Source organism: Ketobacter sp. GenoA1 (genome assembly GCF_003671475.1).
GTDB lineage: Bacteria > Pseudomonadota > Gammaproteobacteria > Pseudomonadales > Ketobacteraceae > Ketobacter.
Window position 1 is genome coordinate 1 of sequence record NZ_RCHM01000047.1, and the last position, 46,519, is coordinate 46,519.

The following is a 46,519-nucleotide window of genomic DNA, read 5'->3' on the forward strand; positions in this document are numbered from 1 at the left end:
GAGGAGCTGATGTGCTCAATCGAGGGATATTTGCCCGTCAGCGAAAAGTAATACCCCTCTGGAGGCCATAGATGGCGGGGCTTCCAGAGCACTTTGTCGTTTTTGGACGGAAAATCCCTAGAACCCCAAGAAGGGCAGCTGTCCCGGGCCGCCCAGCGCCTGGGCATGAGCCAGCCTGCAGTGAGCGCCGCCCTGCAACGCCTGCGATTGACCGTGGACGACGACCTTTTTACCCGCTCCCGCAGCGGCTTAAGCCCAACCCCAAGGGCCACCGACCTTTACAACGAAGTAAGCACACACCTACAGAACATTTCCCAGGCCCTGGACCCAAGCCATTGTTTTGATCCCGCCACCAGTGAGCGGTGTTTTCGCCTGCTGGCACCGGACTATTTTGAGTTCCTGGCAGTGGGGCCCCTGGTGAGCCAACTGCGGCAATCCAGCCAGGCCATCAGCATCCAGATGCTGCCGCAGCAGGATGGCTGGCAGCAACAACTGCTGAATGGTTCGGCCGATTTCGGCCTGGACACCCAGCTACCGGCCGATGAGCGCCTGCAGGCCATACCGGTGACGGAGGAAACCCTGGCCGTGGTGGCTCGCCGGGGTCACCCGGTCATTACCGGCACCCTGTCGCTGGAGAATTTTCTGGCGGCCGAACATGTGGTACTGCCATTGCGGGAACGTCAGGTGTTGCCCCTGGACCAGATACTGGGACGCCCCGGCTGGCGCCGCCGGGTGGGGGCGCATGTGGTGCAATACCCGAGCCTGCTGTCGGTGGCCGCCGCCAGCGACCTGATCGCCACGGTGCCACTGCGCCTGGCCCGGCAATTGGCCCACACACTGGATCTGCAGGTACTGCCGTTTCCCGTACCGGTGCCCAATGTGGTGGTTTACCTGATGTGGCCCCACGCCCTGGCGCGGGATCCGGCCCACCGTTGGATGCGACAGCGGCTGGAGGCCAGACTGACGGCGCTATAGGATAGATGGTCACTCACGCAAAGGACACCCATTCTGATGACAACCGCACCCGCGAGCCCAATCCGCTTCACCCTGCACACGCTCGCCCCCTATCAACGTCAGATCGCCTATGCGCTGCTGGCCCTGCTGGTTACCTCCAGCACCATGCTTTCCCTCGGCCAGGGCATACGGCTGCTCATCGACCAGGGCATTGCCACCGCTTCCACCGCACAACTGAAATTCTACGTACTGCTGTTTGTGGCCATGGCGGTGGTGTTGGCGGGCGGCACCTTCACCCGTTACTACTGGGTATCCTGGCTGGGAGAGCGGGTGGTGGCCGATATCCGTGAGCGGGTGTTCAATCATCTGGTGGACCTGCATCCGGCTTTTTTTGATCAAAATCGTGCCCTGGAAATCCAATCCCGCCTCACCACGGACACCACACTGATTCAATCGGTGGTGGGGTCTTCGTTATCCATGGCCCTGCGCAACCTGATCATGTTCGTGGGCGGGTTGATCTGGCTTTTTATCACCAATGCCAAACTCACCGCCATTGTCATTGTTTCCGTGCCCTTGGTTGTTACCCCCATTCTTCTGTTTGGGCGCCGGGTCAGAGGGTTATCCAAACGCAGCCAGGATAAGGTTGCCGATGTGGGGGCCTATGTGGGCGAGATCCTGGGCAACATCAAAACCGTGCAGGCCTACAATCATCAGGCCACGGACAAATTGAATTTCAAGGACTTTGTGGACAATGCCTTTCAGATCGCGATTCAACGCAACATTCAGCGCGGCTTTCTTATCACGTCCGTCATTATTCTGGTGCTGAGTGCCGTGGGCCTGATGCTGTGGGTAGGGGGTTTGGACGTCATCGGCGGCAGGATTTCCGGCGGCGAGTTGGCGGCGTTCGTTTTCTACAGCGTGATCGTGGGCTCCGCCGTCGCCTCCATATCAGAAGTCATCGGTGAACTGCAACGGGCCGCCGGTGCCACCCAGCGAATTTTTGAACTCCTGCGCGCCACTTCCGAGATTCCCGAAGCCGACACCTGTCAGCCGCTGCCGGCCCCGGTGCAGGGCAACATTGCCATTCGGGGGTTGCGCTTTGTGTATCCCAACCGACCGGAAGAAGCGGCCATCGACGATATCAACCTGGATGTACACGCCGGTGAAACCCTGGCTCTGGTAGGCCCGTCCGGCGCCGGCAAGTCCACCCTGTTTGATCTGCTGCTGCGCTTTTACGACAGCACAGCGGGCAGCATTTTATTGGACGGTATTGATATCCAGTCTTTGGCCTTGTCTGATCTACGGCACTGTTACGCCATCGTCACCCAATCCCCCTGCCTGTTTTACGGCACTGTTCTGGACAACATTCGTTATGGAAATCCCACCGCCCATATGGACGAGGTTGAGCGCGTCGCCCGCGCGGCCCATGCGCACGAGTTCATTATGGCGTTGCCCCAGGGCTACGAGACCCACTTGGGTGACGGCGGCATCGGGCTGTCCGGCGGCCAAAAACAACGCATTGCCATCGCCCGGGCCTTGCTGGCCAACACACCTATTTTACTGCTGGATGAGGCCACCAGTGCGCTGGATGCGCAAAGTGAGTATCAGGTGCAACAGGCACTGGACACACTGATGCAAGGGCGTACCACCCTGGTCATTGCCCATCGCCTGGCCACCATAAAAAACGCCGATCGTATTGCCATGCTCAATCAGGGCAAGCTCGAGGCCATCGGCACTCACGCAGAACTGATGGCCAGCAACGAACTGTACCGCCGTTTTTCTGCGCTGCAGTTCAAACAGCACGACGCGCCCTTGCATCAATAAATTCATTACCCTGGCGCCGTCATTAAAAAAATATATGAACACCATAAATTAATGCAACTTGATGGCTTATCCGGCGCAGGTCTATAGTCGGTTACCAGAACGGCAAAAAAGGTCGATCTGTTTTCACTGCTAGACTTCACTACAGCCACTCGGAGGCTAATATGGACGGCAACAACAAGGCAGAGGGTAAATGCCCGGTCATGCACGGGTCACTTTCCAATACTGCAAGTGGCGGGACTTCCAATCGTGACTGGTGGCCCAACCAGCTGAACTTGAAAATCCTGCACCAACATTCCGCACTCAGCAATCCCATGGGCGATTCTTTCAACTACGCCGAAGCCTTCAAGAAGCTGGACCTGGACGCAGTAAAGCAGGATCTCCACGCCTTGATGACCGACTCACAGGACTGGTGGCCCGCTGACTACGGCCATTATGGCCCCTTGTTTATCCGCATGGCCTGGCACAGTGCCGGCACCTACCGCATGCAGGATGGGCGCGGCGGCGGTGGCTCCGGTTCACAACGCTTTGCCCCCCTGAACAGCTGGCCGGACAACGGTAACCTGGATAAAGCCCGCCGCCTGTTGTGGCCCATAAAGCAAAAATACGGGCGCATGCTGTCCTGGGCAGACCTGATGATTCTGGCGGGTAACTGCGCCCTGGAATCCATGGGTTTCAAAACCTTCGGCTTTGGTGGCGGACGCGAGGACATCTGGGAGCCGGAGGAAGACGTGTACTGGGGTGCGGAAACCGAGTGGCTGGCCACCAGTGACCAGGCCAACAGCCGCTACTCCGGTGAGCGTGAACTGGATAATCCCCTGGCCGCCGTGCAGATGGGTCTGATCTACGTTAACCCGGAAGGGCCGGACGGCAATCCTGATCCGGTCGCCTCCGGGCTGGACGTGCGCGATACCTTCGGCCGCATGGCCATGAACGATGAAGAAACCGTTGCCCTGGTGGCCGGTGGCCATACCTTCGGTAAGGCGCACGGTGCCGGTGATCCGGACCTGGTGGGGCCGGAGCCCGAAGCCGCCCCCATTGAAGCCATGGGCCTGGGCTGGATCAATAAACTGGGCAGCGGCAAGGGCGGTGACACCACCACCAGCGGCATTGAAGGCGCCTGGAAACCCAACCCCACCCAATGGGATAACGGTTATTTCGATATGCTGTTTGGGTATGAGTGGGAACTCACCAAAAGCCCGGCCGGTGCCCATCAGTGGGTGGCCAAAGACGTGAAACCGGAGCACATGATCGTGGATGCCCACGATCCCAACAAGAAACACCCACCCATGATGACCACCGCGGATCTGTCCCTGCGCTTTGACCCGATCTACGAACCCATCGCCCGGCACTTCCACGCCAACCCGGAAGAATTCGCCGATGCCTTTGCCCGTGCCTGGTACAAGCTGACCCATCGCGATATGGGCCCGGTGGCCCGCTACCTGGGCAAAGACGTGCCCACCGAAGAGTTAATCTGGCAGGATCCGGTGCCCGATGTGGATCACCCATTGATAGACGCCAAGGACATCGCCGAACTCAAGGAATCCCTGCTGGGTTCCGGCCTCAGCATTGCTGAACTGGTGAGCACCGCCTGGGCCTCCGCCTCCACCTTCCGTGGCTCCGACATGCGCGGTGGTGCCAACGGCGCCCGCATTCGCCTGGCCCCGCAGAAAGATTGGGAAGCCAACCAGCCGCAGCAGTTAAGCCGCATACTGGACATCCTCGAAGGCGTGCAAAACGAGTTCAACAACGCGCAAAGCGATGGTAAGAAAGTATCCCTGGCAGACCTGATTGTGTTGGGCGGTTGTGCGGCTGTGGAACGGGCCGCGCGCAACGCCGGTGTCAATGTGGACGTACCTTTTGCCCCCGGACGCACCGACGCCACCCAGGAACAAACCGACGTGGAAGCCATGGCGTTTCTGGAACCGGTTGCGGATGGATTCCGTAACTATCAGAAATGTGAGTTTTCTGTCTCTGCCGAGGAATTGTTGTTGGACCGGGCGCAGTTGCTGACGTTAACGGCGCCGGAAATGACCGTGCTGATAGGTGGCCTGCGCGTATTGAATGCCAATACCGGTCAATCTCAGCATGGTGTATTCACCCATCAACCGGAGGCTCTGAACAACGACTTCTTTGTGAACCTGCTGGATATCAACACCGAATGGAAACCCACTTCAGAGGCAGCCACCTGCTTCGAAGGACTGGATCGCAACACCGGTGAGTTACGATGGACCGCCACCCGGGTTGATTTGATCTTCGGTTCCAATTCACAACTGCGCGCCCTGGCGGAAGTGTACGCCTGCGACGACGCGAAACAGACCTTTGTTGAGGATTTTGTTCACGCCTGGACCAAGGTCATGAACGCCGACCGCTTTGATCTGAAGTAGTCCACTCCATGCCGGTGGGATGATGCATCCCGTCGGCATACCCTGTTTTCATTTTTCACACCTGCGGCAATGTGCCCGGCAAACGCTGTTGCTTCCACCCCCCTGGCCTTAAGACCGCCTGCCAATTACGGTGGAGTATACCTCGCCACTTACGTACCATAGATTCACTTCTCTGAACCAGATGGCCTGCAGTATGAAGATTCCTTTTGTAAACGCCTACGCACAATTACCCGATGCCTGCTTTGCAAAGCTGCCGCCCACACCGGTGCGGGCACCGCGCCTGATTCGCTTCAATTACCCGCTGGCACAGGAGCTTGGGATCGATAGCAGCGCAGCCTCTGACCAGGACATTGCTGACATTTTTGCCGGTAATCGCGTACCGGACGGGGCCGATCCGCTGGCCATGGCGTACTGCGGGCACCAGTTTGGACAATTGAATCCACAACTGGGCGACGGCCGCGCACTGCTGTTGGGGGATGTCATCGACCAGCAGGGCCGGCAGCGGGATATTCAGCTAAAGGGCAGTGGACGCACACCGTTCTCCCGTGGTGGCGATGGTCGTTCCCCATTGGGCCCGGCGTTGCGTGAATACATTCTGTGTGAGGCCATGTATGCGCTGGGTGTACCCACCACCCGCGCCTTGGCGGTGGTCAGCAGCGGTGAACAGGTGGTGCGGGAACAGCCGGAACCGGGGGCGGTGTTTACCCGGGTTGCCGCCAGCCACATTCGGGTGGGCACCCTGCAGCTGTTTGCCTTGCGTCAGGACGAACAGGCGTTACGCGCTCTGGCCGATCACGTATTGGAACGTCATTATCCCCATCTGGATCGCACAGCAGACGATCGCTATGTACAGTTGTTTGCTGCCATCTGCCGGCGCCAGGCCGAACTGATCGCACAATGGCTTTTGCTGGGTTTTATTCACGGCGTGATGAACACCGATAACATGACATTGAGCGGCGAAACCATCGACTACGGCCCCTGCGCTTTCATGGATGCATTCAAAGCCGGTCAGGTGTTCAGTTCCATTGATCAACGTGGGCGTTATGCCTATCAGAATCAGCCCGCCATCGGCCAATGGAATCTGGCGCGGCTGGCGGAAGCCATGCTGAGTTTGTTCCCCGGCGATGAAGATGCCGCCATCCAACAGGCCACGGCCATATTAAAAGATTACAACAACATTCACAGCCAGGCCTGGGAGCAGGGCATGGTGCGCAAACTGGGTTTCAGCTCGGTGGTGGCCGGTGACGTGCAGCGCATCGCGGGTTTACTGGAGCTGCTGGAGCAGGGCGCGCTGGACTACACCCTGTTTTTTCGCCGCCTTGGCCAAGTGACGCAACCCAACGCTGATCGCAGCCCGGTTTTGAGCCTGCTGAATTTACCCGATTGCCGGAACAATGCCGCATTGGAACGCGCGCTGCACGAATGGCTGGATGAATGGCAACAACAACTGGCACAACGGGAAACGGAAAGCGCGGAAGTCATTGCCCGGATGCAGTCGGTCAATCCGGCCATCATCCCCCGTAACCATCGGGTGGCCGAAGCCATAGAGGCCGCAGAGAATGACGATTTTTCAGTATTTGAAACTCTATTATCGGCACTGGAGCAACCCTATGCCGAGCAAGCCGCGTTCGAACACTATCAGCTGCCGCCGGAGCCTGAACAAAAAGTGTTGCGAACATTCTGCGGCACCTGATCACAGAACCGACTCAAGCCAGTGACACCCGGGCCACACCCGAGTTACCCTTAATTTGATGGCAGGCACCCAGTGCCCGCATGGCTTGCCACTAGCCCCTACTCTAGAGGATCGGCCATACAAGGATGGGCCCGCCTTTTGCATGGAATCAAATCCAGAGGTGAACCGTGTGTGTCCCTGTTAAAGCACTGCGTTGGTACCGCCAACGGCGTGCTCGAACGAGTCTTGATATCGATTTATGAATTATTTTTTACTTGGGATTACCGATGTAATTTTGGGGTTAACACTATGACGTCTTTACAATTGAATACGTCATACGAGTTTACACGCCCAACATCCGCCCTGCTGACCCCGGTTCAGCAGGGGATGCTGATTGCCTCACTCCGGTATCCCGAACAAGGCTTTGAATTTGAACAAATTGAATGGACCATTTCCGATTCCCTGAATCTGGATGCGCTGACTGCTGCCTGGGATTGGGTGTACTCACGCCACGACACCCTGCGGCTGACGGTGTCCTGGTCAGGTAAAGACACACCTGAACAATCTATATCCACATTGATCCCAACTCTGCAGGTCCACCACCATCGCGGTTGCACTCCCCGGCAGCGCAACCGCATTGTGCACCAATTTCTGGCGCAGGATCGCCAGCATGCCCCGCAGCCCGATCAACCACCTCTGTCAAGGTTAAATTTATTACGCTTTGATGACCATGACCATGTACTGGTGTGGTCATTTTTACATTTGCTGCTGGATGGCCGCTCGGCAAAGCGGATTCTGGAAGAAGTGGCCTTGGCCTATACCGCACTGTGCAACGGCAGCGTGCCGGAGCTGCAACCCGCCCCCAGCATTCTGCCCTACGCGCAATGGCGAAGTGGCGCGCAGACCATGGAACCCGGGTTCTGGGGCAGCTATCTGGCGAATTTCGATCACCCCAACGCGCTGCCGGATGATCCTGATGCATTGCCCGACATTGAACGCCGCAACATTCAGGCCGAGGCCCTGCTGAGCAGGGCAGAAACGGAACGGCTGCAGCAGGTGGCCGGCGCGTGCGGCGGCACACTGAACACCATGGTCCAGGCGGCCTGGTCGTTGATACTGGCCAGCCACAGCGGTGATGACGATCTGGTTTTCGGCACCATTCGCGCCTGTCGCCATGGCGGGCCGGCAGAGTCGCGGGAGGTCTGCGGTGTACTGATGAATATGCTGCCCCTGCGGGTGAACCTGAAAGGGGTCGATTCGCTCAGCCAATTGTTCCGGCAACTGCGGCAACGGCAGCATCAATTGCGCGACCATGAGCTGGCACCGCTGCACCAGATTACCGACTGCGTGGCGGCCGGCAACGAAGCACCTCTGTTTGAAAGCATCCTGGTGTACGATCACTGCAAGGTGTGGTCCGTTGCCCAACAACAGTTGGGGGATGGCCACCAGTTCCGGCTGTATGAACAACCCCTGCGTCCGCTCAGCATCAGCATAGTGGGGGAGCCACAGCTGCACATCACCGTGATGGTGGATTGTTCCCGTTTTTCCCAGGCCTATGCCAACCGCCTGGCCAACCAGTTCAAGCACGTTTTACTGACACTGGCCGCCGCCCCCGACACGGCCTTGAATACTCTGGACTTGTTACCTGCCTCGGAGTGGATGCACACCGTTGAGCAGTACAATGACACGGCCCAGGCACTGCCCTCAGACACCTGTCTGCAGCAGCTGGTGCAACACAGCGTGGCACGTTATCCCGATCGGGTGGCGGTGATTTCCGAGCAAAGCGACTATACCTATGCCGACCTGGAAGCCCGAGCCAACCGGATTGCACACCGGCTGTTGGCACTGGGAGCAGGGCGCGGTGAAAAAGTCGCCGTTCGGATACCCCGCAGCTTCGATCAGGTCGCCACCTTGCTGGCCGTGCTCAAAACCGGCGCCGCGTACGTTCCCCTGGAAACTGGCTGGCCCGAGGCGCGGGTGAGCATCATCCTCGATACCATTGCGCCGGTGGCCCTGGTCACCGACGACCCCTGTGCACAGGGGGCACTGTTGCCGGACCGTACCGTGCACCTGAGCGCCGAGGCTGAGCAACTGGCTGCACTACCGGCAGACGCCCCCTACTGCCCAAGCCAGCCGGATGATCTCGCCTATGTCATCTTTACCTCCGGCTCAACCGGCCAACCCAAAGGGGTGATGATCAATCACCGGGCCGCGGTCAACACCGTGCTGGACTGCAATCAACGCTTTTCGGTGAGCCCGCAGGATCGGGTGTTCGGTATTTCATCCTGTGCCTTTGATTTATCGGTTTACGATGTCTTCGGCACCTTTGCCGCGGGTGCCGCCCTGGTCGTCTGCCCGCGGGATGCCACCCGCGACCCAACCGTGTGGCGGCGCATGATTGCCCAACACCAGATCACCATATGGAATTCGGTACCGGCCCTGGTGGAAATGCTGATTGAACCCACTCACTCGGACCCGGTGGTACTCCCGAGCCTACGGTTGGTGATGATGAGCGGCGACTGGATACCCATGGATTTGCCCGAACGCTTGCGCGGGTCCACCCCCAATGCCGTTCAAATGAGCCTGGGAGGGGCCACTGAAGCCGCCATCTGGTCGATCCTGCATCCCATTACCAGCGTGGACAAGCGCCTGCATTCGATTCCCTACGGCAGGCCCATGGCCAACCAGACCTTTTATGTACTGGACCGGCATCTGCGGCCCTGCCCCACATTGGTGGCCGGGGATCTTTTTATCGGAGGCGCCGGGTTGGCCTGTGGATACTGGGCCGATACCGAGCGCACCGACGCGGCTTTTTTCCAGCATCCGATGTTCGGCCGCCTGTACCGCACCGGTGACCGGGGCCGCCACCTGGCCGATGGCAACATCGAGTTTCTCGGCCGCATTGACACCCAGGTCAAGCTGCACGGGTTCCGCATCGAGCTGGGCGAGATCGAATCCGTAGCCTGCGAACTGCCCTGGGTACACCGCTGCATCAGCACCGTTCGGGAAGAGGTGCCCGGCCAACCCTATCTGGCGGCCTGGGTACTTACCGATGAGGATCACACCGACCTGCAGCCACTGCTGAGCCGCTGGCGTTCACGCCTGCCCGGCTACATGATTCCGCGCTCCGTACAGCGCATCGAATCCATACCGCTCAGCGCCAATGGCAAAGTGGATCTGAGCGCGTTACCGGCACCAACACTGCACGCCACGGCCGCCACCGAGGCCATGGACTGGCATCCGGATGAACAACGCCTGGCCCGCTTATGGGAACAATTATTGGGGCGGCGCCCGGATCACCCGGAGCGCTCCTTCTTCGACTTCGGCGGCAACAGTCTGCAGGCACTGCGCCTGACCACTCTGGTGGAGCGGGAATTCGGACGCCGGGTTTCCCTGCGCAGCGTGTTCGAATACCCCACCCTGCGCCGCTTCCGCCAGCAGCTGGATGACGATAGCGCCACCGACAGTCTGATCCTGCCCCTGCAAACCGAGGGTGACCGGCTGCCGTTTTTTCTGATCGCGGAGTATTTCGACATAGGCCGCTATGTGGCCAAAGATCAGCCCGTCTATGGCATTCCCCTGTCGGCGTCCATCATGCAGGAGCAACCGCAACTGGATTACCCCGCCCTGGCCCGCCTGTGCATCAGTGCCATGCGTAAAATTCAACCCAAAGGGCCCTATTGCGTGGGTGGCCACTGTTTTGGTGCGGTGGTTTCGTTTCAGGTGGCAGCGGAGCTGCAGCGCCAGGGTGAGTCCGTGCGTTTCCTGGCATTGCTGGACCCACCGGTACCCCAGGGCATCGGCGCACCCACCCAGGACCCATGGGATCGGCTGCGCTATCACTGGCAGCGCATACGCAAGCTGGGCCCGGCGGCCGCACCCCGCTATATCGTGCACAGCCTCGGCAATCTCATCGGCCAGCTGCGTCAAACCGCCCAGGGGCTGGCTCCCCAGCGCATTCTGGCGTCTTTCATTCCGGAACCCCTGACAGTGGACACCACCATGGTCCTGGCCGAGCATGGCTACTACCGTTTCAAGCCCGACCAGGATCCCCGCCTTGCCTGGGGCCGGTGGTGTGGCCACATGACCGTACAGGACACCGCCGGGGATCACGTCACCTTCTGCCGCGAGCCCAATGTCCAGGAACTGGCGAACTACCTGTGCCAGCGTCTGGCGCAGACACAACAGCAAGAGGCATAACACACGCCTGTTATGTTTCTCCCTATTCATGCTTTAATCGGTACTGGATCATGACACAGGGAGACAACAATAATGAAACTCGAATCGCTGGCCTTACATCATGGCTATGAATCGGAAGCCACCACTAAAGCCGCGGCAGTACCCATTTACCAAACCACATCCTACACGTTCGACGACACCCAACACGGCGCTGATCTGTTCGACTTGAAAGTGCCGGGTAATATCTACACCCGAATCATGAACCCCACCACGGCAGTACTGGAAGCCCGTCTGGCAGAAATGGAAGGCGGAGTCGGTGCCCTGGGTGTGGCATCCGGCATGGCCGCCATCACCTACGCCATCCAGGCCATCTGCCAGGCCGGCGACAACATTATCAGCAGCTCCCAATTGTATGGCGGCACCTACAACCTGTTCGCCCATACCCTGCCCCGGCAGGGCATTGATGTGCGCATGGCCTCCTTCGATGACTACAGCAAACTGGAAAGCCTGATTGACGACAAGACCCGCGCCGTGTTCTGCGAATCCATCGGCAATCCCGCCGGCAATATTGTGGACCTGCAGAAACTGGCCAGCATTGCCCATCAACACGGCGTCCCCCTGATTGTGGACAACACCGTGGCCACCCCTTATTTGTGCCGCGCGTTTGATCACGGAGCCGATATCATCGTGCACTCCCTGACCAAGTACATCGGTGGTCACGGCACCACCGTAGGCGGCATCATCATCGATTCCGGCAAATTCGACTGGGTCGCCAACAAAGATCGCTTTCCCATGCTGAATGAACCCGATCCTTCCTACCACGGAGTGGTGTACACCGAGGCATTGGGGCCTGCAGCCTTTATCGGCCGTTGCCGTGTGGTGCCCCTGCGCAACACCGGCTCGGCGCTGGCGCCCCACAGTGCGTTTTTGCTGTTGCAGGGATTGGAAACCCTGGGCCTGCGCATGGAGCGCCACTGTGAAAACGCTTTGCAGGTGGCCCGCCACCTGCAGCAGCACCCAAAAGTGGAATGGGTGAATTACGCCGCATTACCGGACAGTCCGTTCCACGCCACCTGCCAGAAAATCACCCAGGGGCAGGCGTCAGGCATTCTCAGTTTCGGCATTACCGGCGGGCGCGAGGCGGGGGCTCGTTTTATTGATGCCCTGCAGATGATTTTACGCCTGGTGAACATTGGTGATGCCAAGTCGCTGGCCTGCCATCCGGCCACCACCACCCACCGGCAACTAAGCCCTGACGAGCTGGCCACCGCCGGGGTATCGGAAGATCTGGTGCGCCTGTCCATCGGCATTGAACACATCGATGATATCCTTGCCGACATTGATCAGGCCCTGACAAAGGCCTGATCGGGATCTGACGTTGGCCGGCAATCGTGTTATCTTTTAAGGTTGTCGAATAAGAACAATTCCGATTCCGTGAGGCCCCCGGTGGTATGAGTGTGTTATGGATTCTGCTGTTGCCCATGGCGGGCATTCTGCTGCCGGTGCTGTTTGCGCGGGCCGGCCGCACGGTCACTGCCTGGCTGACCGCGCTGATGCCGGCGCTGGCGCTGGCGCTGTTACTGCAACAGGCACCCGATGTGTTTGCCGGCACGGTACCGGTTTATTCCGCGCCCTGGGTGCCGTTGCTGGGCCTGCAGTTATCCCTGCACCTGGATGGCCTGGCCTTTCTGTTTTGCCTGCTGATCCTGGGGATCGGCCTGCTCATCATTCTGTACGCCCGCTACTACCTGTCAGAAGAAGACAACATGGGCCTGTTCTACGCCTATCTGCTGTTCTTTATGGTGGCCATGCTGGGGGTGGTGCTGTCCAGTAACCTGTTGCAGCTGTGGTTGTTCTGGGAACTCACCAGCATCAGCTCGTTTCTGCTGATCAGCTTCTGGTGGCATAAAAGCGAAGCCCGCAAAGGCGCCCGCATGGCATTGACCGTGACCGGGTTTGGCGGCCTGGCCTTGTTGGGGGCGCTGCTGTTGATCGGCCACGTCACCGGCACCTACGAGCTGCGCGAAGTACTGACCATGGGGCACGTGTTGCGCAACAGCGAGTACTATCCCGCTATTCTGGCCCTGTTCCTGTTGGGGGCATTCACCAAATCAGCCCAGTTTCCATTCCAGTTCTGGCTGCCCCATGCCATGGCGGCGCCCACCCCTGTATCGGCCTATCTGCATTCCGCCACCATGGTGAAAGCCGGTGTCTTTTTGCTGGCGCGGTTTTATCCGGTGTTGGCGGGGACCGATGCCTGGTTTGTGGCGGTCTCGCTCACCGGTATGGCCACCATGCTGGTGGGCGCCTACATCGCCCTGTTCAAGCACGACCTGAAAGGCCTCTTGGCCTACTCCACGGTGAGCCATCTGGGTCTGATCACCTTGCTGCTGGGCCTGGGCACGGATCTGGCGGCGGTGGCGGCGGTGTTCCACATCATCAATCACGCGGTGTTCAAGGCGTCTCTGTTTATGGCTGCCGGCATCATCGATCATGAATCCGGCACCCGTGACATGCGCAAGTTGAACGGCCTGTGGAAGTACATGCCCTGGACCGCCACCCTGGCCATGGTGGCGGCATCGTCCATGGCGGGGGTACCGCTGCTGAATGGCTTCCTCTCCAAGGAAATGCTGTTTTCCGAAACCCTGCATCAATCCACACTGGGGGCCCTGTCCTGGTGGATTCCCTTACTGGCCACCGCCGGTGGCGCCTTTGCCGTCGCCTACTCCCTGCGTTTTATGCACGATGTGTTTTTCAACGGCGAGCCCATCGACCTGCCCCGCACCCCCCACGAACCGCCACGCTATATGCGGGTGCCGGTGGAAGTACTGGTGGTGCTGTGCCTGTTGGTGGGCGTGTTCCCGCAATTTATGGTGGGGGACATACTGGATACCGCCTCCATGGCGGTGCTGCAAAGCACCTTGCCCCAATACAGTCTGGCGGTGTGGCACGGTTTTAATTTCCCGCTGCTGATGAGTGCCATGGCCATCGTCGGCGGCTTGACTCTGTACATCAATCGTCGCCACCTGTTCGACTTTCAGGTGCAATTTGCCGATCGCGATGCCAAGCATGTGTTCGAAGGCATGGTGCAACGGCTGATTGCCGGTGTTACCCGGCTGCATCAATGGCTGGACGATGGATCCCTGCAGCGTTCCATGTTTCTGCTGATTCTGCTGGCACTGCTGGTGAGTGCAGCGCCGCTGTTCGAACTGGTGAACACGGTGGGCAGACACCCGCAATTACCCATCAACTGGGTGGTGGGCTTCTGCGCCGCGCTGATGATTGCCGCCACCTTTGTCACCCTGTGGTGGAGCCATCTGCGCCTGGTGGCGTTGATCGCGTTATCCGTGGTGGGGCTGATCGTGTCCATCGCGTTTGCCTATTTCTCGGCACCGGATCTGGCACTGACCCAACTGTCAGTGGAGGTGGTTACCATTCTGCTGTTTCTGCTGGCCCTGTTTTTCCTGCCGCAGAAAAGCCCCACCATCGACAGCAAGTTAACCATCATCGTGCGGGATTTCAGTGTGGCGGCGTTGTTCGGCAGCGTAGTGGGTACCATCTGTTACGCCATGCTTACCCGGCCGCTGGACACCATTTCCGATTTCTTTGTGGCCAACAGCAAACCCGGTGGTGGCGGTACCAATGTGGTGAATGTGATTCTGGTGGATTTCCGCGGCTTTGATACCCTGGGTGAAATCACCGTACTGGGCATTGCTGCACTGGGCATTTATAAACTGCTGGCCCAGATGCTGGTGTCCATGCCCTCTGCCGACAGCAAAGGTTACCGTTGGTCCAAGGAACGTCATCCCTTCCTGCTGGCGGTGGTGTCCCAGAGTCTGCTGCCGCTGGCACTGCTGGTGTCGGCGTATATCTTCCTGCGCGGGCACAACATGCCCGGTGGCGGCTTTATCGCCGGGCTGATTACCGCCATTGCCCTGATTCAACAATACGTGGCCCACGGTGTGGTGTGGATGAAAGAACGCATGCCCATCAACTACCTGGGGCTGATTGCCAGCGGGTTATTGATTGCCACACTGTCCGGACTGGGCAGCTGGGCCTTTGGCCACCATTTCCTCACCACCTGGTTCGATCATTTCCATTTACCGCTGGTGGGGGAATTCGAGCTGGCCAGTGCCATGGTGTTTGATTTTGGCGTGTACCTCACGGTGATCGGCGCCACGCTGTTGATCCTGGCCAACCTGGGCAAACTCACCACCAGTGAACGTCTGCAGGCGGGGGATAACTGATGGAATTTACCTTTGCACTCAGTGTGGGTGTACTGACCACGGCGGGCATCTATTTAATGTTGCGGGCACAAACCTTTCCAGTGATCCTGGGATTAACCTTATTATCCTACGCGGTGAATCTGTTTCTATTCGCCAGCGGACGCCTGACGGTGAACGGTGCTGCCATTGTGGGCCACAGCGAGCAGCTGGCAGACCCGCTGCCCCAGGCTTTGGTGCTCACCGCCATCGTGATCGGTTTTGCCATGACCGCGTTCATTTTGATTCTGGCCATTCGGGCGCGGGCGGATCTGGGTAACGATCATGTGGATGGCCGCGAATTACCACCGGAACGCAGCGCAATCGAGGAGGCCCTGGCCGATCGCATCGAGAAAAACACCGCCGCCCACAAGGCCCAGCACAACAAGTCACACTCCCGTCACAAAAGGAAGCAAAGCTGATGCTGCAGCATTTGCCGGTTCTGCCGCTGTTGATTCCCCTGCTGGCCGGTATCCTGTTACTGATGCCACCCATCGCCACCACCCTGCGCCGTCAGCAGTGGGTGGGTACCCTGTTTGCGTTACTGCAATTGGGCGCCGCTGCAAGTTTGCTGTGGCACGTGGATCAGCACGGCACCCTGGTGTACGCCATGGGGGGATGGCAACCGCCGTTCGGTATCATTCTGGTGGCCGACCGTATGGCAACCCTGCTCTCGGTGCTGACGGCCATTCTTCTTCTTTGTGTGCAACTGTTCAGCAGCGCCGGCGAGGATCAACAGGGGAAATTTCTGCATCCTTTGCTGATGTTTCAGGCCTTGGGCATCCAGGGGGCGTTTCTTACCGGTGACCTGTTTAACCTGTTCGTGTTTTTTGAAGTATTGCTGATTGCCTCCTACGCCCTGTTGATCCATGGCGGTGGTGCGCAGAAGACACTGGCCAATGTGCATTACGTTACCCTCAATCTGGCGGGCTCGGCCCTGTTCCTGTTTGCCCTGGGCATCATGTACGGCACGTTCGGTACGCTCAACATGGCCGACATGCAGCAAAAGGCCGCCCTCATCAACCCCAATGATGTGCGCCTGGCCAACGCCGGTGCCATGCTGCTGCTGGTGGTGTTCGGACTGAAATCCGCCATGATGCCACTGCATTTCTGGATGCCCAGAGCCTACTCCGCCGCACCGGCGCCGGTGGCTGCGCTGTTTGCCATCATGACCAAAGTGGGCATCTACAGCCTGTGGCGGGTACATTGCGGCATTTTTGGCGACAACGCCGGAGACCTGGCCAACATTGCCCAACCCTGGCTTTGGCCCCTGGCCTGGCTGACGGTGGTGATTGGTATCATCGCCACGCTGGCCAGTAAAACGTTGCGTGAACTCACCGCCAACCTGGTGATCATTTCGGTGGGCAGCCTGTTGCTGATGGTGGCACTGAACACACGGGAGGCCACCGCCAGCGGCCTGTACTATCTGGTGCACAGTACCCTGGCCACCGCGCTGATGTTTCTGGTGGCAGGCCTGATCATCGGCCAGCGGGGCAAGGCCGAAGATCGTTTTGTACAGGCCCGTCCGGTGGTACAACCGGCATTGCTGGGGGCGTTGTTCTTTCTGGCGGCCCTGGCGCTGATCGGCATGCCGCCCATTTCCGGCTTTATCGGCAAAGCATTGATGCTGAAGGCCGCCCTGGCCGGTGGGCAGGCGGGCTGGATCTGGCCGCCCATCCTGCTGGCCAGCCTGGCGGCGTTGCTCATGCTGTCCCGTTCCGGAGGCACCCTGTTCTGGCGCGCGCGCGGTGATCATTCGGATGGCAAACGGGTACAACCGACACAGATCGCCGCAGTGGCAATACTGGTGATCACCCTGCCCACCATGGTGATTTTTGCCGGCTGGATTACCGAATACGCGCAACTGGCAGCAAGCGAGATGACCCGGGGCGTGGATTTATCCTTACTTGGAGGTGACGATGCTTAAGCGACTCTTCCCCATGCCGCTGCACACCGGCATCTTGCTGCTGGTGTGGATGCTGTTGAACTCCTTCAGCATGGGCCACCTGGTATTGGGATTGATTCTGGCCATCGCCATACCCTGGGTTGCCGCGCCGTTGAGCGACCCCCACGCCCGGGTGCGCAAGCCGTTGCGGGCAGCACGTTATGTGCTGATGGTACTGGGGGACATCATCGTCTCGAACTTTGAAGTGGCCGGCCGCATTCTGCGCTCCAACCGCCACCTGCGCCCGGGATTGATTGCCATGCCGCTGGATCTGCGCGATCACTTCCCCCTGGCGGTATTGGCCAGCACCATCTCACTCACCCCCGGTACCGTGAGTGTGGATTTTTCAGAAGACATGCAGTGGCTCTACATTCACGCCCTGCACATAGACAACGAACAGCACATGATAGATCGAATCAAAACGCGCTACGAAGCGCCGCTGCGGGAGATATTCGCATGCTGAATACGGTATTGATGGTGGTGTCGGTGATGGTGGGGCTGGCGTTGGTGCTGAACACCATCCGATTGCTGATCGGCCCTTCCACCGCCGATCGCATCCTGGCGCTGGATACGCTGTATATCAACAGCATTGCCCTGATCGTATTGCTGGGGCTGTACTTTGCCAGTGACATGTATTTTGAATCAGCGCTGCTGATCGCCATGCTGGGATTCGTCAGCACCGCTGCTCTGGCCAAATACATGCTGCGCGGCGACATCATCGAATAGGAGAGCCACCATGTTATTTGTCATTGAAGTGTTCGCCTCCTTTCTATTGTTAATGGGCGGTGTATTCATCCTGATCGGCGCCCTGGGCATGGTGAAATTACCGGATTTTTACACCCGCCTGCATGCCCCCACCAAAGCCACCACCCTGGGTATCGGCTGCATTCTTATCGCCTCCATGGGATTGCACGCTTTGCGCGGCGACGGCTTTGCCATTCACGAACTGGTAATCAGTCTGTTTTTATTCATCACCGCCCCGGTATCGGCCTATATGGTGGCAAAAGCGGCGCTGCAACGACGCACCCGGTTTGTGGACAGCACCATTAACACAGAGATGAGTAAGGATATACTGGAGAGGCGCGCGCCCAAGTAGGGGGCTAAGTGGATGTGAGATTGTATTCCTTAAAACTTTATACGATTCACATAGCCAGTGTTATCGGTTTCGGTCGCCATAGGCTCTGTTAAAGCCGCGCTTGGTACACTGTTAGGTTAAGCATCAAAAGGTTTCCAATGATTGAGCCTGTATCGAAGAACAATTTCAGCGAAATACTCCCGTTGATACGGGCATATCAGCAATTTTATAACGTGGCGAGTATTTCGGATGAAAAGAATGCGGCGTTTTTTTCCCAGTTCGGTGAATCAAATCCGGCAGGTTGCCAGTTTATCTATCGCGAATCAGGTGACGCGATTGGGTTCGCCACGGTGTATTTTTCGTTTGCATCAACCATCACCGAAAAGGTAGCCGTTCTGAATGATCTGTACACCATTCCGGGCCATCGAGGCAAAGGGGTGGGGCGCAGGCTCATAGAACATTGTCGCGGTTATGCAGCCGATCATGGAGCAGGTCGCCTGCAATGGGTAACGGCCCCGGATAATACGCCGGCTCAAAAACTGTATGAATCGATGAATACCAAGCGGAGTACGTGGTATTTTTATACCTACAACGCTTAACGCAATAACCCGTTGATAAAAAGAATTCAGGCGCAGAATCCATGGAACACGTGCTCATCTACTCTGATAGCCTCACCTGGGGCATCATCCCCAATACCAGGAAGCGATTGCCTTTCAATAAGCGCTGGCCTGGTGTGTTCGAAAACGCGTTAAATGCCCGTGGCAAACAGATCAGGGCCATTGAAAATTGCTTGAACGGCCGCAGAACCGTGTGGCCTGATCCGTTTAAAAACGGCAGAGATGGATCGGAAGGTCTGGCCCAAGTCATTGAAATGCACTCACCCCTCAAGCTGGTCATACTCATGCTGGGTACTAACGACTTTCAATGCACACACGATCATAATGCATGGCTTTCCGCACAGGGAACGGCAAAGTTAATTCACACCCTACGCGCCGCACCCATCGAGCCAGGCATGCCGGTACCGAAAGTACTGGTGGTTGCCCCACCGGCGATCACTGAACCCAAGGGAATTATTGCGGATAAGTTTAAAGGGGCCGAGAAAAGATCCAGGGGTTTGGCCACCGAACTGGAAAAAATCTCGGCGGATCTGGGTGTTCACTATTTCGATTCAAACACCGTCATCCAAGCCAGTGCGGTGGACGGCATACATTTGGATGCAGAGCAACATACTGTATTGGGGTTGGCGCTGGCGGAAGCAACCTGCAGAGCGGACATCTTTTAGCTATCCGCCCCCGTGCCGGCTAGGCTCCACTTTTGTGGTGGTATCGCCTAGCTGTTGTCATCCATGGCCGCAATATGGCCGGCAAAATACGCTTTGTAATCCTCTGCGGAAATGCCGGTCACATCCAGATAGGCTTCATCATCAGCCGGAATGGCAATCAGGCTGGCCTCGGTGAAACGGATGGGCTTGTCCTCCTGATCCAGCAATGCAAAATCGTCGTTCAGGGCCACAAACACCACCCCGTCATCCACCTGGCCACCGATGCTTTTGATCCAGCCGGCCAATGCACCGGCACCGCCTACGTTCACAAATTCCCCTGACACGGCGTGTACGGAAGGATCGCCACGCTCCAGTCTGGTGGTTCCGATTTTGTCGCCTTCATGGGTCAGGGTGTACATGGCATGCTTCCTGTTGTAATGGGTTATGACGCGTTTTTATGTTGTGCAGCGGGCCGGGGCAGTGCGTTGCCCGTTTCATCAAACAGATAACAGGCTTGGGGCGCTATGAAGATCGCCGCTTGCTGGCCCACCTGCAAGGTGGTGTCGCCACTGCCTTTGAATACTAACGGTTCTTCACAGGCAGAACCAGCAGCAAGCTGCAGATGCACATAGGCCTCCGCGCCCAAATGCTCAATGGCCACCACCTTGCCTTCGATCCGTGCCGCCTCGCCCGCCGGCTCATCCACCACCGGAGCGTTTTCGCTACCCACAATGTGTTCAGGCCGCACCCCCAATGTCACCCGGGCGCCGCTTTGCAGGCCATTGCTTTGCGCCACCGATACGATCAGTTCTGCACCCACACCAATATCCACGCTCACCTGTGTGGTGGAGCAGGCGGTGACCGTGGCCGGCACAAAGTTCATTTTGGGGGAGCCAATAAACCCCGCCACGAACAGGTTGCAGGGTTGTTGATAAAGCGTCAAAGGCGCCCCGATCTGCTCTACGGCACCGGCGTTCAATACCACAATGCGATCGGCCAGGGTCATGGCCTCCACCTGATCATGGGTAACGTAGATCATGGTGGTGCCCAGCTCACGGTGCAGGCGCTTTAGTTCCAGGCGCATCTGCACGCGCAATGCCGCATCCAGATTGGACAGGGGCTCATCAAACAAGAATACCCTGGGCTTGCGCACAATGGCGCGGCCAATGGCCACCCGCTGCCGCTGGCCACCGGATAACTCCCGTGGTTTTCGCTCCAGCAAATGTTCAATCTGCAGAATGCGGGCGGCTTCCCGCACCCGATCGGCGATGGCCTGCTTTTGGGTTTTTTTCAGCTTCAGGCCAAAGGCCATGTTGTCATAAACGCTCATGTGCGGGTACAGCGCATAGGATTGAAACACCATGGCCACACCCCGCTCGGATGGCTCCAGCTCGGTGACGGTTTCGCCGTCAAACACCACCTCGCCGGCGGTGACTTCTTCCAGACCGGCGATCAAACGCAACAAGGTGGATTTGCCACAACCGGAGGGCCCCACAAACACGGTGAATTCCCCATCCTGTATTTCCATCGCAACCTGCTTGATGACGTCGGTTTTACCGAAGGTTTTATCAACTGCTTGCAGAGTTATGGCTGCCATGAATCATACTCTCCCTCTTAATAATTTGACGGGTTAACCTTTGACTGCGCCTGCGGTCAGGCCCGACACAATACGGCGTTGAAAAAACAGCACCAGAATGATCAGCGGTACAGTGACGATCACCGATGCGGCCATGATGTTGCCCCAGGGTAGCTCGTGGGCACTGGCACCGGAGGTGAGGGCAATGGCCACCGGCACCGTACGCATTTCACTGGACAGGGTGAAGGTCAGCGCAAACAGGAATTCATTCCAGGCGGCGATGAACGCCAACAATCCGGTGGTCACCAGCGCCGGACCCATCAACGGCATAAAGACTTTGGTCACGATGGTCAACGGTGATGCGCCATCAACAATCGCCGCTTCTTCCAGCTCCTTGGGCAGCTCCCGCATAAAGGTGGTCAACACCCACACGGTAAACGGCAACGTGAAAATCAGATACGAGAACGATAACGCCAGCAGATTATTGTACAGGCCCAGGGTATTGATTAATTCAAACATCCCCGACAACACCGCAATCTGCGGGAACATGGATACGCCGAGAATGACAAACATCAACAGCATGCGGCCACGAAACTGCACCCGGCCAATGGCATAGGCCGCGGCCAATGCCAACGCCAACGACAACGTCACCGTGGACACCGATACAAACAGGGAGTTGAGAATATTGCGGCCGAAGGGTTGTTCCCGAAACACCGCCACGTAATTATCCCAATGGGGTTGCGAAATCCAGTATTCCACCTCAAACAGGTCGGAGCCGGATTTCAACGACGATACAATCGCCCAGTAGAACGGAAATATGGTATAGACCGCAATCACCAGCAGCAGGCCGTAAAAGGCAACCCGACTCACGATCCGCTTGGCGCGCTTCCACCTCAGTTGAGCCACTGTTGCCATCTTATTGCTCCCGCCCTACTCGCGCCAGCGTGAGATACACCACGGTGAACAGTGCAATGATGGCAAAGATCAGCGTCGATGCCGCCGAACCAAAACCCAGGTCACCAAAATCAATCAATTGCTGGCGGGCATACACCGACATGGACATGGTGTCACGGTTGTTGCCACTCATAACGTACACCAGATCAAACACCCGTAACGCATCCAGCAGGCGAAAGATAATCGCCACCATCAACGCCGGTTTCAATAACGGTAAGGTAATACGAAAGAACACCGTCAGGGGATGCACACCATCCACCCGCGCCGACTCATAACACTCTTTGGGTAACATCTGTAAACCTGCCAACAACAGCAGCGCCATGAACGGCGTGGTTTTCCACACATCCACCAGAATGATGGACAACAAAGCGGTATCCGGTGATGCAGTCCAGGCAATGGGGTGCTGCATCAGGCCCACGCTCATCAGCATGTGGTTGATCACACCAAACACATCATTGAACATCCAGTTCCACATTTGCGCCGACACCACCGTGGGGATGGCCCAGGGGATCAATATGGCCGCCCGCAATCCGCCACGCCCCCGAAACTGCGCATTCAAAGCCAGGGCAATAATCAATCCCAGCACGGTTTCCAGAAACACCGACACCACGGCAAACACCACCGTATTCCACACCGATGCCCACCAATAAGGGTCCTGCAACAGAAAGGAGAAATTATCCACGCCCACAAACTGTGCCGCCTCGGGATTGATCAGGCTGGCGTCGGTAAAACCATAGGCGATGGTTTTCAGCAATGGCCAGCCGGCCACCAACGCCAACACCAGCAACATAGGTGCCAAAAACACCCAGGCCCAACGCACTCGACGCCGGGTCAAACGGGAATGTGAGGTTGCCGGTTTCACCATTGCTCCCCCCGTGACAAGCGGATCAGTTTTTTCTGCAACGCGGCCAGGGCAGGGGCCGCTGCTGATTTGCCACTGAGCACGTCATGCACCGTGTAGTAAAACTCCGCACTGACCCGGGCATATTTGCTGCCGGTAACGCGGGAAGGGCGCGCCACTGCATGTTCGAAGGAATCATACAGGGTGCCGAAAAACGGCACCGCGGCCAGCACTTCCTGATCCTGATAAAGGGCCTTGATGGTGGGATTATAGGAGGCCGCAATGGCCCGGCGTTTTTGCTCTGCATAACTGGTGAGGTAACGCACCAGATCCGCCGCCAGCGCCGGGTGGCGTGAATAGCGCGACACCGCCAGCTGCCAGCCCCCCAGGGTGGCACTGGGATGCCCCTGGTCACCGCCCCTGGGTAACGCCATCACACCGATGCGGCCCCGTATGGGGCTGCCTTCGGCATTACCCAACGCCCAGGCGTAGGGCCAGTTGCGCATAAACACCGCATTGCCGGACTGAAACACCCCACGGCTGGCTTCTTCGTCATAATTCAGTACGCCCTTGGGGGCAATATCGCCAATCCAGCTGGCCGCCAGATCCAGGGCAGCCGCCGCCCTGGCGTTATCCAGGGTAACCTTGCCCGCGCTGTTCACCAGGGTGCCGCCGTTAAAACTGTCGATCCATTCCAGGGCATCGCAGGTGAGGCCCTCATAGCCCTTGGCCTGAAACACAAAACCCTGCATGCGGGTATTTCCCGCAGCGCGTTCTGCGTTTTGAATAATCCGCGCGCTTTCGGTGAGCTGCTGCCAGGTTTGCGGGGGTGAGCGGCCGTATTTCTGCAACAGATCCTTGCGGTAAAACAACACACCGGCATCGGTGTACCAGGGTATGGCCACCAGTGCGCCGTCTATGGTGTTGTTGGTGATCATGGTCTGGAAAAACTGTTGTGTGAAGCGGCCATCAATATAGGAGGATAGATCCACCAGATGGGGCGCAAAGGTACCGGGCCACACCACATCGATCTGAAAGATATCAATATCCGGTGAATGGGAGGCCAGAATCTGTTGGTACAAGGCAAAACGTTCTGTGGAGGAATTGGGGGTGGCCACCACTTTGACCGGGGTACCGGTTTGACGGGACCAGGCTTCCACCCCCTCCTGACACAGCCGCAACTGCACACCCAAGGCGCCACAGGAAATGGCCAGGCGGGCAGGTGCTGCCGCCGCAACGCTGTTGCAGTAAAATACCCACAACATTATTACGCTGGCGGCCAATAAGGAATGGCCACGACCCTTCATGGCAGTCATGGCATGTGCGTCAGTGCGTAGCAAACCATGCACAAAAACTACCACAGATCACGGGTGCTTTGAAAACCCGTCATGGTTTCTCGCTGCTCCGGTCACGAACCTGGCCCGGCCTGGCCGTGTTTATTAGCCCGCAGATTAACCCTCAACCCGGTTACGGCCATTGTGCTTGGCCCGGTAAAGCAGGTCATCAGCCGCTTTTAGCAGCGCCTCGGTGGTGTTGTTCTGGCTTGGAATGAAACTGGCCACGCCGATGCTGACCGTCATCACCGCCTGTTGTTGTCCATCACTGACTTGATGTTGACCAATTGACTCGCGAATTTTGTCCGCAACATGCAGTGCGCCCTCCTTGTCAGTATTCGGCAACAGTACGGCGAATTCTTCACCGCCGTAACGGGCAGCGCTATCCGGCGGCCGCCGGATCGTATTGGCAATCAGTTGGGCAGCCTGGGTAAGACAGAGATCACCAAAGGGGTGGCCATACTGATCATTGAGTTGCTTGAAATGATCAATATCCAGCAACAACAGTGACAGAGGCTTTTGCTCACGGCAGGCGCGCTTAAACTCATGGGCAAACAGCTCATTAAAATGACGGCGGTTCTTCAACCCGGTTAAGCCATCGGTGGTGCTCAGTTCCATCAGGCGTTCATTGGCCGCCTGCAACTCGTTTGTACGCTCCTGTACCCGACGATCCAGATCGGCGTTCAATTGCCGCTGGGTTTCCAGCAGCTCTCCCTGGGCTTGCAGCCGCAACTGCCGATCCAGATTCATCCGGTACGAAAGGGCAAAGGCGTCCATCAGACTCAACAATACGATTCCAACATAGGCCGCTCCTTGCGTGACCGGTGTACCGGCGATCACACCGGTATTGGCGAGGGTAGTCACGGCGAAACCAAACGCCCCGAAGGCTCCACCCGCCAGAATGTATTTTGCAATCGGATAGCCATCCAGCACACGGCGAATCTGAGCATAGGTGAGTACCGATATGGACACGACGATCAGCAGCAGAACCGGTTTTGCCATCCATCGGTGCGGTGCGAGTAGGCTTGCCAGCATCAACACGCAGGCTATGCCGGCGATGCCATACATCAGTTTACCCAGGCGCGGGCGGGCGGAGGGAATCCCCAGAATGCCATTCATAAACAGGGTCGAGAACGTTTGCGCTCCCGCCATAGACACCAGAACAAGGGTGTCGTTGATGGTCACCGACTCGGTCCAGATATAGGCAGCGGCAACCCCTTGCAAACCGCAGAACGTACCCAACAGGAACAGATTGAACAGAGAGTAGTGGAGGAAGGCCAGCTCCCGCACACTCAAAAATATGATCAGGTGGTAGATCACCAGCGCGATCAACAAACCGTACAGCACACCCTGCATGATGGAGAACGGGTGATCCTGCTGCAGGAAGGCGTCTTGTTCCCATACCACAATGGGTAGCTGCAGGCCCGTTTCGGATTGTACGCGGATGAGAATGTCGGCACGGGTATCGGCAGGTAGAGACAAAGGCAACAGTAGATGGGAATGGAGCATCTGGCGCATGTAGGCAGGCTGGGCATCCCCCAACCGTTGCTGTTGCTGGTAACCGTCACTGCGCTGGATGTAGATAACCAGTGAGTCTATCATCGGGAACTGGTTATCCAGCAACAGTTGCTGATCCACTCCGCTGCGGTTGTCGACACTGAAGCGCAACCAGAACACAGAATCCGAAAATCCGAAATTCACCTCGTGGCCGTCAAAGGTCTGCCAATTGTCACGCTGGCGCACCGCCTGCGCGGTAAGGCCGGTGGATTCATCTTCCATATAGTCCATCCCGGGCCCCAGCCATTGCGAGCGGAATCCGGAATCCACGGTGACCGTTAAGGCAAACGCATTGCCGCTGCAAATCAGGGGTATTAGCAATAAACAAGCTAATGCGTTGAAAAATCTGAGGATAAACATTCGAATGATTGCGAACTCGAGCAGAGTTATATATCTCTAAAGAGTAGCAGTTATTCCCGTTTTACCCGCATCTGGGGCTCTGGCGAGGCGGACAATCAGAGTGAGGTCAGCCAGAGTCGGGTCAGCGGGGAATATCCGACGGCATTGCGCTTATAGAACAAAAAGCCACCCCCCTTGACCAATCGGTCCGGTTGATTTGGGTCATCATTTTTCTACATTGCTCTATGTAACAGTTGTCAATGTTACATAGAGCCTGCACAATCAAGGTCATAACAACAATATGTACGCAACCATCCAAGCCCAACCAACCAAATGGAGCTGACCCTATGACCAGCCTGATTGATCCCATTCGCCGTAATCTGAAGTTTGGCCTGCCCAAAGACAAAGCTCTGACCTGGAATCCCTCCGGACTGCATGTGGTTCAGTTCTACAACACCCTGTCCATTTTTTTCCCGGCGGGGGAGCGCTTCTTTATCCAGAGCGTGCGCAACTACCGTGAAGAAATTACCGATGAAAAGCTGAAGGCCCAGGTATCGGCTTTTATCGGCCAAGAGGGGTTTCATACCCGTGAGCACGAGGAATACAACGACGCACTGGCCCACGCCGGCATGCCCATAGAGCAGCTGGACAAGCTGGTGGTGATCGTGTTGGACACGGTGAAAAAATTACCCCGTTCAGTGCAGCTGTCGGTGACCGTGGCGCTGGAACATCTGACCGCGGTACTGGGCGACACCCTGCTGCGCGACGAGGATCTGTTGAACGGTTGCGACCCGCACTTCGCCGCCATCTGGCGTTGGCACGCGCTGGAGGAAACCGAACATAAAGCCGTGTGCTTTGATGCCTATGAGCAAGTGGTGGGTACAGGGGTCAGCGCCTATGCCCTGCGGGTGTTTGCCTTCGCCATGGCCAATATTATTTTCTGGAGCCTGTACACGCCCTTTTACGTGCGCATGCTGTCGAAAAGCGGCGGCCTGTTCAATCTGAAGGGTTGGGGTAAGCTGGTGAATTTTGTCGCCGGCAAGCCCGGTGTGCTGCGCCGCATTGCGCCGGAGTGGCTGGACTTTTTCCGCCCCGGCTTTCATCCCTGGATGCACGACAACAAACATTATCTGGCCCAGGCCGATGATCTGGTTAAAGAGGTAAAGAGCTTTCAGGTTAAATCCGTAAAAGCCGCCTGATCACTCTGCTTATGCCTGGTGATCCACCTTGTTTCATTGAGCGGCCGGCCCGTTACAACTGACTGGCCGGCCGCTTCGTTCAACGGCGCACAGTTCATCTGTTACAGTGGATCGGTGGTATTGAGGCCGATCAAGGTATCGAGGCGATCAAAGTCATTCACCACGCGCCAGTCACCACCGCCTTCCACCACCCGTTTCTGCCACAATCCCAACCGGTTGATGTAATCCCTGGGATCGATGTTGTCTGAACGTAACTTGGTAACGTTAAGCGCCACCACATGGATACCGCCCAACTCCAGTGGGAAGTTGCGTATGTGGCCCTGCTGCAGATCTTCCGCCAGATCAGAGAACACCAGCACATACTTTTGCCCGGCACCGGTTTCATTCAGAAACTCCGTGGCCTGCAGGATGGCGCCGGTGATATCGGTATGGGCGCTGCCGGTGTTCACCGTTTCCACAAAGCGATCCATGTGGTGTTTGAAAACCCGCTTCTGATTATTCGCCATGCTCGGGCGTTGGTCGAAGGTGGCTTTGGCGATGACATCCTTCTCACTGAAACTGCCACTGTCGATGCGGGCCACGGCAATGGAATCACCACTGTCCAGCGTCGCCAGCAGATAGTTAAGAATGGCCTGCGCCTTGTTCAGCTCCTCGGTATAGGTGCCGGAGGTATCCACCAACAGGAACACCGCTGTGTTGCCGGGTTGGGGCTGCCCACAGGCGCCCAGCATCAGCGTCAATGCTATTACGTATATGGCTTTCATCGTGTTTCTCCTCAGTTCTGCTGGGCTGCCAGATCCGTATCTGGCGCTGCTGTTTTGGTGCGGCGACGGCTGGCCCTGGGTTTGTCGACCAGCTGAGATTCCGGCGCCGAATCAGTCGGTTCGGCGGACAACACAACAGGCTGTTCAGCGGAACCTGCAACGCGGCTCTCGTGCCGTGCGTTGATCCCCTGGCGCACCAGTTTTTCCAGGCTTAAAGGCACGGTAATCAGCATGTCGTAACCGAACACCAGCATCTTGCTCAGCTGGTGGGCCACACCCCCCACCAGGCGCAGGCAGATGATCAGCGTGCGCAGCACGGCCACCGTCATCACACCCAGCACGGTGCGTGAGGCATGAATGAACGACTCCAGGGGAATGGCAACGAAGGCCAGGGCGAAAGGCAGAATAAAGCCCATGACCATTTGCCCGATGGACGGAATCCAGCGGAACTCCGCATTCAGTGCCGACACACCGGCCAGCGATTGCTTGAGCGCTTCACGATCCAGGGCCAGCAGATCCCGCATATAGGCCAGCGACGCTTCAATGCCCGCCAGAATAAACAGAATGCTGAAGGTGATCACCATCATGCGCTTGCGCATCTTGTCATCCATGTGCGCAATCACCGGAAACAGTTTGGTGATGCGCAGGCTTTCCAGCAGGAACAAGCCCATGGCGATCTCCACCATGATGATCACCAGGGCGGCGATGTCGGAGGTTTTAAAACCGCCGGTATAGCTGTTGCCGCCCACCATTTCCGCCATGGGCATGGCGATCAGCTGGAAGTTGATCAGGCCGCCCATCACTGCCACCAACAGCACCAGTCCGGAAATAAAAAACTGAGTCATGGATGAAGCCATCAAGGCGCGGGCAATACTGTCTTCGTTATCGCGAATGGCTTCGTAGTTGGCCATGTGTTTGTCCACTGCATCGGCCCGCTCCTGGGTGATGGCCACCACATCCTTGGTTTTACTCAGCTTGCCGGCCAGGGCCCGCCACTGGGGTTGCAGGGCACTGAGCAGGCGGTGCCGTTCCGCACTGGACTTCTGATAGGCTTTTAACGTCTCTTCGTGTGCGCTCACCACTTCATCCTGAATGTTCTCCAGAATGGAGGACACCACCGGATCCCCTTGCCTGGGCAGTTCGGAAATGGTCTGCACCACGCTGAGCCATTCCGGCGGCAGGGGCGGGGCATCGGTGGCGGCCTGATAATCGTTTTCCAGGCGTTCGATGGCATCGGTCAGCTCCCGATGCAGGGCAGGGTAATGGCTCAAATCCCGCGCCACAATCTCGTTGATGCGCACAAACTCACGCTCGATGAATTTTTCGGTGGCCTCCCGCCCCTGGGCCAGAACAATCTCCCGGTTGCGCTGCAGCGCTCGCTGCTCAAGGTGAGCAACCGCACGGGCCGCGCTGCGCATAAAGCGGTAGATGGCGCGGCCCGTGCTTTTCAGTAACTGGTGGGCCGGCTCCCGGGCCAGGTAAAGTACGGTGACCAGCAGCACCAGCCACACAGCCAGTGAAATCGCCGGCCGCTGGGACCAGAGCAATAACAGTTCGTTTAACATGACAGACTCCTCAAATCAGTATTTTCAATGACGCACTCACGGGTGAGCAGCGCCCTTAACGAGGATTGTTGGCCACGCTGGTGAATAATTGGTGAGTTTTTATTGAACAGTTCACAGATGTGCAAATTGCTTGGCGGGTCACAAAGCGTTCATCAGGCCCGATACGGCAGGCCAAACCGCAGGTTGTAAAAAAACCGAAAAATTTTCGTTTAAGAATGTGCTTAAGTTGGGGTTTGCAGAGCCACGCTGGCTGCTATGATCCTGCATCTCTACCATCAATCTTCATGAACAAGGGAGTGGACATGAAAGTCAAATGGGAAGACATTGCAAAATACTATGGTTGGGATATCAACGAACACAAGCATGAGCTGACCACCGCGTTGAATACAACCCACGCTAAAATCGCCTGTAATTGGATCGATCGTTTTCCGAAAGCCTACAGCAGCGGCGAGCATGCCGAAGCCAAGCTCCTGAACGAGGAATTCTGGCAGAAAACCGTCCCTTCCGCTATGCAGGCATCCATAGGATCCGGTATGCAAGCTCTGGTTACACTGATCATTAATCGAAGCCCTTGCAGCAGCTGTTGCGGGAAGCTGGTTGATGCATTGGATACATTAAAAAGAAAACACCCGTTCGTGGCAGAAGAGAACAGCTTTTTTCTGCTCGCAATGCGAGGGAAGTATAAGTCAACGACGGATCAGGACTTTGCATCCCTGGTGGATGCGGGCTGGAGTTTGGGAACACTGGAGGTCAACGTGGAAAAATACACCGATCCCAAGAGCAAAGAGGGCCTCTCCAGTGCCGGTATAGCGCTGCAAACAGCACTAACCGAACGCAAAGTCTTTGTGGATGGTCATCCCCAGCGAATTCAAAACATTAGCGGAAGTTACTGGGCGCTTGGCCATTAGCCCAGTATATCCCCCGTTATATTTCCTGAAACAGCTGCGCTACGGTCTCGATTTCTTTCACAGTCCAGCTCTTGAGTTTGTTTTTGGAGAAGTCGGCGAATCCCACCATGGAATCCCGGTAAAGTTGCTGCCCGGTTTGCGTCAGTTTTACCAGACTCTGGCGCGCATCCCGGGGATTTCTTTCCTTATCCACAATCCGGTTTTTCTCCATGGGCGCCAACAGGCGTGTGACACCGGACGCGGTAATACCGATGCTGTCGGCCAGATCAGTGCGCCGCATCATGTGCTGAGGTGACCCGTACAAATGATGCATGATCAGGAATTCAGTGAAACTGATGCCCTGATACGACAGGCAGATATCGATCTGTTTGTGCAACTTGGTGGTGATGGCCGCATGCTCAATCAGAAACTTAATCTGCGGTGATATTTTGTTCATAACAGCGTCCTTGAGATATGCTTGAGTAGTCAAGGATAAGACTGTTTAGTTGAGTGATCAAGTATTAGTTTTGCATTTTTCTGTGCCCTTGCTGGCAGGGCTTTTTCCGCACCAAAACGGTAAAAGCCTGCGTATGGGTCCCTGCGGTTGTGCAAAAGACACCTTCTGACCATTCACCGAAATCTCTAACCCACTGAATTTATTAAAGAACTTATAGCTGGCACTGTTTCTGCACTAACCGTCATAACGGGTTATAACAGGTAAAGATAGGTCAGGCATGAACGATTACGCGCATAGAGCATCTGTCATCCCATTGCCTGCGTTACCTGTACCGGGCGCCAATTGCTTTTGATATTACCTATGCAGCGGTCTCACCCTTGCGCTAGCCACCTACCCGAAAGCATACGGGGCCTGTAGGAACACCATGAGCAATGAAGTTCTAATGATCGTCGTGACTTTTCTGGCCGCTGTCGTGCAAACCTCAACGGGGTTGGGCTTCGGCATGATCGTGGCGCCCATTCTGCTGACACTCTACCAACCCATCGACGCCATCCAGATTACCGCCGTGCTGACCCTGCTCATTGCAATGTCGGTGATACCGATAAATCTAAAGAGAATCCGGTTCAAAGAACTGAAATCCCTGTCCGCCGGCAGCGCCGTGGGGCTGATCAGCGGTAGCCTGTTGCTCAAGCTGGCGCCCATCAACGGCATTCGCATTGCCGCGCTGATGATTCTCGGTTACGCACTGTATAGCTATACCCGATCCCATTTTGACAAATACCGCAAACACCCCACCGGCGCCACTCAAAACCTGACCCTCAAGGGCAGCGTTGGTTACGGCTTTGGTTCCGGCTTAATGGGCGCGACTCTGGCTATGCCCGGCCCCATGGCGCTCATCTACCTGCGCAAGAAACGCATCATTCCCGAAGATGTAAAAGCAACCGTGTTCGCCTTGATGGTGGGCTCCTACAGCTTTGTCATTTTACTGTCCATCGGTTTGAACGGTATTTCACAGGACGCCATCTGGGGTGTGGCCATCTGCACGGGTTCGACGGTGATCGGTTTGATCGCGGGCATTTATTTATCCAACTTCTTATCGGATGTACTGTTTGACGTACTTACCACCGCCATGATGTGCATATCCATCTTAACCCTGGGCATGAAAACCCTCGAAACCCAATTTTAGGAGTGGAAAAGGTGCAGCGTTAATGGACGCCTACAGGCGATACGGTTTTTATGTGAACGGTGGCGCACAGATTGGTTTTAGACACCCATAAAGCCTGATTTTTAGCTAGGCTGGGAATATAGTATGGATTAATCAATCAATTCCAAGCGGGCGAATTTCCCTGTGGAGTACGCATGGCTAAGCTGTTTTGGGTGGAGGACCAATCCCATTGGATCGACCGTTTTTCCACTGTGTTGGAAAACGCGGACCTGGACGGCGCACCCAACCACCTGGAGATCTTTAAGTTCCCGGAGGCCGCCAAACAACGGATAGCGCTGATGAGCGATGAGCATAAACCGGATCTGGCTCTGCTGGATGCTCATATGAACGGTTCAGATCAGGCAGGCTTCAGCGTGTCCCGGGCCTTACACAAAAAATGGCCCGACTTACCCATCCTTTATCTGTCAGAACACAGTGGCACCGAGATCGAAGAGCAAGCCATCACCCAAACCGATGCCGAGGATTTTATTGCCAAACACCAACGCAACATTGAAGCCGTACTGTGTTGGCGCATTAAGGCGGCGCTGAAAAAACGCCAATCCCGAGAGGAGGGCAGTACGGCAATTCTACGCAGTGGCAGCCTGGCATTGAATACCGAAACCTGGGAGGTATTCTGGAGGGGTGTGAAATTAATGAACCCCCATAATCCAAAGCGCCCGCTGGCACCCACCCCACGTAAAATTCTGCGCCTGCTGGTGGAATGCAGCCCGCGCCCACTGAGCACGGAACAGATCGCCGACTTGCTCGATGCGGATCTGGAACGTTTTTCCTACGCCAATTACCGACAGCACATCAAAACCCTGCGCAGGGCATTCGCCGCCGCTGAAGGCGACAGCGGTGAATTTGCCGAGCTGTGTCAACAGGGCCGGGGCATCGCCACCTTTGGTGATGCCCACGCCTATTTCTGGAAAAGCGATCAATGAAGCACAGCGCCAGCCACCGCCGGGTTAAAACCCCCTATCCCCTGTTGAGCATTCTGACCGCGTTTCTGCTACTGGGTTATTTTTACCTGTCTTCACAGCCGGACCTGATTCGGTTCTACGCCATTCCGGCCTTCATGCTGCAAGCACCTGTTCCGGAGGTGTTGTGCGCGGTGTTCGCCCTTGTGGTGTTGCTGGAGCTGCGCAACGTGCAAATCCAGCGGCAACACCAACAGAGCATCATGCAACGGGTGGAGGAGCAGATCGAAGAGCTGCTGGACACCAAAAAGCAGCTTCACGCCAAAGCCCACGTGTATGCCAATCATGCCGAGAAACTGAAACTGTTCATCAGCGACAAATTATTGGAATACATAGAATACGATGAAAAGTTTCTGCACTTCAAAAGCATTGCCAGCGAGGTACGGCACAACGGCGTGATCAGTTACGATAAGCTCACCACGCTGTTGGATCAGCAACTGAATGCGGTGGGCGTTGTTGATCTTGAGGAAGTGGAGCGCCTGCAGGAGGCCCGCGACAGCCTGCGCTATCTATGGGATCTGCTGGATCTCTCCACCGCCGATAATATTGCTCTGCATATTGCCAATCAGGTGTGCGAAAGCGAAGAGATCATCTTTCAATCCGAACTGGACAACAATCAGGAAAGCATACCGGAGCGGCCGGTGTTTGCACCCCGTGCTGCGTTGGTGAAGGCTCTGCAGCGCTGTTTCGGCAGTACGCCGCAGTGGTTGGATGATACGACATTGCAGATGCCCGAACACGATTGGGTGTGGATTCAGGCTGCACCCACTGACGACCTGTTGGGGAATGAGAACCACATTGTCCTGGCACTGGAGAACCTGATCAGCAATGCCCAGTTTTTTACCGGCAGGGTCAATTCCCGCAAAGTGGAAAAACGCGCCCGCATCGCTGTGTTGCTGGATCAGCAGCAGGGCTATATTCGCTACCAGATCTACAATCGCGGCCCGCACATCAACGACAACGCCGCCCACCAGCTGTTTCAGCTGGGCTATTCCACGCGCCGGGCTAAGGAACATCATGGCAAGGGGCTGGGTTTGTATTTCGTCAATGAGATCATCAAAGGGTACGATGGCAACATTGCCTTTTCCAACATCCATAACAGCAGCGATGTGTTGTCCCTGCGCATCGAAACCGACAGCGGAGAAGTGATCACCGAGGTTATTGAACTGGTAATTGAGGAGGATACTCCCCTGTGCCGAAAATCCGGCAGTGATGTGGCCGCCCGCCAATTGGACTGGGTGGTCTTCGGCAAGCTGGTGTCTTTAGAGATTACCCACCAAAGTGATCAGCAAACCCACCGCCAGCTGCATGAAGCTCTGCAACGGGGAACGCTATACGATCCCGGCCGGCAAGCCCTGCCCCGTTGGCAAATGCAAATGGAGTCCAAACGCAAAAAGTCCACAGACCTTATTTTCAAACCACTGGATTGTGCCGGAGTGTTGTTCGAGATCAATCTACCCGGTTTGAATGCGCGCCTGGAAGGGGACCTGTTAACCCCCAACGAGGACGACATGGCACGTCAGGTGGACATGATATCCAGCCGCTTTCAACGTTTGTCGGACTGAATAATCTTTTCCGGGTCCGGCGCGCTATCAGGGTTTCAGCAATCGATCCACCAGATTCAACAGGCCGTGGCTCACCGTGTTTTTGGCGCGGCCGGAAACGGCTTGGACACCTCTGGCCAGGGCCGAGCGGGGTACCGGTTGCCAGCGCACCTGATCACCGACGTTGACCGTGCCGGCTTTGATGACGGTGGCATTCACTCCGAAATGCCGGTTGGTGTGGCGATCGATGGCCCGCAGCACCCGGCTGTCCTTGCCGGCTCCCTGTTGTGGCTGGGCCGGCATGGAGCAACGCACGGTGCGGGATTCCACGGCAATCACCAGCTCATCACCGATGTGCAACTTGCCGCCCACCCATGCCACATCATCAAATCCGGTCACACCAGCCTGACTTTCAATCACGATATTGGGCCGGAACCGATGGGCGCCAAAATCCCCTTCCGGTTCAATCTGCTGCATCTGCTGCAACGCACCGGTGGTGATCAGATGCAGCGGATACACATCGTAATAACGGCCCAGGGGCGTGGAAAACAACATCAACTCGCTGAGTAGTTTCCACGATATGGAAGAGAAGTCCGGCAGGTCTTTCGAGGCGAACATGCGTTTCATGTCCTTGCTGCCCATCACAGAGCGCAATCGATAGTGTTGCCAATGGCGTTTTGGCTGCAGCGACCACAGGGACACCGGCTTGCCCAGTGCGGTGGACAGCCGTTGGTTGATGTCCGGGTCAGCGGACTGTGCGCTACTGCCGTCGGGGAAGGTAATACGCACATCGGGAATCCTGTTATCCCTGACCGGGGCAACATACTCCGCGGCAAATAACAGTAGCTTGGGCAACGTGCGCACCACGGTGTTTTCGTTATTCTCCTCGTCACGCACGATCCAGCCTCGGTCCCCCAACATACCGGCCCTGGTGATGATTGCCGAGTCGGTTTGCTGGCCCACCATGGACTTTACCGGGTAATGCCAGAGTTGTTGGATACGGCCCACCACACCGGGCGTGGGGCCGGGCGTAGGGCTGAGTGCAGGGCTTGGCGTGGCGCCTGGTATGGCGGGCCGCGCGTTTGATGGTTCGTGTGCTGACATAGGGATTAATTCTGTTGTTGATGGCTGAGCGTAAGCCCATACCCTATCACAGGTTGTGGTCGGCGGTGCTCAAAAGCCCGCTTCGAATCCCATCACCCAACGATCCGTATCATCAAATTGCCCAAACTGGCCATCCTGGTTGCCATAAAACACATCGACCCCGCTCCACACCCGCAGCGTATCGGTGACCTGATAGTCCACCTTGAACCGTACCTGGCCGTCCTTGTCTTCATCGCTGTACAACACAAATCCCTCCAGCTCCAGGGTTTCATTCAACAGCGATCGCCGCAGCAGAAATGTGTGCTGCTGACGCATCCGGTCACGCACCACATCCTGTTGATAATTGCTGAGGGTGCTCTGGAACCATTGATAACTCAAAAACCAATCGGTAAAGCCACGGTAATCCAGCCCCAGCACCGAGCTGAACTCCGCCGTTTCTGCAATACCGTCAGCGTCAAAACTGTCGCGCAATTGGTAGCTGGCGGTACTGTAGCCTGCCTCCATCCGCACCACCCAATCCCCGAAGGCATTGGTGGCCGTGGTTCCGTACAGCCTGGTGGGTTCATACTCCGGGCTCACTTCGATTGCGCCTGCTTCCAGGCGGCGGTAGATGACGGGCAGATCCTGATAATGGTTAAGGTAGTTCAGCGTCAGATCCCATCCGCCGTAGAACAGTCGGTAGCGGGCCCCGAATTCAACAGCGTGGTGGGGCCGTTGCACCGCCTGCACCACAACAGGCACAGGTGCCGCACCCAGGGCCGGCCGGTATTTGGAACTGGTCACATAGTAGGGGGTACCGGCATCCGCCAATTTGCTGTAGGTGGCATCCGGGATCAGCAACAGTTGCAGGGTTGCATCATCGCTGACATTGAATTCGGCATTCACCGTCCACAGGGCAATGCGGGAATCCTCAAAGGTATCCAGGTTGAACTCACGGTAATCCTGGGGATTCACCACATCCAAAACCTTGAGGCCGTCGGCCTGGCCCCACACCACCTGCTGTTTGCCCACACGCCAGTAACCATTCCACGCGGCAACATCCAGGTAGGCTTCCGCCAACTCCAGCACACCTTTCTCATTGGCCACCAACGGGCCATTGACGGAGGAATAGTTGGCCTCCTGGGGATCATCGATGTACAGGTCACTGTTCACCGCCAACACCAGTTTGGGAATCACCGTATACTGCACTGCGGAATTCAGCTGGCCGCTGATCTCCGTTTTAATCAGGGTATCGTTTTTCTGTAAACCGGAATCCGTCAGTGCCGCCGCCAATTCCGTTTCCAGTACCGTAGTAACACGCGGTGCGCCGAGCGCCGGTGCGGCAATAACCGCCGCACCCACGCCGAGCCAGACGCAACGCATCAGATTGCGGGCCGGGAACAGAGTCATCACAATCCCCGCTCCAGGGTTCGCCGGGTAAAGAGGTCATCCCGCACCGGCGTCTGATAATCCACGTTGGAAAACTCAAACCGACTGTGGTGGCCGGTTTTGTGATTGTGAACCTCCAGCTGATGCTTGGTCCAAATACCATCCACCTGCTCTATGTTGGTGGCGGTATAGGTTTTCAGAGGGCGGTCTTTCAAATCCCAATAATCGGTTTTGACAATAATCCAGTTTTGCGGATTGACCCAGATCAGGCTGCGACTGAACCCCAGCTCTTCTGCAATCTGTTGATTGCGGGTGGTGGCGGCTACCTTATAGGTTTCAATCTGGCGCCCACCCAGGGCGATGGTTTCCCGCCCCAGGGTTTCAAAGTTGAAATCCTGCTGCTCAATCTTGCCGGACTTTTTGATATCCTCGTAGGTGAAGTCGGTTCCCAGAAAATAATCACCGCGATCAGAGGCTGAGATGCGGCGCACTTTGCGCAGAGCGGGCAGATACAGCCATTGATCATCCTCGGTTTCCAGATCCGGATAGTCATAGGTTAAAAACCCGGTGTCTTTCACGTTGGTGGGCCGTTGATAGATCAACAGGGTACGTTTTTCCTCACCAAAATACTTACGAAAACTCAGCGCCTTGCGTTCCCGCACTTTGCCGGATTTATCGGTCAGGGTCATATGCAGATCACTGATGGCGTGTTGACCCTCCGCCACCTGATTGATGTTTGCCACAATGGTGGCCCCGTCCGGCAACGGGCTGGCCTGCACCGGTTGTGGTAATGCGCTCCACAGCAGGCCGGTGACGGCCATCAGCGCCACCATCTTGGCCAGCGCCACACTACCGCCCGATGTTTTGTCTTGTGCCGGTTGGCCATACAGAAAGGCTGGTTTCAATACCAGCACCAAGGCGGGCAGCAACACCAGTGACGCCACAAAGCTCATGGTGACCGACAACACAACGATGATGCCGAAGTTGTTCAACGGAACCACTTTAGACAGAATCAACACACCAAAACCACAGGCCAGCGCCAGGTAATTGAATAACAACGCACGGCCGGTGGAAGCGTATAGTTTGGACACCAGCTCCTGGCGTTCAGGCACCTGGTGTTTGAACAGCGCTTTTAAACGATCCAGAGTATGGATGGCAAAGTCGATACCCAGGCCAATGGCCACTGAAGCAAACATGGAGGTGCCGATACCCAGATCGATACCAAATACCACCATGGTGGTGTACACCATGAGGATGGACGTCACCACCGGCAGCACCGCCAGCACACCGGCTACAGCCGAGCGAAACAACAACGCGGACACCAACAATACAAAAGCCAGGGAGATCCCCACACTCACAAAGTGACTGCGGCCAATGTCTTTCAACCAGTGGTAGTTCAGATTCACCCGACCGGTAAGGGTTGCCGTAACATCACCGCCATCCAGATTCTGGCTCAGGTAACTTTGCAACGACTGCACCAGCGGTGCGGTTGCCACAAACTCGGCGGTATCCAGATAAAAGCGCACGTTGGCGAGGCGGTAATCGTAATCCACCACGTTATCAAAATCCGTGGGATCACTGCTGGCGGAATACAACAGCAGGTATTGCGCCGCCAGTTCTTTGGTGGCCGGCAGCGCATAAAATTCGTCACGATCCTCGTTCAGGGATTTGTTCATTTGTTTCAGAAAATCCACCAATGACATGGACCCGTTGATATGGGGCAGGGATTCGCCATAGGCCTGCAATGCCTCTATTTTTGCCAGTACCCGGGGATCAAACAGGCCTTCCTTGGTGTTTGTTTCGATCACCACATCCAACGTATTGGTGCCTTGCATATGGCGATTGATGGCCTGGTCGGCCTGGAATATGGCTTCGTCAGGGTGGAAGGTTTCAATGCGATCATCGTTGACTCTCAGTTGCGTGCTTAACCCCAGGCCCACCAAAGCCGTCACCAAAAACACCGCTACGGTGGTGTGGGCGTAACGGGTGGCAATACGCCCCATTACCATCATAAAACGGGCAAACAGATCGTTGCTGCTGGCCTGCTCCAGTTTGATCCAACGCTTGCTGACCTTGGGTTTGATCAGAACAATGGCCGCCGGCAGCACAAACAACGAATAGAACCAGGCTATCAATACGCCGAAGGCCGTGAACAAACCAAAATATTCAAACGGCGGCATATATGCGGACACGTACAGCCCGATGAATCCCGCCATGGTGGTCAGGGTGGTCAGGGTCACCGGCCAGGCCATAACCACCACCGCTTCCTCAATGGCGCGGCGCGGCGAATAGTCCGGATGTTTGGCCAACAGTTCGTAATAAGTGCTGAAAATATGGATGGAATCCGCCACCGCCATACCGATCAGAATCACCGGCATGGCGTTGGTGATCACATAGAACGGTACACCGCTGTAACCCATCAACCCCACGGTCATCAGCACTGCGGCGGCAATCACCAGATTACCCAGCAGGGCAGGGGCAAAGCGCCGGAACGCCACCACCAGCATGATGGTGATGATCAATCCCGCCAGCGGGTTCAGACGACTGGCATCCTGATCGATGTATGCCCCAAGGTAACCCAGCACCGCCCCTTCACCGGCGGTGTAGATTGCCACCGTACCCGGCACAGGCTGTTGCTCGATCATCTGCGCCAGGGACTGATAGGTTTGTTCTGCCTTGGCATCGTCGTACAACTCGGCGATGATCAGGGTCATGGCTCCGTCTTCCGCCACCAGCAATCCGTTATACAGTGGAAAATCCTGCACCGCCTGCCGGATCGCCTGGGGGCCACCGTCCTCCAGCAGTTCCATAAACGGGAACACATCCATGCCGCTGCTGTTGCCCACTATATTGTTCTCCGTGGCCAGGCTCATGGTGCGGTCTTCATTCACGTTCGGCAGTGCGTTCACTGCGCGGGTCAGGGTGCTCACCAGGGCCAACACCTCCCCATCATAGATGCCATCATCCCCCTGGCTTTCGATGGCGATCACCACCGGATCACTGATGCCGAACAGCGCCCGCGCCTTGTTCTTGTAGACCAGTGCCGGGTTATCCGGTGCCAGAAACGCGTCGGCACGGGTGTCCTTGAATACTTTGCCCAAACCCGCCGCCAGCAAGCCCAGGCAGAGCAGGCCGATCAGGACGGTGGATTTGGGATACCGAATCCCGGTCAGAATAAACATTCTCATGATGACTCCCTATATAGATGTATATGCATGTATAAGTTCCAAATAGAGCGCGGGGTTACCGCGCTGAGGGATGCAGGTTAATGCTCAGGTTTTCATTTCGATCAACGCACTGGAAGCGGCCAACAGCTGTCCGATGGCGTCAGCTCCCAACTGTTGTTCCACACTCTTTTGTGCCAACCGCCATTGTTTTTCGGCCCGCTTGAACAGGGCCTTGCCACTCGCAGTGAGCGAACACAGCATCACCCGGCGGTCGGCGCTGTCCGGTGTACGCTCAATATAGCCTTCCCGCAGTAATGGCTTGAGGCTGCGGGTCAAGGTGGCCTGATCCACCAGTAATGCCTTTTCCAGGGCCTGCTGCGAGCAGCGCTTCATGTACCAGAGTGAACGCAACACGCTGAACTGGGTCACCTTGATGCCGCATTCATGCAGGTAACCGTTGTAATGGCTGGTAAGCACGCGATCAGCCTGGCGCAACTTGAGATTAAAACAGGGTTCGATGTTCATGGTGCGGTTTCCGGTTCAACATACTTTCCATTTAATATGCATATGCATCTATTGTCAAGCAACAGCGATCAATCGGGATTATCCCCACCGCCCAACAAATACTAACATTTACCATTTGCAAGTAGTTATCATTTGCATTATGGTATCCATCTTTGACTAATACTTGATCTAATTTGCTATGTCCGGGGTTCATTATACTCATGCCTAAACTTCACCAGATATTGCCCACACTGATGTTGTGTACGGTCGCATCCGACCTGTTCGCAATAGAAGCCACCACACTGCAACCGGTTACCGTCAGCGCCGACCGCACCGAAAAACCCATTACCGCCATCCCCCATACGGTGAAAGTGGTGGATCGGGAACACCTGGACCAGCAACTTGCTGTCAGCTCCAGTCTGTTGGACAGCCTGAGCTTTCTGGTACCCAGCCTGACCCCGGCACATCAGAAAATGAGCAGCAATGGCGTTACCCTGCGTGGGCGCACACCGCTCTATATGCTCGATGGTGTTTCCCAATCCACCCCACTGCGCAATGGCCAACGCAGCGCTTTCACCATTGATCCGGCTTTCATTGATCGCGTCGAAATCATCTACGGCGCCAACGCCATTCAGGGCGTGGGTGCCACCGGTGGCGTCATCAACTACGTCACCATCGATGCACCGCAATCCGGCGCCTGGTTGAATAAAGTGAATGTAGAGGTGACCTCCGACAATTTCGAAGGGGATGGCACTCACTACAAAACCAGCGCCCTGACCGGTAAGCAATTTGAACGCACCGATTTTGTGTTCGGCGCCTCGTATCAGGTGGAGGATTTGTACTATGACGGTAATGGTGATCCCATTGCCGTTGACCCCATTCAGGGTGACATTATGGACAGCCGCACCTGGAACCTGTTTGCCAAGGGAGGCCTGGATCTGGATGAACACCAACGTCTGGAGATCATGGCCAATTATTTCGACATGGATGGGGACGGTGACTACTTCGTGGTACCCGGTAATGCCGCAGAAGGCGTACCCGCCACCTCCGAAGCTGGGCCCGGTGAAGGGGATCCAACTTACAACGAAGCCAAAAACCTGTCCCTGACCTACACCCACACAGACTTGGCCGCAGGAAAACTGACGCTACAGGGATTCTATTATGATTTTTACGCCCTGTACGGCGGCGGCACCTTCGGTTCATTCCAGGATACCTCCATCGCACCGGACGGTACGCTGTTCGATCAATCGGCGCTGAGTTCGGAAAAGTACGGCGCCAAGTTGACCTATGTCCGGGACAACACCTTCTGGAACGGGTTTCAGGTGGCAACCGGGGTAGACTACCTGCGGGACAAAACCTACCAGGAGCTGGCGCAAACCGGGCGCATTTGGGTGCCTGAAATGATCTTCAAGGGCTGGGCGCCCTTCCTTCAGGTGGAACAACGCTTGCTGGACGATCGCCTGCGCTTATCCGCCGGTGGCCGTTATGAAAATGTTGAACTGGACGTGCCTGATTTCACCAGCGTGGCCAGTGCCGGCAACACCTTTGTGGAAGGAGGCACCCCGGAGTTCGACGAGTGGCTGACAAACCTGGGCGCCGTGTTCGAAGTGGTACCGGGATTAAACCTGTTTGCCTCCTATTCTGAAGGGTTTGACATGCCCGATGCGGGACTGATTTTACGTGGCGTAAGTACCCCGGGCCAATCGGTAAATGAACTGGTGGACCTGCAGCCGGTGATCGCAGACAACACTGAGATCGGATTCAACGCAGGCCTCGGCAACCTTGATCTGGCCGCCAGTTATTTCTGGTCGGATTCCGATTTCGGCTCCCGCATCCTGGTGGTCAACGGCATTGGTGAAATCACCCGCCAGAAAACCGAGATCGAAGGTTTTGAACTGGCTGCCAACTATTATTTTGAATCGAATCTGGTCACCGGTATTGCCTACAGCAAATTGAAAGGCCGTTTTGACAGCGACCAGGACGGCTCCCTGGACAAGGATCTGGACGGCCGCAACATTGGCCCGGACCGGGTGAACCTGTTTGCCGAGAAACCCATTAGCGAGCGGTTGTTCGGACGGATTCAATACTCCAAATTGCTGGACAAGAAATTCAAGGGTGGTTTGCCGGAGCATGATTTCGAGGGTTATGACCTGGTGGACCTGATCCTGTCCTATCACGATGAGCAAATGGGGGAATTCACCCTGGGGTTGGAAAACCTGTTAAACGAAGAGTACATCACCTATTATTCGCAAACTTTGACGTACGTGAACGATTCCACCTACTTTGCTGGCCGAGGCCGAACCATTACCCTGGCCTGGAGCAAAACATTCCATTAAGGTCTGAGCCAGGCAGTGCTGAGAACATTACATAAAATCATCGGACTGACACTGGGGGCAATCATGACCGTGATTGGCCTCAGTGGCAGTCTGTTGGTATTTGATCATGCCATTGATGACCGAATTACGCCCCAGTTGCGTTCCCTGTCCACCTCATCTGCTGCGCCACTTCAGCTTGCTTTAAGCAACGCCATTGCGGCCGCACCGGATAATGCCGTAGCCACTCGAATCGATCTGGCCCGCGGTCCGGGCGCACCCCACATGGTTCGCTTTGCCTGCCGCCCGCCTGACGATTGCACAATAGAAGCCAGCATTGATACCGCCAGCGGCGCTGTGGTTGCCCTGCGCCGCTGGGGCGAGTACCCCATGAGCTGGCTGTATCGGTTCCACTACACACTGCTGTTCGGTGATTCCGGCAAAACCCTGGTGGGCAGCATGGGAATCATTCTGCTGTTTTTTCTTGGTAGTGGCATCTATCTGTGGTGGCCACGCAAGACGCTCCGCATTCGTGCTGGTTCCAGCATACGCCTGATGCGGGAGCTGCATCAGGTGGTGGGCGTCGTTGCCGCGCCGGTGCTGTTGATCTGTGCGCTGACCGGCATCACTCTGGTGTTCTACAGCCAGGTTCATACGGCCGTTGACTTTTTTGCACCCGTTGCCGCCAAACCACAGTTCCACGTTAGCCCGGCGGGGCAACCAAAGACCATCGACGAACTGCTCAACAGCGTACAAACCCGGTATCCAGCGGCCAGCGTGAAACGAATCTACCTACCACGTCGGGCCAGTCAACCGCTCCAGGTGCGGCTGAATACGCCGGATGAGGCCTGGAGCAATCATGGCGCCAGCGTGGCCTGGATCAATCCTTACAATGGCGAAGTGATGGGCTTCTGGAACGCAGGCAAATTACCACCGGGTAATACCTTACTCACCTGGGTGTTCCCCCTGCATAACGCCGATGCACTGGGGTTTGCCGGACGTATTCTATGGGTAGTGGCGGGCCTGTTACCCGGGTTACTGTTCATCAGCGGCCTGCTATTCTGGTGGTTGAAAAAATGCAGCAAGGCCGCGCTTAAGGCGCAATGATATTGAGCTGCCGGAATGCCTTCATCACCAGTTCACGGCGCAGGGGCAGGTCCGCTTCTGATGCAATGTGCAGGTGATGTGCAAACAGCCAAACCCCGGCATCATCCTGCAGGTAACCCACATACCAGCCATCCTTGCCTTGCCAACCGGTTTTCGCCCACAGTCGGTAACTGTCGTTATCTTCCATGAGCATAATCTCCTTGAGCACCTGATAGTTCCGCGGCTGGATCATCTCAAGGCTTTGGTTGTACACCTTGCGCAGGAACGCGATCTGCTGACGCACTGAAATTCTCAAATCCCCTTCCAACCAAAAGGTGGTTACATCACTACCGGTTTTCTGATTACCATATTGAAAGGCCTGCAGATACACCGGGTAGGTTGATGGACCAATCTTGCGGGCAAAGCGCTGATAACACCAAACACAGGATACCTTGAACGCGCTTGCTAACGTTTGATCCTGGTTCCAGGGTGCGTAACCTCGCTGGACACCATCCCAGGGAATAGGATCATCGGCATTGCGGATGATGTTTTCTTCCAACGCGATGAGTGTATTGGGGATTTTGAAGGTGGATGCCGGGATATAACCCGTAGTCACATCATGGGCGTTATGGGCGTATTCCTGTTTGCCATCCAGGGACTGGATCATAAGCGTTCCCTCCACACCGGCTGCCTGGTAGAGGGGTTCTAACATCAATTGGGCCGCATTGGTAAGTGTGGCTGTCAGGGTCAGGATGGTAAAGCAAAGTATTTTCATAGATTGATTCTTGTTTGAAAGTATTCTTCCCATATCTTAGCGTGATCGGGCTTGTTTTCCATTAATGGCGTAAAGGTGCATTTGGCTTTCGAAGTAGCAAAATTCAACAGAGGTTAACCACACCGCTACCCAAGTCCACTCCAATCGAGACACCATTGCTTTCTACTCTTAACCAACAGCGAATCAATCTCTAACTTCTTAACACTGAACTCAAGCTGATAACCACGTTCGAACTGTTTCCAATATGTTGCACGCCAAGATGTTACGCCCTCTATATGATGCACTTCTGCAAGTTTTCTAAGCTGCTCCCGGATCTCTTCCAGCAATGCTTTATTCAGTGCACCGAGCCTGAATGCTTCCCCCCCACTATCTGTTATTTCCATATCAACCGATAAAAAGCGATTCCAATCCGGTTTGAATGCACTCTCCCAAAGCTTACCACCGGCCGCGGAGAGACAAACCTTCAAATCCAATATCTCACCGGAAACATCATCCCCTTCATGCAATCGGAATGACGTTCCATCATCCCCTTCAATGTATATTAACCCTTTCCCCTGCAAACCGCTGATCTCACTTACCAGCTCCCGGGTTGATAACCCATGTGGCGACTTATTGAACATCGCATCAGCATCCTCGCTCGCAAGTTGCCTGATTGTAGCAGGCAACTCAACAATATAATCGAGCAACAATAAAGCCACTTTGTTAATCACCGATTGATTCACCATATCGCTTTGTACTTAGTTTTCAACTCAGGGCTAACTGACAAGCACGAAAATGAAATCGAGGAATAGACGAACAATCAAAATCGAGTAATTCGCTCAGCTAAGACGTTAACCCCTTCAGGCTTTTGCGCATTTAAAGATCTGAATATTTGCCTTGCTTCCTCAGCTATAAACAATTCGTATTCTTTTTCCGTAGGAATGCGCTGAGCCACTTCCTCCCATTCTTGCATTTTGTTAAATGAACTTAGCCTGACTCCTGCAGGAACCTTTGATTTTTTAATCCTATCGATACTTTCTGCAGTGACGGTTGCAGCCTCGGGACCGAGCAAAAGCACAACATTCTTATCATCCAATCTGTCAACTTCATACCAAAATCGATCAAACGATTCTAGGGTAAAATCATCAAATTGTAATTCAATAAAGTTCACTGCATTCTCCAAAGATCGTTATCGGGCGGCTGGACTGCTCGGATAATCTAAATCAATAAGCGCTTTATCAGAGCGGTTATCTGGTGTTCAGCTGCCCCAGGTTTTTTGATGGGATCAGATTGAACATATCGTCCGCCTGGTCGTCGTCAAAATTTCAGCAAGAAACATTGCCGCAAGATCAACCAACATCCTAGAGAGGATACCATTCCAATAAAACCCATACTCACGACATCGCTTAATTGTGCTGAGCTTGGTAATCGTATGATCACAGCTACCAATACTCCAATTATCAATCC

At 56.1% G+C, this 46,519-nt stretch carries 36 protein-coding genes and 1 pseudogene; 21 read left to right on the forward strand and 16 right to left on the reverse strand.

Annotated elements, in window-relative coordinates; genetic code table 11:
* Positions 1-102 precede the first annotated feature (102 nt).
* From D9N13_RS24025 to D9N13_RS24090, 14 genes and pseudogenes are all read left to right on the forward strand, one after another.
* Positions 103-975, forward strand: a complete 873-nt coding sequence (locus tag D9N13_RS24025) for a LysR family transcriptional regulator (protein WP_290594743.1) — start codon at positions 103-105, stop codon at positions 973-975.
* A gap of 36 nt (positions 976-1,011) precedes the next feature.
* A complete protein-coding gene (locus tag D9N13_RS24030) occupies positions 1,012-2,778 on the forward strand; it encodes an ABC transporter transmembrane domain-containing protein (protein WP_290594709.1) in 1,767 nt (588 codons plus the stop codon).
* 161 nt (positions 2,779-2,939) lie between these two features.
* Positions 2,940-5,162, forward strand: coding sequence for a catalase/peroxidase HPI (gene katG / locus D9N13_RS24035; protein WP_290594710.1), 2,223 nt, complete (start codon positions 2,940-2,942; stop codon positions 5,160-5,162).
* Positions 5,163-5,355: 193 nt separating this feature from the next.
* Complete coding sequence (locus D9N13_RS24040; RefSeq protein WP_290594711.1) at positions 5,356-6,855, forward strand: protein adenylyltransferase SelO; 1,500 nt, start codon at positions 5,356-5,358, stop codon at positions 6,853-6,855.
* Between the two features lie 288 nt (positions 6,856-7,143).
* Positions 7,144-11,034, forward strand: a complete 3,891-nt coding sequence (locus tag D9N13_RS24045) for a non-ribosomal peptide synthetase (protein ID WP_290594712.1) — start codon at positions 7,144-7,146, stop codon at positions 11,032-11,034.
* Between the two features lie 72 nt (positions 11,035-11,106).
* Positions 11,107-12,378 (forward strand): O-acetylhomoserine aminocarboxypropyltransferase/cysteine synthase family protein, encoded by a 1,272-nt coding sequence (locus D9N13_RS24050; RefSeq protein ID WP_290594713.1) that lies wholly within the window; start codon positions 11,107-11,109, stop codon positions 12,376-12,378.
* 86 nt (positions 12,379-12,464) lie between these two features.
* Positions 12,465-15,260: a monovalent cation/H+ antiporter subunit A gene (locus D9N13_RS24055; RefSeq protein ID WP_290594714.1), complete on the forward strand. Its 2,796-nt coding sequence runs from the start codon at positions 12,465-12,467 to the stop codon at positions 15,258-15,260.
* A pseudogene (locus D9N13_RS24060) lies at positions 15,260-15,574 on the forward strand (Na+/H+ antiporter subunit C); the annotation flags it as partial. The gene D9N13_RS24055 and the pseudogene D9N13_RS24060, both read left to right, overlap by 1 nt.
* Positions 15,575-15,696: 122 nt before the next feature.
* Positions 15,697-17,202: a monovalent cation/H+ antiporter subunit D gene (locus tag D9N13_RS24065; protein ID WP_290594715.1), complete on the forward strand. Its 1,506-nt coding sequence runs from the start codon at positions 15,697-15,699 to the stop codon at positions 17,200-17,202.
* Entirely contained in the window at positions 17,195-17,683 is a 489-nt protein-coding gene (locus D9N13_RS24070; RefSeq protein ID WP_290594716.1) for a Na+/H+ antiporter subunit E, read from the forward strand. Before D9N13_RS24065 ends, D9N13_RS24070 begins: the two co-directional genes overlap by 8 nt.
* Entirely contained in the window at positions 17,677-17,946 is a 270-nt protein-coding gene (locus tag D9N13_RS24075; protein WP_290594717.1) for a K+/H+ antiporter subunit F, read from the forward strand. Before D9N13_RS24070 ends, D9N13_RS24075 begins: the two co-directional genes overlap by 7 nt.
* Before the next feature lie 10 nt (positions 17,947-17,956).
* The gene (locus D9N13_RS24080) at positions 17,957-18,316 is read left to right on the forward strand and encodes a Na+/H+ antiporter subunit G (protein ID WP_290594718.1); all 360 of its coding nucleotides are present in this window, start codon (positions 17,957-17,959) and stop codon (positions 18,314-18,316) included.
* 137 nt (positions 18,317-18,453) lie between these two features.
* Complete coding sequence (locus D9N13_RS24085) at positions 18,454-18,894, forward strand: GNAT family N-acetyltransferase (protein ID WP_290594719.1); 441 nt, start codon at positions 18,454-18,456, stop codon at positions 18,892-18,894.
* Positions 18,895-18,935: 41 nt separating this feature from the next.
* Complete coding sequence (locus tag D9N13_RS24090) at positions 18,936-19,577, forward strand: SGNH/GDSL hydrolase family protein (protein ID WP_290594720.1); 642 nt, start codon at positions 18,936-18,938, stop codon at positions 19,575-19,577.
* Positions 19,578-19,624: 47 nt separating this feature from the next.
* Here the strand turns inward: D9N13_RS24090 and D9N13_RS24095 are convergent, their stop codons facing one another.
* The 6 genes from D9N13_RS24095 to D9N13_RS24120 form a co-directional block, all read right to left on the reverse strand.
* Positions 19,625-19,975 (reverse strand): hypothetical protein, encoded by a 351-nt coding sequence (locus D9N13_RS24095; RefSeq protein ID WP_290594721.1) that lies wholly within the window; start codon positions 19,973-19,975, stop codon positions 19,625-19,627.
* 23 nt (positions 19,976-19,998) lie between these two features.
* Entirely contained in the window at positions 19,999-21,153 is a 1,155-nt protein-coding gene (locus tag D9N13_RS24100; protein ID WP_290594722.1) for an ABC transporter ATP-binding protein, read from the reverse strand.
* 33 nt (positions 21,154-21,186) lie between these two features.
* Positions 21,187-22,029 carry a carbohydrate ABC transporter permease gene (locus tag D9N13_RS24105; RefSeq protein ID WP_411268211.1) on the reverse strand — a complete coding sequence of 281 codons (843 nt, stop codon included), beginning with the start codon at positions 22,027-22,029 and terminating at the stop codon, positions 21,187-21,189.
* A gap of 19 nt (positions 22,030-22,048) precedes the next feature.
* The gene (locus D9N13_RS24110; protein ID WP_290594724.1) at positions 22,049-22,951 is read right to left on the reverse strand and encodes a carbohydrate ABC transporter permease; all 903 of its coding nucleotides are present in this window, start codon (positions 22,949-22,951) and stop codon (positions 22,049-22,051) included.
* The gene (locus D9N13_RS24115) at positions 22,945-24,243 is read right to left on the reverse strand and encodes an ABC transporter substrate-binding protein (RefSeq protein WP_317622551.1); all 1,299 of its coding nucleotides are present in this window, start codon (positions 24,241-24,243) and stop codon (positions 22,945-22,947) included. The genes D9N13_RS24110 and D9N13_RS24115 overlap by 7 nt, the downstream gene beginning before the upstream one ends.
* A 135-nt stretch (positions 24,244-24,378) precedes the next feature.
* Entirely contained in the window at positions 24,379-26,139 is a 1,761-nt protein-coding gene (locus D9N13_RS24120) for a diguanylate cyclase (RefSeq protein WP_290594725.1), read from the reverse strand.
* Positions 26,140-26,504: 365 nt separating this feature from the next.
* On the opposite strand from D9N13_RS24120, the gene D9N13_RS24125 reads away from it, so the two are divergent.
* Positions 26,505-27,356 carry a metal-dependent hydrolase gene (locus D9N13_RS24125; protein ID WP_290594726.1) on the forward strand — a complete coding sequence of 284 codons (852 nt, stop codon included), beginning with the start codon at positions 26,505-26,507 and terminating at the stop codon, positions 27,354-27,356.
* Between the two features lie 101 nt (positions 27,357-27,457).
* Here D9N13_RS24125 and D9N13_RS24130 read toward each other — a convergent pair whose 3' ends face one another.
* Together D9N13_RS24130 and D9N13_RS24135 are read right to left on the reverse strand one after the other, a co-directional pair.
* Positions 27,458-28,120, reverse strand: coding sequence for a VWA domain-containing protein (locus D9N13_RS24130; RefSeq protein ID WP_290594727.1), 663 nt, complete (start codon positions 28,118-28,120; stop codon positions 27,458-27,460).
* Positions 28,121-28,131: 11 nt separating this feature from the next.
* Positions 28,132-29,685, reverse strand: coding sequence for a hypothetical protein (locus D9N13_RS24135; protein WP_290594728.1), 1,554 nt, complete (start codon positions 29,683-29,685; stop codon positions 28,132-28,134).
* Positions 29,686-29,987: 302 nt separating this feature from the next.
* Here D9N13_RS24135 and D9N13_RS24140 point away from each other — a divergent pair, with 302 nt between their 5' ends.
* The gene (locus tag D9N13_RS24140) at positions 29,988-30,593 is read left to right on the forward strand and encodes a hypothetical protein (RefSeq protein ID WP_290594729.1); all 606 of its coding nucleotides are present in this window, start codon (positions 29,988-29,990) and stop codon (positions 30,591-30,593) included.
* A 16-nt stretch (positions 30,594-30,609) separates the two neighbouring features.
* On the opposite strand, the gene D9N13_RS24145 is transcribed toward D9N13_RS24140, so the two are convergent.
* The gene (locus tag D9N13_RS24145) at positions 30,610-31,029 is read right to left on the reverse strand and encodes a MarR family winged helix-turn-helix transcriptional regulator (protein WP_290594730.1); all 420 of its coding nucleotides are present in this window, start codon (positions 31,027-31,029) and stop codon (positions 30,610-30,612) included.
* Positions 31,030-31,453: 424 nt separating this feature from the next.
* On the opposite strand from D9N13_RS24145, the gene D9N13_RS24150 reads away from it, so the two are divergent.
* The 3 genes from D9N13_RS24150 to D9N13_RS24160 all read left to right on the forward strand — a co-directional run bounded on the left by D9N13_RS24150 (position 31,454) and on the right by D9N13_RS24160 (position 34,778).
* Positions 31,454-32,215, forward strand: a complete 762-nt coding sequence (locus D9N13_RS24150; protein ID WP_290594731.1) for a sulfite exporter TauE/SafE family protein — start codon at positions 31,454-31,456, stop codon at positions 32,213-32,215.
* 173 nt (positions 32,216-32,388) lie between these two features.
* Entirely contained in the window at positions 32,389-33,177 is a 789-nt protein-coding gene (locus tag D9N13_RS24155; protein ID WP_290594732.1) for a response regulator, read from the forward strand.
* Complete coding sequence (locus tag D9N13_RS24160) at positions 33,174-34,778, forward strand: ATP-binding protein (protein WP_290594733.1); 1,605 nt, start codon at positions 33,174-33,176, stop codon at positions 34,776-34,778. Before D9N13_RS24155 ends, D9N13_RS24160 begins: the two co-directional genes overlap by 4 nt.
* A 27-nt stretch (positions 34,779-34,805) precedes the next feature.
* Here the strand turns inward: D9N13_RS24160 and D9N13_RS24165 are convergent, their stop codons facing one another.
* From D9N13_RS24165 to D9N13_RS24180, 4 genes are all read right to left on the reverse strand, one after another.
* Positions 34,806-35,861: an MOSC domain-containing protein gene (locus tag D9N13_RS24165; RefSeq protein WP_290594734.1), complete on the reverse strand. Its 1,056-nt coding sequence runs from the start codon at positions 35,859-35,861 to the stop codon at positions 34,806-34,808.
* 69 nt (positions 35,862-35,930) lie between these two features.
* Entirely contained in the window at positions 35,931-37,250 is a 1,320-nt protein-coding gene (locus tag D9N13_RS24170; RefSeq protein ID WP_290594735.1) for a DUF1302 family protein, read from the reverse strand.
* Positions 37,250-40,417: an outer membrane lipoprotein-sorting protein gene (locus D9N13_RS24175; RefSeq protein ID WP_290594736.1), complete on the reverse strand. Its 3,168-nt coding sequence runs from the start codon at positions 40,415-40,417 to the stop codon at positions 37,250-37,252. The genes D9N13_RS24170 and D9N13_RS24175 overlap by 1 nt, the downstream gene beginning before the upstream one ends.
* Before the next feature lie 84 nt (positions 40,418-40,501).
* Complete coding sequence (locus tag D9N13_RS24180; protein ID WP_290594737.1) at positions 40,502-40,921, reverse strand: MarR family winged helix-turn-helix transcriptional regulator; 420 nt, start codon at positions 40,919-40,921, stop codon at positions 40,502-40,504.
* 200 nt (positions 40,922-41,121) lie between these two features.
* Between D9N13_RS24180 and D9N13_RS24185 the strand changes: the two genes are divergently transcribed.
* Positions 41,122-43,236: a TonB-dependent receptor gene (locus tag D9N13_RS24185; RefSeq protein ID WP_290594738.1), complete on the forward strand. Its 2,115-nt coding sequence runs from the start codon at positions 41,122-41,124 to the stop codon at positions 43,234-43,236.
* 15 nt (positions 43,237-43,251) lie between these two features.
* Positions 43,252-44,319 carry a PepSY-associated TM helix domain-containing protein gene (locus D9N13_RS24190; RefSeq protein ID WP_290594739.1) on the forward strand — a complete coding sequence of 356 codons (1,068 nt, stop codon included), beginning with the start codon at positions 43,252-43,254 and terminating at the stop codon, positions 44,317-44,319.
* Here D9N13_RS24190 and D9N13_RS24195 read toward each other — a convergent pair.
* The 3 genes from D9N13_RS24195 to D9N13_RS24205 form a co-directional block, all read right to left on the reverse strand.
* Positions 44,306-45,073, reverse strand: a complete 768-nt coding sequence (locus D9N13_RS24195; RefSeq protein ID WP_290594740.1) for a penicillin-binding transpeptidase domain-containing protein — start codon at positions 45,071-45,073, stop codon at positions 44,306-44,308. The genes D9N13_RS24190 and D9N13_RS24195 overlap by 14 nt on opposite strands.
* A 125-nt stretch (positions 45,074-45,198) precedes the next feature.
* Complete coding sequence (locus D9N13_RS24200) at positions 45,199-45,798, reverse strand: hypothetical protein (RefSeq protein ID WP_290594741.1); 600 nt, start codon at positions 45,796-45,798, stop codon at positions 45,199-45,201.
* A 74-nt stretch (positions 45,799-45,872) separates the two neighbouring features.
* Positions 45,873-46,223: a hypothetical protein gene (locus D9N13_RS24205; protein WP_290594742.1), complete on the reverse strand. Its 351-nt coding sequence runs from the start codon at positions 46,221-46,223 to the stop codon at positions 45,873-45,875.
* Positions 46,224-46,519: the final 296 nt, after the last annotated feature.

Excerpts from the sequence above, each read along its gene's own strand:
- D9N13_RS24030 (WP_290594709.1), top strand. The coding sequence starts at position 1,012 with ATGACAACCGCACCCGCGAGCCCAATCCGCTTCACCCTGCACACGCTC.
- katG (WP_290594710.1), top strand. The coding sequence starts at position 2,940 with ATGGACGGCAACAACAAGGCAGAGGGTAAATGCCCGGTCATGCACGGG.
- D9N13_RS24040 (WP_290594711.1), top strand. The coding sequence starts at position 5,356 with ATGAAGATTCCTTTTGTAAACGCCTACGCACAATTACCCGATGCCTGC.
- D9N13_RS24045 (WP_290594712.1), top strand. The coding sequence starts at position 7,144 with ATGACGTCTTTACAATTGAATACGTCATACGAGTTTACACGCCCAACA.
- D9N13_RS24050 (WP_290594713.1), top strand. The coding sequence starts at position 11,107 with ATGAAACTCGAATCGCTGGCCTTACATCATGGCTATGAATCGGAAGCC.
- D9N13_RS24055 (WP_290594714.1), top strand. The coding sequence starts at position 12,465 with ATGAGTGTGTTATGGATTCTGCTGTTGCCCATGGCGGGCATTCTGCTG.
- D9N13_RS24065 (WP_290594715.1), top strand. The coding sequence starts at position 15,697 with ATGCTGCAGCATTTGCCGGTTCTGCCGCTGTTGATTCCCCTGCTGGCC.
- D9N13_RS24070 (WP_290594716.1), top strand. The coding sequence starts at position 17,195 with ATGCTTAAGCGACTCTTCCCCATGCCGCTGCACACCGGCATCTTGCTG.
- D9N13_RS24075 (WP_290594717.1), top strand. The coding sequence starts at position 17,677 with ATGCTGAATACGGTATTGATGGTGGTGTCGGTGATGGTGGGGCTGGCG.
- D9N13_RS24080 (WP_290594718.1), top strand. The coding sequence starts at position 17,957 with ATGTTATTTGTCATTGAAGTGTTCGCCTCCTTTCTATTGTTAATGGGC.
- D9N13_RS24085 (WP_290594719.1), top strand. The coding sequence starts at position 18,454 with ATGATTGAGCCTGTATCGAAGAACAATTTCAGCGAAATACTCCCGTTG.
- D9N13_RS24090 (WP_290594720.1), top strand. The coding sequence starts at position 18,936 with ATGGAACACGTGCTCATCTACTCTGATAGCCTCACCTGGGGCATCATC.
- D9N13_RS24095 (WP_290594721.1), bottom strand. The coding sequence starts at position 19,975 with ATGTACACCCTGACCCATGAAGGCGACAAAATCGGAACCACCAGACTG.
- D9N13_RS24100 (WP_290594722.1), bottom strand. The coding sequence starts at position 21,153 with ATGGCAGCCATAACTCTGCAAGCAGTTGATAAAACCTTCGGTAAAACC.
- D9N13_RS24110 (WP_290594724.1), bottom strand. The coding sequence starts at position 22,951 with ATGGTGAAACCGGCAACCTCACATTCCCGTTTGACCCGGCGTCGAGTG.
- D9N13_RS24115 (WP_317622551.1), bottom strand. The coding sequence starts at position 24,243 with ATGACTGCCATGAAGGGTCGTGGCCATTCCTTATTGGCCGCCAGCGTA.
- D9N13_RS24125 (WP_290594726.1), top strand. The coding sequence starts at position 26,505 with ATGACCAGCCTGATTGATCCCATTCGCCGTAATCTGAAGTTTGGCCTG.
- D9N13_RS24130 (WP_290594727.1), bottom strand. The coding sequence starts at position 28,120 with ATGAAAGCCATATACGTAATAGCATTGACGCTGATGCTGGGCGCCTGT.
- D9N13_RS24135 (WP_290594728.1), bottom strand. The coding sequence starts at position 29,685 with ATGTTAAACGAACTGTTATTGCTCTGGTCCCAGCGGCCGGCGATTTCA.
- D9N13_RS24140 (WP_290594729.1), top strand. The coding sequence starts at position 29,988 with ATGAAAGTCAAATGGGAAGACATTGCAAAATACTATGGTTGGGATATC.
- D9N13_RS24145 (WP_290594730.1), bottom strand. The coding sequence starts at position 31,029 with ATGAACAAAATATCACCGCAGATTAAGTTTCTGATTGAGCATGCGGCC.
- D9N13_RS24150 (WP_290594731.1), top strand. The coding sequence starts at position 31,454 with ATGAGCAATGAAGTTCTAATGATCGTCGTGACTTTTCTGGCCGCTGTC.
- D9N13_RS24155 (WP_290594732.1), top strand. The coding sequence starts at position 32,389 with ATGGCTAAGCTGTTTTGGGTGGAGGACCAATCCCATTGGATCGACCGT.
- D9N13_RS24160 (WP_290594733.1), top strand. The coding sequence starts at position 33,174 with ATGAAGCACAGCGCCAGCCACCGCCGGGTTAAAACCCCCTATCCCCTG.
- D9N13_RS24165 (WP_290594734.1), bottom strand. The coding sequence starts at position 35,861 with ATGTCAGCACACGAACCATCAAACGCGCGGCCCGCCATACCAGGCGCC.
- D9N13_RS24170 (WP_290594735.1), bottom strand. The coding sequence starts at position 37,250 with ATGACTCTGTTCCCGGCCCGCAATCTGATGCGTTGCGTCTGGCTCGGC.
- D9N13_RS24175 (WP_290594736.1), bottom strand. The coding sequence starts at position 40,417 with ATGAGAATGTTTATTCTGACCGGGATTCGGTATCCCAAATCCACCGTC.
- D9N13_RS24180 (WP_290594737.1), bottom strand. The coding sequence starts at position 40,921 with ATGAACATCGAACCCTGTTTTAATCTCAAGTTGCGCCAGGCTGATCGC.
- D9N13_RS24185 (WP_290594738.1), top strand. The coding sequence starts at position 41,122 with ATGCCTAAACTTCACCAGATATTGCCCACACTGATGTTGTGTACGGTC.
- D9N13_RS24195 (WP_290594740.1), bottom strand. The coding sequence starts at position 45,073 with ATGAAAATACTTTGCTTTACCATCCTGACCCTGACAGCCACACTTACC.
- D9N13_RS24200 (WP_290594741.1), bottom strand. The coding sequence starts at position 45,798 with ATGGTGAATCAATCGGTGATTAACAAAGTGGCTTTATTGTTGCTCGAT.